Origin of the sequence: Paenibacillus sp. FSL H7-0326 (assembly GCF_001955535.1) — a bacterium.
GTDB lineage: Bacteria > Bacillota > Bacilli > Paenibacillales > Paenibacillaceae > Paenibacillus > Paenibacillus shunpengii.
On record NZ_MPVN01000001.1, the window covers coordinates 519,042 to 576,712 of the forward strand.

Annotated in this window: 55 protein-coding genes (2 of these 55 cut by a window edge); all 55 read right to left on the reverse strand. The window is 46.1% G+C overall.

All coding sequences use genetic code 11. The features are described from left to right. Window positions 1-460: the 5' portion of an EF-P 5-aminopentanol modification-associated protein YfmF gene (yfmF, locus tag BK126_RS02245; RefSeq protein WP_076311093.1), read on the reverse strand. Its footprint begins 821 nt before the window's first position; only the first 460 of its 1,281 coding nucleotides appear in the window; its start codon is at window positions 458-460; its stop codon lies off the left edge, out of view. A gap of 176 nt (window positions 461-636) precedes the next feature. Further along, a complete protein-coding gene (gene sleB, locus BK126_RS02250; protein WP_076311094.1) occupies window positions 637-1,491 on the reverse strand; it encodes a spore cortex-lytic enzyme in 855 nt (284 codons plus the stop codon). A 271-nt stretch (window positions 1,492-1,762) separates the two neighbouring features. Further along, the gene (locus BK126_RS02255; RefSeq protein WP_076311095.1) at window positions 1,763-4,411 is read right to left on the reverse strand and encodes an FtsK/SpoIIIE family DNA translocase; all 2,649 of its coding nucleotides are present in this window, start codon (window positions 4,409-4,411) and stop codon (window positions 1,763-1,765) included. Between the two features lie 89 nt (window positions 4,412-4,500). After that, complete coding sequence (locus BK126_RS02260) at window positions 4,501-4,725, reverse strand: YlzJ-like family protein (RefSeq protein WP_076311096.1); 225 nt, start codon at window positions 4,723-4,725, stop codon at window positions 4,501-4,503. After that, window positions 4,722-5,441, reverse strand: coding sequence for a ClpP family protease (locus tag BK126_RS02265; protein WP_076312510.1), 720 nt, complete (start codon window positions 5,439-5,441; stop codon window positions 4,722-4,724). The genes BK126_RS02260 and BK126_RS02265 overlap by 4 nt, the downstream gene beginning before the upstream one ends. A 238-nt stretch (window positions 5,442-5,679) precedes the next feature. Beyond that, entirely contained in the window at window positions 5,680-7,359 is a 1,680-nt protein-coding gene (locus BK126_RS02270; protein WP_076311097.1) for a ribonuclease J, read from the reverse strand. Between the two features lie 397 nt (window positions 7,360-7,756). After that, entirely contained in the window at window positions 7,757-8,644 is an 888-nt protein-coding gene (gene dapA, locus BK126_RS02275; RefSeq protein ID WP_256702785.1) for a 4-hydroxy-tetrahydrodipicolinate synthase, read from the reverse strand. Between the two features lie 24 nt (window positions 8,645-8,668). Next, window positions 8,669-9,886 (reverse strand): aspartate kinase, encoded by a 1,218-nt coding sequence (gene dapG, locus BK126_RS02280; RefSeq protein WP_076311099.1) that lies wholly within the window; start codon window positions 9,884-9,886, stop codon window positions 8,669-8,671. A gap of 73 nt (window positions 9,887-9,959) precedes the next feature. Then, on the reverse strand, window positions 9,960-11,006 hold the full coding sequence (locus tag BK126_RS02285; protein ID WP_076311100.1) for an aspartate-semialdehyde dehydrogenase: 1,047 nt from the start codon (window positions 11,004-11,006) through the stop codon (window positions 9,960-9,962). Window positions 11,007-11,159: 153 nt separating this feature from the next. Next, window positions 11,160-11,738 carry a dipicolinate synthase subunit B gene (locus tag BK126_RS02290; RefSeq protein ID WP_076311101.1) on the reverse strand — a complete coding sequence of 193 codons (579 nt, stop codon included), beginning with the start codon at window positions 11,736-11,738 and terminating at the stop codon, window positions 11,160-11,162. Between the two features lie 19 nt (window positions 11,739-11,757). Then, on the reverse strand, window positions 11,758-12,642 hold the full coding sequence (gene dpsA, locus BK126_RS02295; protein ID WP_076311102.1) for a dipicolinate synthase subunit DpsA: 885 nt from the start codon (window positions 12,640-12,642) through the stop codon (window positions 11,758-11,760). A gap of 144 nt (window positions 12,643-12,786) precedes the next feature. Continuing rightward, window positions 12,787-13,206, reverse strand: coding sequence for a dUTP diphosphatase (gene dut, locus BK126_RS02300; protein ID WP_371264529.1), 420 nt, complete (start codon window positions 13,204-13,206; stop codon window positions 12,787-12,789). A 4-nt stretch (window positions 13,207-13,210) separates the two neighbouring features. Continuing rightward, window positions 13,211-14,476, reverse strand: a complete 1,266-nt coding sequence (locus tag BK126_RS02305) for a M16 family metallopeptidase (RefSeq protein ID WP_371264530.1) — start codon at window positions 14,474-14,476, stop codon at window positions 13,211-13,213. Window positions 14,477-14,562: 86 nt separating this feature from the next. Next, complete coding sequence (locus tag BK126_RS02310) at window positions 14,563-15,552, reverse strand: polysaccharide deacetylase family protein (protein WP_076311105.1); 990 nt, start codon at window positions 15,550-15,552, stop codon at window positions 14,563-14,565. Window positions 15,553-15,732: 180 nt separating this feature from the next. After that, the gene (pnp, locus tag BK126_RS02315; protein ID WP_076311106.1) at window positions 15,733-17,829 is read right to left on the reverse strand and encodes a polyribonucleotide nucleotidyltransferase; all 2,097 of its coding nucleotides are present in this window, start codon (window positions 17,827-17,829) and stop codon (window positions 15,733-15,735) included. A 206-nt stretch (window positions 17,830-18,035) separates the two neighbouring features. After that, the gene (gene rpsO, locus BK126_RS02320) at window positions 18,036-18,305 is read right to left on the reverse strand and encodes a 30S ribosomal protein S15 (protein ID WP_076311107.1); all 270 of its coding nucleotides are present in this window, start codon (window positions 18,303-18,305) and stop codon (window positions 18,036-18,038) included. 153 nt (window positions 18,306-18,458) lie between these two features. Continuing rightward, window positions 18,459-19,412 (reverse strand): bifunctional riboflavin kinase/FAD synthetase, encoded by a 954-nt coding sequence (locus BK126_RS02325; protein WP_076311108.1) that lies wholly within the window; start codon window positions 19,410-19,412, stop codon window positions 18,459-18,461. 56 nt (window positions 19,413-19,468) lie between these two features. Next, entirely contained in the window at window positions 19,469-20,392 is a 924-nt protein-coding gene (gene truB, locus BK126_RS02330) for a tRNA pseudouridine(55) synthase TruB (protein WP_083655687.1), read from the reverse strand. After that, entirely contained in the window at window positions 20,389-21,366 is a 978-nt protein-coding gene (locus BK126_RS02335) for a DHH family phosphoesterase (RefSeq protein WP_076311110.1), read from the reverse strand. The genes truB and BK126_RS02335 overlap by 4 nt, the downstream gene beginning before the upstream one ends. 21 nt (window positions 21,367-21,387) lie before the next feature. Continuing rightward, window positions 21,388-21,741 (reverse strand): 30S ribosome-binding factor RbfA, encoded by a 354-nt coding sequence (gene rbfA / locus BK126_RS02340; protein WP_076311111.1) that lies wholly within the window; start codon window positions 21,739-21,741, stop codon window positions 21,388-21,390. A 30-nt stretch (window positions 21,742-21,771) separates the two neighbouring features. Continuing rightward, a complete protein-coding gene (gene infB, locus BK126_RS02345) occupies window positions 21,772-24,399 on the reverse strand; it encodes a translation initiation factor IF-2 (RefSeq protein ID WP_076311112.1) in 2,628 nt (875 codons plus the stop codon). Beyond that, the gene (locus tag BK126_RS02350; protein WP_152557580.1) at window positions 24,392-24,715 is read right to left on the reverse strand and encodes a L7Ae/L30e/S12e/Gadd45 family ribosomal protein; all 324 of its coding nucleotides are present in this window, start codon (window positions 24,713-24,715) and stop codon (window positions 24,392-24,394) included. Before BK126_RS02350 ends, infB begins: the two co-directional genes overlap by 8 nt. Next, window positions 24,708-25,016 carry an RNase P modulator RnpM gene (gene rnpM / locus BK126_RS02355; RefSeq protein WP_076311114.1) on the reverse strand — a complete coding sequence of 103 codons (309 nt, stop codon included), beginning with the start codon at window positions 25,014-25,016 and terminating at the stop codon, window positions 24,708-24,710. The genes BK126_RS02350 and rnpM overlap by 8 nt, the downstream gene beginning before the upstream one ends. A 30-nt stretch (window positions 25,017-25,046) precedes the next feature. Then, window positions 25,047-26,144: a transcription termination factor NusA gene (nusA, locus tag BK126_RS02360; protein ID WP_047909682.1), complete on the reverse strand. Its 1,098-nt coding sequence runs from the start codon at window positions 26,142-26,144 to the stop codon at window positions 25,047-25,049. Between the two features lie 133 nt (window positions 26,145-26,277). Next, window positions 26,278-26,736, reverse strand: coding sequence for a ribosome maturation factor RimP (gene rimP / locus BK126_RS02365; protein ID WP_047909683.1), 459 nt, complete (start codon window positions 26,734-26,736; stop codon window positions 26,278-26,280). Between the two features lie 202 nt (window positions 26,737-26,938). Next, window positions 26,939-31,255, reverse strand: a complete 4,317-nt coding sequence (locus BK126_RS02370; protein ID WP_076311115.1) for a PolC-type DNA polymerase III — start codon at window positions 31,253-31,255, stop codon at window positions 26,939-26,941. A gap of 148 nt (window positions 31,256-31,403) precedes the next feature. Next, window positions 31,404-32,852 carry a proline--tRNA ligase gene (proS, locus tag BK126_RS02375; RefSeq protein ID WP_076311116.1) on the reverse strand — a complete coding sequence of 483 codons (1,449 nt, stop codon included), beginning with the start codon at window positions 32,850-32,852 and terminating at the stop codon, window positions 31,404-31,406. A 77-nt stretch (window positions 32,853-32,929) separates the two neighbouring features. After that, entirely contained in the window at window positions 32,930-34,201 is a 1,272-nt protein-coding gene (rseP, locus tag BK126_RS02380; RefSeq protein WP_076311117.1) for an RIP metalloprotease RseP, read from the reverse strand. Window positions 34,202-34,342: 141 nt separating this feature from the next. Next, window positions 34,343-35,482, reverse strand: a complete 1,140-nt coding sequence (locus BK126_RS02385; RefSeq protein WP_076311118.1) for a 1-deoxy-D-xylulose-5-phosphate reductoisomerase — start codon at window positions 35,480-35,482, stop codon at window positions 34,343-34,345. A gap of 56 nt (window positions 35,483-35,538) precedes the next feature. Continuing rightward, a complete protein-coding gene (locus BK126_RS02390; RefSeq protein ID WP_076311119.1) occupies window positions 35,539-36,333 on the reverse strand; it encodes a phosphatidate cytidylyltransferase in 795 nt (264 codons plus the stop codon). Between the two features lie 16 nt (window positions 36,334-36,349). Continuing rightward, window positions 36,350-37,117, reverse strand: coding sequence for an undecaprenyl pyrophosphate synthase (locus BK126_RS02395; RefSeq protein WP_076311120.1), 768 nt, complete (start codon window positions 37,115-37,117; stop codon window positions 36,350-36,352). A gap of 93 nt (window positions 37,118-37,210) precedes the next feature. Then, complete coding sequence (gene frr, locus BK126_RS02400) at window positions 37,211-37,765, reverse strand: ribosome recycling factor (RefSeq protein ID WP_076311121.1); 555 nt, start codon at window positions 37,763-37,765, stop codon at window positions 37,211-37,213. Continuing rightward, on the reverse strand, window positions 37,765-38,493 hold the full coding sequence (pyrH, locus tag BK126_RS02405) for a UMP kinase (RefSeq protein WP_047909690.1): 729 nt from the start codon (window positions 38,491-38,493) through the stop codon (window positions 37,765-37,767). Before pyrH ends, frr begins: the two co-directional genes overlap by 1 nt. Window positions 38,494-38,744: 251 nt before the next feature. Next, window positions 38,745-39,395, reverse strand: coding sequence for a translation elongation factor Ts (gene tsf, locus BK126_RS02410; RefSeq protein WP_076311122.1), 651 nt, complete (start codon window positions 39,393-39,395; stop codon window positions 38,745-38,747). A 122-nt stretch (window positions 39,396-39,517) separates the two neighbouring features. After that, the gene (gene rpsB / locus BK126_RS02415) at window positions 39,518-40,216 is read right to left on the reverse strand and encodes a 30S ribosomal protein S2 (RefSeq protein ID WP_047909692.1); all 699 of its coding nucleotides are present in this window, start codon (window positions 40,214-40,216) and stop codon (window positions 39,518-39,520) included. Window positions 40,217-40,425: 209 nt separating this feature from the next. Beyond that, entirely contained in the window at window positions 40,426-41,022 is a 597-nt protein-coding gene (locus tag BK126_RS02420; protein ID WP_076311123.1) for a hypothetical protein, read from the reverse strand. After that, window positions 41,019-41,552, reverse strand: coding sequence for a hypothetical protein (locus tag BK126_RS02425; RefSeq protein ID WP_076311124.1), 534 nt, complete (start codon window positions 41,550-41,552; stop codon window positions 41,019-41,021). Before BK126_RS02425 ends, BK126_RS02420 begins: the two co-directional genes overlap by 4 nt. Before the next feature lie 90 nt (window positions 41,553-41,642). Beyond that, window positions 41,643-41,957, reverse strand: a complete 315-nt coding sequence (locus BK126_RS02430; protein ID WP_076311125.1) for a hypothetical protein — start codon at window positions 41,955-41,957, stop codon at window positions 41,643-41,645. A 36-nt stretch (window positions 41,958-41,993) separates the two neighbouring features. Then, on the reverse strand, window positions 41,994-43,406 hold the full coding sequence (locus tag BK126_RS02435; protein WP_143757653.1) for a flagellar assembly protein A: 1,413 nt from the start codon (window positions 43,404-43,406) through the stop codon (window positions 41,994-41,996). 53 nt (window positions 43,407-43,459) lie between these two features. After that, window positions 43,460-44,248, reverse strand: a complete 789-nt coding sequence (locus tag BK126_RS02440) for a FliA/WhiG family RNA polymerase sigma factor (protein WP_076311127.1) — start codon at window positions 44,246-44,248, stop codon at window positions 43,460-43,462. 15 nt (window positions 44,249-44,263) lie between these two features. Then, window positions 44,264-44,707 carry a hypothetical protein gene (locus BK126_RS02445; RefSeq protein ID WP_076311128.1) on the reverse strand — a complete coding sequence of 148 codons (444 nt, stop codon included), beginning with the start codon at window positions 44,705-44,707 and terminating at the stop codon, window positions 44,264-44,266. Then, window positions 44,704-45,204, reverse strand: coding sequence for a chemotaxis protein CheD (locus BK126_RS02450; RefSeq protein WP_076311129.1), 501 nt, complete (start codon window positions 45,202-45,204; stop codon window positions 44,704-44,706). Before BK126_RS02450 ends, BK126_RS02445 begins: the two co-directional genes overlap by 4 nt. Next, a complete protein-coding gene (locus BK126_RS02455; protein WP_076311130.1) occupies window positions 45,204-45,824 on the reverse strand; it encodes a chemotaxis protein CheC in 621 nt (206 codons plus the stop codon). Before BK126_RS02455 ends, BK126_RS02450 begins: the two co-directional genes overlap by 1 nt. Next, on the reverse strand, window positions 45,824-46,285 hold the full coding sequence (locus BK126_RS02460; RefSeq protein ID WP_047909700.1) for a chemotaxis protein CheW: 462 nt from the start codon (window positions 46,283-46,285) through the stop codon (window positions 45,824-45,826). Before BK126_RS02460 ends, BK126_RS02455 begins: the two co-directional genes overlap by 1 nt. A gap of 91 nt (window positions 46,286-46,376) precedes the next feature. After that, complete coding sequence (locus BK126_RS02465) at window positions 46,377-48,446, reverse strand: chemotaxis protein CheA (RefSeq protein ID WP_076311131.1); 2,070 nt, start codon at window positions 48,444-48,446, stop codon at window positions 46,377-46,379. A 23-nt stretch (window positions 48,447-48,469) separates the two neighbouring features. Next, window positions 48,470-49,891 carry a protein-glutamate methylesterase/protein-glutamine glutaminase gene (locus BK126_RS02470; protein WP_076311132.1) on the reverse strand — a complete coding sequence of 474 codons (1,422 nt, stop codon included), beginning with the start codon at window positions 49,889-49,891 and terminating at the stop codon, window positions 48,470-48,472. Between the two features lie 31 nt (window positions 49,892-49,922). Further along, on the reverse strand, window positions 49,923-50,831 hold the full coding sequence (locus BK126_RS02475; protein WP_076311133.1) for a MinD/ParA family protein: 909 nt from the start codon (window positions 50,829-50,831) through the stop codon (window positions 49,923-49,925). Then, the gene (gene flhF / locus BK126_RS02480) at window positions 50,824-52,125 is read right to left on the reverse strand and encodes a flagellar biosynthesis GTPase FlhF (RefSeq protein WP_076311134.1); all 1,302 of its coding nucleotides are present in this window, start codon (window positions 52,123-52,125) and stop codon (window positions 50,824-50,826) included. The genes BK126_RS02475 and flhF overlap by 8 nt, the downstream gene beginning before the upstream one ends. Next, window positions 52,122-54,155, reverse strand: a complete 2,034-nt coding sequence (gene flhA / locus BK126_RS02485) for a flagellar biosynthesis protein FlhA (RefSeq protein WP_076311135.1) — start codon at window positions 54,153-54,155, stop codon at window positions 52,122-52,124. Before flhA ends, flhF begins: the two co-directional genes overlap by 4 nt. Beyond that, on the reverse strand, window positions 54,155-55,264 hold the full coding sequence (flhB, locus tag BK126_RS02490) for a flagellar biosynthesis protein FlhB (RefSeq protein WP_143757654.1): 1,110 nt from the start codon (window positions 55,262-55,264) through the stop codon (window positions 54,155-54,157). Before flhB ends, flhA begins: the two co-directional genes overlap by 1 nt. A gap of 32 nt (window positions 55,265-55,296) precedes the next feature. Continuing rightward, complete coding sequence (gene fliR / locus BK126_RS02495) at window positions 55,297-56,085, reverse strand: flagellar biosynthetic protein FliR (protein WP_076311137.1); 789 nt, start codon at window positions 56,083-56,085, stop codon at window positions 55,297-55,299. A gap of 12 nt (window positions 56,086-56,097) precedes the next feature. Beyond that, complete coding sequence (gene fliQ, locus BK126_RS02500; RefSeq protein ID WP_076311138.1) at window positions 56,098-56,367, reverse strand: flagellar biosynthesis protein FliQ; 270 nt, start codon at window positions 56,365-56,367, stop codon at window positions 56,098-56,100. 35 nt (window positions 56,368-56,402) lie between these two features. Continuing rightward, complete coding sequence (fliP, locus tag BK126_RS02505; RefSeq protein WP_047909708.1) at window positions 56,403-57,161, reverse strand: flagellar type III secretion system pore protein FliP; 759 nt, start codon at window positions 57,159-57,161, stop codon at window positions 56,403-56,405. Then, on the reverse strand, window positions 57,158-57,649 hold the full coding sequence (locus BK126_RS02510) for a flagellar biosynthetic protein FliO (protein ID WP_076311139.1): 492 nt from the start codon (window positions 57,647-57,649) through the stop codon (window positions 57,158-57,160). Before BK126_RS02510 ends, fliP begins: the two co-directional genes overlap by 4 nt. 9 nt (window positions 57,650-57,658) lie before the next feature. Next, window positions 57,659-57,671 carry the final stretch of a response regulator gene (locus tag BK126_RS02515; protein ID WP_047909710.1) on the reverse strand. Its footprint extends 353 nt past the window's final position, so 13 of the gene's 366 nt are visible here — the last part of the coding sequence; the start codon falls outside the window, past its right edge; it ends in the stop codon at window positions 57,659-57,661.

Genomic DNA, 57,671 nt, shown 5'->3' on the forward strand with positions numbered 1-57,671 from the left:
TTTTGTCATTCACGATAGATTCGAGACGCTTGCGGACCGTTTCTCGTTCGGCTTGAACATAAGAGGAGCGAAACTTTCCATTTTCTTTGGCTGGACTTGTTACAACCTCACCCAAGAAGGAGAACGAACGATCCAGCAAGCTTTCGCTGCTCTGCACAAAGGAGTCATTAATGGTATCCATACGGAATTGGATAATTTGATGATCCCCTCGTTTATATACATCAAAACCAAAGCCTGCACCATACAGCTCCTCAAGCTGCTCACGGAACTGAATGGTCTCCGGATAGGATTCGGTGCCTCTGCGAAGCACAAAGGGAATAAGCGCTGTGCTGGTAACTGTATTTTCTTTAAGAGGTGTCCCTACGTAGAGGGATATGGCAAACGTCTTAAAACGCTTGGTAGGCAGCACGTGTATGCGAATATGCTGATTGCTGCCACGTTCAAATCCTGCTTTAGTCAAGTTCCAAAACCCCTTTTTCGTTTGTCATAATTTACTTATATCTCATCATTCTAACCTATCTAAAAGCACAGAAGCAACCGGAGGACCTGCCGCCGATTGCCAGAGTGAGCATGTAAGTTAGTTGGCATGAAGGTAGGCTTATATGCTATTCGCCCCAGTCATCCCCATTCTATAACTTACAAACAGAATATATGCTGACCAATTGTTTTCACTTGCTCACGTGTCCAGATCCAAGGTGAGGTCGCTGTTCTAGGATTGAAGTAATACAAGCAGCCTCCGGTTGGATCCCAGCCGTCAATGGCTTGCAATACTGCTTTTCTAGCTTGTTCATTTGGTTCAAGCCAAATTTGTCCGTCAGCAACTGCGGTAAAAGCTCTCGGCTCGAAGATGACGCCTGATGGTGTATCTGGAAATTGAGGAGCCTTCACCCGGTTCAATATAACCGCAGCCACCGCGACTTGTCCTTCAAAAGGCTCGCCACGCGCTTCTCCGTATACGGCATTCGCCATCAGCTTGATCTCATTCTCGGTTAAGCCGAGTGAGTTGTTGCTGCCCATGCTGTCATCACTGTCGCCTGTTTTATTTCCTTGACCTGTGTTTCCTCCGCCTTGTCCTCCACCGCCAGCGTATGCTAGCCCTGGGCCAGGCTCAGTTGGACGCCAATCCTTCGTTGCGTTATACAGCTTCAGCTTCGTACTCGCTCCCACGATTCCATCCGCCTTCATTCCGAATTCGGATTGGAACCATTTCACCGAGCCCAACGTTTTTGTACCGAAATGGCTGTCTACTTTACCATAGTAATAACCTAAATATTTGAGGCGGCCCTGAAGCTCATATACATCCTTTCCGGACGAGCCGTATCTGACTTCATTCTGACTAAACGTAGGAATAGCCTCGGCTTCCTGAAGTTGTTGCTCGATACTGGATTCAGCTTGCGACACTTCATGATGATCTGTCTTTAGCAGAACACGATATGAAGTCGCTGAGATCAAGATGATGCCGGCAAGAATCCATAGATTGATTTTTCGCATGAGTAGGATCTACCTTTCTTTAATGTTCTCTTGAGAATCAATTTCACTTTACCTTTTCATGATTTATGAAATTGATTCGATGGCTACAATTATTATGTTTAGCAGTTATTGTTCCTATGCACTAACCATAGATATCGAGAACTTGTAAAAGGCTGGTAATCGTGATCTCCTCATTTTCGTTCTATATAATAAAAGACCTCTTATCCCTAGTTAAAGAGTAAGAGGCCCTGCACTAATCCAAACATTGCTGAGAGAGCATCATCTGATTAATTTATGAGCTGATTTTGTTAGCTTGGTATTGCTCTAGCGATACAAGGACTTCCCTCGGCTTGCTGCCTTCGTACGGTCCGATAATCCCTCTGGCCTCCATCGAGTCAATTAGTCTGGCAGCACGCGTGTAGCCTACCCTCATTCGACGCTGCAGTAAGGAAACCGAGGCTTGCTTAGCTTCAAGAATGATTTGGACAGCCTGCTCATATAATTCATCCTGTACTTCATCTGCCTGTTGAACCGAATCATCGATCTCTGGTACAAGCGATTCGTCGTATTCTGCGTCAGCCTGATTGCTGACATAGCTTACGATGTTCTCCACCTCTTGATCGCTCATAAATGCACCCTGAACTCGAACCGGCTTAGAAGAACCCATAGGCATAAACAGCATATCTCCCCGTCCGAGCAGCTTCTCGGCTCCGCCCATATCAAGAATGGTTCTTGAGTCGACTTGAGAGGATACACCGAAGGCGATGCGCGAAGGAATATTGGCCTTGATCACACCCGTGATGACATCAACAGATGGCCTTTGCGTCGCTATAATCAGGTGAATACCTGCTGCACGAGCCATCTGTGCAAGTCGTGCAATGGCATCCTCGACATCATTAGCGGCAACCATCATGAGATCTGCAAGCTCATCGACGATCACGACGATGTAAGGCAGCACAGCATCAGGGTTGTCCTTCATCAGATTGTTATACCCTTCGACATTACGTGTACCCGACTTCGAGAAGAGTTCATAACGTTTCTCCATCTCGACAACAATCTTCTTCAGTGCGAGAGAAGCGCGTTTGGGATCGGTGACGACAGGTGCAAGCAAATGAGGAATGCCATTGTACACATTCAGCTCCACCATCTTCGGATCGACCATGAGAAACTTCACTTCCGTAGGCTTGGCCTTATACAGAATACTCGTAATGATTCCGTTAATACATACCGATTTACCTGAACCGGTTGCACCAGCGACCAGCAAGTGGGGCATCCGGGCCAGGTTTCCAACAATCGTCTGTCCTGAGATGTCTCGGCCAAAAGCAATCGACAATTTTGATTCAGCATCCTGGAAAGTAGACGTCTCCATGACTTCCCGCATCGTGACTACCGATACTTCACTGTTAGGCACTTCAATACCTATTGCCGATTTGCCCGGGATCGGTGCCTCCATCCGAATGTCCTTAGCTGCGAGTGCGAGTGCGATATCATCTGTCAAGCTGACGATCCGGCTGACTTTAACACCGATATCCGGCTGAATCTCATATCTTGTCACAGCTGGACCTCGAACAACCTCAAGCACTTTGGCTCTGACACCAAAGCTTTCCAGCGTCGCTTCCAGCTTCCTCGCTGTCTGCTTGTAATCGTTCTGATCTCCGCCCTTACCGCTGCCATTTGGTTTACCAAGCAATCGAAAAGGGGGCAGCTTGTATGGCTTCGGCGGCTTAGCAGGAGGTTTCTGTTCGCCCGCTTCTCCTGCTGCTGACGGAGTAGAATTCAACTGTTCATTTCCACTATCACTTATCAATTCCGCATGGCCTTCAGCTGCATCCGTCATTAATTCCTCTGTCAATGGGATTTCTTCACGCCCAGAGTCCTTCGCCTCATAAGCATCATCCAGATCCTCCTCTAATACGGAACCTTCACTGCGGACATTTTCGAAGAAATCTCGAATGATAGGCGAATGAGGGTTTGTTCGATCTAACTGAGGAGTCAGATCCTGATCATTGTCCGACGCATCCTCATGCCACACTTGCTGAGAGCGGCTGGCAGGAGCTGAGGATTCACCGTATATAATTGCCCCTTCTCCATTAAGCTCCTCCTCATCATCGTGAGCTGACAAGGCTGCATTGGCATTGTTCTTCGTGCCGGTTCCTTGTCCAAACAATTGGAATAACAAAGGAACCTTTTTTCGGGAAGGAGATATGAACTCCTCCTCTTCATCCTCCACTTCCTCATGAGCTGGAACAGCCTTCGTCTTCTGTTTCGTTTGCTTCGTTTTGTGACGTACCGCTGTCTTCTTGGACGAGCTCCAGTTCTGGATCAGGGATTTCCCTGCGCGGAGAACCCGCGTTCTGAATATACGAATCAGATCGACATAGGATAAGTTCGTTATCAACATGAAGCTGATGATGAACATAACAATCATCATGAGATTCGCTCCCATGCTTCCGAACAGCCATAGCAGTGCTGCATATTCCACTGCACCTGAGTATCCGCCGCTGATGTCTTTACCAAGCATCGAAGTGTTGCTCGCTTCAGCAGGCCTTAACAGCTCTGTCTGCAAATCGATATGTATTTGAGACATCACACCGCCAGGATTCAATTCACCTATAGGACTCAGCTTCTGCTCCATGGCCGATATTGTGCTCATTAACGTCAATGCAAGAACTAACAATAGAACTCCACTTTTACGATGATTCCACCCTGATGGCCATTTACGATGAATCATCACCATTAATCCGTAATAGATACCAATTAAGGGGATGATGAAGTAAAACTTGCCGAGCAGAAGTCCAAACATTTTGGACAAGGATCGTCCTACAGTGGCTTCACCCGATAGAGCGATAACCGACAGGGTAATCAATATGATCCCATAAATCTCATATTTAAGAACCCCGCCAAGAGCTGCTCTCTTTTTCTTTTTCTTTCTTCTGGCCAAAAAGGTCACCTCCAGAAGAATATTATACCATAAGTCTACATCCGCACATATGTTCTTTTTCGTCGAATCTTGACCACAAGGACGTATGTTTAACTTTGAGCAGAGTTAAGCGAAATTTCACGCCCTGGCGTATAAGCGGAATCCAGATAATCATACAAGCTGCCATTGATCAGCCTTACGATGATCCCCGATCTTTCGTTAACAGGCATGATCTGCAACAATCGGCCTTCGATCTGCATTTCTAATAATGGAGGCTGTTCTTTCCACATTCCTTCAAAAATCTGTTCACCGGACATGATCGTATAAAGGGTCATTGTGTCATCCCTCCAGGAGAAGCGGCAGCCCTCATATCCTTTCTCGACAGGATCAGCTTATTCAGCTGAGCGATGGCTTCACCAATTCCGCCTACTGCATCCATCAGGCCATATTGAACCGCATCATTTCCACCTACCGCTGTACCGATATCTCGATTCAATTCCCCCTGCTTAAACATTAGTTCTTTGAAGTGCTCCTCCGTAATACGGGAGTGAGAGGTTACAAATCGCACAACCCGCTCTTGCATTTTCTCAATGTACTCAAAGGTCTGCGGGACCCCAATAAACAACCCGTTCATACGCACCGGGTGAATGGTCATCGTGGCACTCTCCGCAATAATGGAATACGTACTGCTGACAGCTATTGGCACCCCAATGCTATGACCTCCCCCGATGACAACAGTAACCGTTGGCTTGGACATGGAAGCAATCATTTCTGCGATTGCAAGTCCTGCTTCCACATCACCGCCGACCGTATTTAATATAATCAGAATACCTTCAATTCGTGGATTTTGCTCTGCCGCAACCAGCTGTGGGATGAGATGCTCATATTTTGTTGTTTTATTTTGGGGAGGCAAGATAAGATGCCCTTCGATTTGACCAATAATCGTCATACAGAAGATATTAGATTCTCCAGAAGGAACGGTAGTCTGTCCCAGCTCTTGAATCGTATTAACAACAGGATTAGATTTGGGCTGCTGCTCCGGCGGCAGCATTGGGGTCTCGTTCTTTGCACCTTCGCCTTTATCTTTGCCGATTAACGGATTTGTCACATCAACACTTCCTTTGAAAGTTTTGTCTTCAATATCTGGGTTAGTATGACAATTCCACAATGAATCTTATACACATGAAAAGACACGAAAAAGCCTCTTCCTCGCTAACAGGGAACCGTCCAATATTACCTGTCAGCTTAGAAGAGGCGACTGTGTGCCTTCGTTTGAAGTTATTGGTTTACTATACTTCCATAATGATTGGCAAAATCATAGGGCGACGGCGCGTTTGCTCATACAAGAAACGTCCGAGCGCGTCTTTGACATTGGTTTTGAGCGATGCCCATTCATTGACATTCTCACTCATAAGCTTCTGAAGTGTACTTGTTACAATTCGATTCGCTTCATCCAACAAGCCCTCGGATTCACGAACATACACGAATCCTCTGGAAATGATGTCAGGACCGGAAACGATCTTACCATCCTGCTTGCTAAGCGTAACGACAACAACAAGAATTCCGTCTTGTGAGAGCAGCTTGCGATCACGCAGTACGATATTTCCTACGTCGCCTACTCCAAGACCATCAATTAATACATTTCCGGAAGATACCTTGCCCGCTCTGCGAGCAGCTCCGCCCTGAATCTCAACTACTTCACCAACATCGGTAATGAAGATGTTGTCTGAATCAATGCCGACAGACTCTGCCAGCAGTGCATGACGACGCTGCATTCTAAACTCACCGTGAATCGGAATGAAATATTTCGGTTTCATCAGATTCAGCATGAGCTTCAATTCCTCTTGACTGCCGTGACCGGAAACGTGTACGCCAGAGTTAGCTCCGCTGTAGTGAACCTCAGCGCCAAGTCTGAACAACTCGTCTATTGTACGCCCTACGTATTTCTCGTTACCTGGAACTGGTGTTGCCGCAATGATAACTGTGTCTCCTGGCAGGATATCCACTTTGCGGTGAGTTGAGCGAGCCATGCGAGTAAGCGCAGACATCGGTTCTCCTTGGGAGCCTGTGCACAAGATTACAACGCGGTCTGCTGCCATCTTGCCTACTTCTTCCGGCTCAATAATCATGCCGTCAGGAATATCCAGATAACCAAGATCGGATGCAATACCTACTACATTTACCATGCTTCTCCCGATTACGGTTACTTTGCGTCCCGTAGTTTCAGCAGCGTTAATGACTTGCTGGATCCGGTGCACGTTGGATGCGAAGGTCGCAACAACGACACGCTGGCTTGCCTTACGGAAAATATCTTCCATAACGACACCCACATTTTTCTCAGAAGGGGTAAATCCTGGCTTCTCTGCGTTTGTACTGTCTGATAACAATGCCAGTACACCTTTGGAACCGATTTCTGCCATACGCTGAAGATCTGCATACTGACCATTGACTGGAGTATGATCAAATTTGAAGTCTCCCGTATGTACGACGACACCTTCTGGAGTCTCGACGCACACACCTACAGAATCAGGAATACTGTGGTTTGTCTTGAAGAAATTAACCTTAAGGCTGTTGCCAAGCTGTATTTCAGAATCCTCGTTAATGAGAATCCGCTTCGTTTCGCCAAGCAAATTAGCTTCCTTCAGCTTATTTTCTACGAGTCCGAGTGTAAGCTTCGTTCCATATACTGGTACATTTAGATGTTTGAGTACATAAGGCAATCCGCCAATATGGTCTTCATGTCCGTGTGTCAGTACAATCCCTTTTACTTTATCTCGATTTTCAGTTAAGTAGGAAATATCTGGAATGACGATATCAATGCCAAGCATATCCTCTTCTGGGAATTTTAAACCCGCATCTACGACTACAATGTCATTACCGTACTGAACAACATACATGTTCTTACCGATTTCACCGACGCCGCCCAATGCGAAAATCATCAATTTATCGTTGTTATTTTTTTTTGACAAAAGAATCTGAACCTCCTATGGTAGTTGGACGTCGTACCTTAATGATATTATTATTATTTTATTCAAAGAAACCTATAGCTTCTCAGCCGAAGTTCCCACACACTTTGCTGTTAAACAATCTATTTCAAAAATATACCGCACCCAGTCACTTGACATCATTATACATGATTAAAAACTGAAAAAACAAGTCAGTCACGTTTTGTAAGGTTTAGTTTCTCCATTTCATATAAAAACAAACGAGCTCTCCTTCCTTAAACAGCGCATCTTAAGTATATTAAGCCCCTTGGTTACCGCTCAAAGAACATGTCTGTTCCATACAAAAAAACCCTCGTACTCAATCTATCTGAGTACGAGGGTTTGACAATACATAATCCAAATTAGTTTCCAGTTAAATGAACTAAGAAATGGTGCCGATTAATTGACGGATAAATTCTTTCTCCTGCTCCGTTGGAGGTACCAGAGGCAGTCTAACGGTGCCTACTGAATAACCTCTCAGTGCAAGCGCATATTTGACTGCAACCGGATTAGGGACCGGATGAGGCGCTTCAAATAAGCCCTTGAAGACAGGTAATAATCTATGATTGATCGAAGCGGCCTTCGAAACATCACCACTAACATAGGCATGAATCAGTTCCTTCATTGACGCACCTACGATATGACCGGCTACACTAACAATACCGTATCCACCCACAGCTATTGCCGGAAGCACTGAAGAATCATCGCCTGAATAGACTTTGAAGCCCTCAGGTGCAGCTCCTGAAATCTGTGCCACCTGTTCAATGGATGCACATTCCTTAGTCGCCACAATATTATCGATCGCTGCAAGCCGAAGTGTTGTCTCCACAGACAAGCAGGCTCCTGTTCGTCCAGGAACGTTATACAGCATTACAGGAAGGGAGGTCGCCTTCGCGATTGCAGAAAAATGCTGGTACATCCCTTCTTGGTTCGGTTTGTTGTAATAAGGAACAACCAAGAGCACTCCATCTACACCGGCTTTCTCCGCCTCACGGGTAAGCTGGATGGAATGGTGCGTGCTGTTGCTGCCTGTACCGGCGATAATCTTGGCCCGCCCTGCCGCATGCTTAACAACAAATTCAAACAACTGCACTTTTTCAGCGTCGGTTAATGTCGGTGATTCACCTGTTGTGCCTGCAATAACCAGTGTATCAGTTTGTTGAACATCAATTAAGTAATCGATTAGTCTGGAGGTTTCTTCCCAATGGATACTGCCTTCATCGTTAAAAGGGGTAACCATTGCTGTAATAAGTCTTCCGAATTCCACGATTGTATCCTCCTTGCACTCTCGTCTCTAGCGATGAAGTTCAAATTTGGAATGAAGTGCACGAAGCGCTCCCACCATATCTTCCTTCTTGACAAGTACCCAAATCGTTGTATTGGAGTCCGCTGACTGCAATATCTCGATATCTGCCTCTGCGAGTGATTCTACAATTCTAGCCATAATTCCAGGAACCCCATTAATTCCTCCACCAATGACAGAGACCTTAGCGCAGCCTGACAAGCTTCTTGGCTTAAGATCCATATCTTGAAGAATACGAATTGCCTTCTCCGAGTCATGATCAAACACAGTATAAACAGCTCCAGAAGGAGATACATTAATAAAATCAACACTGATTCCATTCTCAGCCATCGCTTTGAATACCTTCAGCTGAAGTTTACCAACTTCTTTGTCTGCCTCTACCATAATTTGCGTGACATTATTCACATAGGCAATTCCAGTGACGAATCGGTCTACAATTCCTGACTGTACATCCTTAATCCCTTCAGGATGTGTAATCAATGTTCCTTCCCCATCACCGAATGTCGATCTGACACGCACCGGAATCTGTGCCTGCATCGCGATCTCCACTGCACGAGGATGAATCACCTTCGCACCTTGGTGAGCCATATTGCTGATCTCTGCATAGCCAACATAGAGAAGCGGCTTCGCGTCTTCAACAATTCTCGGGTCTGCGGTAAGAATCCCATCCACATCTGTATAGATATCGACCATATCAGCGTGCAGTGCGGCACCAAGCGCTGTAGCTGAAGTATCACTGCCACCGCGGCCGAGTGTTGTGATGTCACCCTTTTCATCAGCGCCCTGGAATCCAGCCACAATGACAACTTGGTGTGTCTTGAGTTCTTCCAGAATGCGTTCCGGCTTCACAGCAAGAATCCGCGCATTACCAAACTGATCGTCAGTTAATATGCCAGCCTGACCACCTGTCAGTACGGTCGCTGTTATTCCTTCATGTTCAACTAAGCTAGTGAGCGTAGCTGCTGAAATCAGCTCACCACAGGATAACAGAATATCTTTTTCACGCGCCGGCAGCGCATTTCCATTCTGAACAATCCAGTCCAGAAGTGTATCCGTAGCATAAGGTTCGCCTCTGCGACCCATCGCAGAGACGACCACTACGAGCGAGTGTCCGGCAGCAATTTCACGTTTCATATGACCAAGGACACGTTCGCGTGCCGCCGGTGTTGACAGGGATGTTCCCCCAAATTTTTGCACTAAAATACCCATGCATGTATTCCTCCATTTGTATATCAAGAAGACTTAAGCTGAAAGAAAGTAGCAAAACAAATGGAATGAAAACTTAGGCGTTGCTTAAGCGTTCAGATGCGATAATTTCGGCAATTTGCACAGCGTTCCATGCAGCGCCTTTTTGAAGATTATCCGATACAATCCACATATTCAGTCCTTTTTCATTCCCCAAGTCACGACGAAGACGGCCTACAAACACATCGGGTTTGCCAGCTGCATCTGTCGCAAGCGGATACTGCTGATTAGCCGGGTCATCTACTAGAGTGACTCCAGGAGCTTCAGCCAGCAGTGCTTTTACTTCTTCTAGATCATAATTTTCTTTAAGCTCTACATATACGGATTCGGAGTGACCATAGATAACCGGGATACGTACACATGTTGCAGTAACCCCAAGGGTGTCATCCGACATGATTTTTTTGGTTTCGCGAACCATTTTCATTTCCTCTAATGTATAGCCGTTATCTTGAAACTTATCAATTTGTGGAATCGCATTAAAAGCAATTTGATGCTTCACTGGAAGCGATCCTACCGGAAGGATATCCGGATTAACCTCTTCACCGGATAATACAGCCTTCGATTGGCGAAGCATCTCATCAATGGCACGGCTGCCGGCACCCGATACAGCTTGGTATGTGGATACAATAATCTTAGAAATACCATAGCGGTCATACAGCGGCTTAAGCGCAGCTACCATTTGAATTGTGGAGCAGTTCGGATTTGCAATAATGCCATTGTGCTCGCTGATCTTCTCTTTGTTAACTTCAGGTACAACCAGCGGTGTATTCTCATCCATTCGGAAAGCATTGGTGTTATCGATACAAACTGCACCATGACGAACAGCATGAGGAGCAAGCTCCTTACTTACATCACCGCCCGCACTAAAGAGTGCAATTTCGATTCCTTCAAAACTTTCAGGGGTTGCTTCTTCTACTGTAATGTCTTGGCCTCTAAAGTTAATCGTGGAGCCAGCAGAGCGCTTGGAAGACAACAGCTTAAGCTTATTTATCGGAAAATCTCTCTTCTCGAGTAGACCGATAATTTGTTCTCCTACTGCTCCCGTCGCACCCACAACAGCCACATTAAACTTCTGATTGCTCATTATAGTGTATCTCCCCTTTAATTACTGACAAACGAAAGTGATATATTATGACTCTTTCTTCATCAGCCGGATTTCCCGGTATATTTACACCCCGAAAAAGGCATCTTGCGATACCTCTCGTTCGTGAAGTGAATTAACATAACGCTAGTCGCTTCACATAAGGATCGGCTGCATTTGTCTTCCTTCAAGTGCTGCATAAGCTGCTTCAGGGATCAAATGCATCTTAGCGACGAGCGAATTTGGTTTCGCTTGTGGATTATCCTGGCCAAATGGCACAAAATAAATATATTTGGCAACAAGTAATTTAGCAATATTCGCTGCATTCAAACCAAGTCCATCATTTGTTGAGATTGCAAGAACGACCGGGCGCTGATTGCGCATTTGAGATTTGGCAGCCATAAGCACGGGGCTATCCGTCATCGCATTAGCAAGCTTGCTGGTCGTATTTCCTGTACAAGGAGCAATAACCAATACATCAAGCCTTTTGGACGGTCCCAGAGGCTCGGCTTCAACAATTGAAGAAATGATATCATTACCTGTTATATCTTTCAACTGTTTTTGCCAACTTTCGGACGTTCCGAACCGGGTATCCGTTGTCAGCACCGAATTTGATATAATAGGCACGACGTCGGCACCTTCGTCTTTAAACCGCTTAACGACCGGCATGACCTCTTCAAAAGTACAATGTGAACCTGTAATCGCATAACCAACCGTTTTTCCCTGCCAATTCATAATCTGATTCCTCCGTTCATTATTGATCACAAAGCAGCAAACTGACGATCGAATTTGCGATAATCTCACCAGCTGTTTTGGGAGCGACAATGCCAGGGAGCCCGGGAGCGAGCATCGCTTTGATTCCGCGCTTCTCCGCATAACGGAAATCGGTCCCTCCAGGCGCTGAGGCCAGATCAATAATAAACGATTTAGGTTTCATTTTGGACAGGATTTGTGCTGTGATAATCATAGACGGTATCGTATTAAAAATCAAGTCGGCCTCCCCGGCATAATTCGCTAAATCCCTTGTCAGGAAAGGCTTTAGGCCCATCACCGACGCTCTGGCTGCATCTTCCTCACGTCTTACGCTTACCCTTACATCGGCACCGAGTCCCTGCAATGTTTTAGCCATGGTAAATCCTGTACGTCCCATACCGAGCACCAGAGCTACCGAATTGTGAATCGTAAAATCTGTATTCTGAATCGCAATCATAATTGCGCCTTCTGCTGTTGGAATTGAATTGTGAATGGCGACATCATCCCGTTCTAGCAGTTCTACCAGACGCAGATTATGAGTACTGCACTGCTCCTTCAAATACGGCTTCGCTATTCCTGTATAGACCGAACTATGTACAGGAAGTGCTCCTGCCAGTTCAGGTGTTAATTGAAGAACGGCTCCCTCTGTCGCATATTTTGCTTGAATATACCCCTCATCATCACAGCCGACTACGGGCAGTATGACAACATCCGCTGAAGTGAGGAGATGCTCACTCAGTTCTTCCTTTACCGCTCCATCAGGGATGTGCTGGAGGGTATCAAAACCAACAATACTTACCGACGCATCAAGCTCAGCGCAGCGACGAATGACCTCTAGCTGACGTGCATCTCCGCCTAGAACGACGATCCGTAATCCGGTCAACATCAGGATGTCACTCCTTTCCACGACTTTACGCTGTCATCTTATGCCGTGAAGTTTGCCCTGGTGATTCGAAAGCCAGGATTTTGTAAAATCCTTAAATATAAAAAAGCCGCTCTCAGAAAGAGCGGCTGCGCAATTCACTTTATTTTATTTACCTGTATGACCAAATCCGCCTGCGCCGCGCACCGTTTCAGACAGCTCGGAAACCTCGGCAATGATAACTTGAGGCACGGCCTGAATGACCATTTGAGCTACTCTTTCTCCACGTGCAATCGCGAAAGGATCATTACCAAGGTTGATAAGAAGAACCTTCACTTCTCCCCGATAATCAGCATCAATCGTTCCAGGTGTATTAAGACAAGTTATCCCGTGCTTGAAGGCCAGCCCGCTTCTAGGCCGAATCTGTGCTTCATAGCCTGCAGGAATTGCCATCGCAAATCCCGTAGGAATTAATGCTCTATCTCCCGGCTTCAGCACCGTCTCCGCATCAACTGCGGCATATAAATCAAACCCGGCAGCCAGCTCAGACATTTGCATCGGAAGCGGAATGTCCTCGGTTCCAGGCATTTTTTTAATTTGTACGTGTATTGACAAAATCGTCCCTCCTAAGTGATGCAATCGCACGATCTGAGGCTCCTACCATAGCAAGCGCATACGGCTGTGCGAACATTCGATCAAGCACAGCATTCACATCATCCATTGTAACCCGTTCAATTTTGGCGATAATCTCATCGAGCGTTTGATGCTTACCTACCATCAGTTCATTCTTACCGTTTCGATTCATACGGCTTCCGGTACCTTCCAGACTTAAAATAAGACTGCCTTTCAGCTGTTCCTTCCCTTTGCGCAGCTCATCCTCAGTAAGTCCATTCTCAGCCAGATCCTGTAAAATCCCACTTGTCAGGTCCATGACTTCCTTCGTTTGCTTAGGTGCTGTACCCGCATAGATCGTGAACAGCCCACTATCCGCATGAGCACTATGATACGAATAAACGGAGTAAGCGAGGCCGCGCTTCTCCCGAATCTCTTGAAACAGCCGTGAACTCATTCCGCCGCCGATCGCATTGTTAATGAGCACCATGGCGTACTGCTTGTCATCATGAATTGAACATCCGGGAAAGGCCAGACAAATATGATTTTGCTCTGTTTTCTTTTTGTGAAACAGCAGATTACCTTTGAAATCAGGAGCCTTAATACCAGGCCGATTCGCCGGACTATGTACATTAAATGAACCAAAGTACTTCTCAAGCAGCTCAATCGTGCTGTCCTCGTCAATATTTCCAGCTAAACTAATGACGGTGTTCTCGATCGTGTACTGCTCGTTCATATAGGAGCGCAGGCTGAACTCGTTCATCGTGCTCAGCTTCTCTTCCGTACCTAATATCGGATAAGCTAAAGGATGCTCCCCATAAGCAGCCAGGGAGATCAGATCATGCACCATATCATCCGGTGTATCCTCATACATGGAAATCTCTTCAAGGATAACGTTCTTCTCCTTAACGAGCTCTTCACTATCAAATTTGGAGTGGAAGAACATATCTGACAATACATCAACAGCGATAGGCAAATGCTCATCCAATACTTTAGCATAATAGCAAGTGTACTCCTTGGATGTGAACGCATTGACATTGCCGCCGATGGCATCAAACTGCTCTGCTATGTCCTTCGCATCAAAACGATCTGTTCCTTTAAACAGCATATGCTCGATAAAGTGTGACACTCCATTTATTGAATCATCCTCATTGCGAGAACCTGTCTTCACCCATATACCGAAAGATACCGATCGGCTGGTCGGAATCTGCTCCATGACCACTCTTAGGCCATTACTAAGTATCATTTTTTTCACGATTGGCCCTCCATTGCTTTGTCTTGAATATGATTAACGATCGACAGCATTAATCCTACCAAAAAAAACGGCTTCACTCAACTTTCCGGTACATCGAGTCTCTCCGAGGACAAGGTCTCGCTAACCGTACCCAGCTTGATTCCTTTCTTCGTTATCCCTTCGATCATCCCTCGCATCGCCCCGGCTGAGGAGGCTGTCGGATGCATCAGGATAAGCGAGCCTGGCTCAACCCCTTTGGTAATCTTGGCTACCACACTGTCTGGACTTGGCTTCTTCCAGTCTACAGTATCTATCGTCCACAAGACGGTCTTCAAGCCCTGCTGTCTTGCGAGTTCCACCGTCTCCTGATCATAATCTCCGGAAGGTGGAGCAAACCATTTGTTCTCCACACCAAGCATTTCTTTTAATAATGACTTTGTCTTAGATATTTCAAGCGTAGCCCTCTCTGTCGTAAGCTGACTCATGTTCGGGTGAGAATAGGCATGATTCTCCAGTTCATGACCTCTCTTCTGTATCTCCTTGGCCATTTGCTCGTTCTTCTTCAGCCAGCTTCCATCGAGAAAAAAAGTCGCCCTTATCTTATATTCATCAAGGATATCCAGCATTGGAACGATATACTCGTTTCCCCATGCGACGTTTATCATGAAGGAAGCCATCTTCTTCTCGGGATTTCCACGATAAATCGGCTGTGCTCCCAGATCATCGAGTGTTACTTTTGGTGGTATTTGCTTATAGACTAATGGAATAGAAGCTCCATTGGGATTCGAACGTGCCTGAAGGTATGTTGCCTGAACATCCACTTCCATTCCGTTATATCCAGGAATGGCCTTCCAGACCCGATCAACCTTGGCATCAATAGGTTCCACCTTGTACTCTTCTGCCTTATCCTCAATCTGCCTTTTCAGCTCATCCTCAGGGACCGCATTCACGTACATATCGAAAGCGTCCTCTGTATTTACATTCCGATCCAGTGGGAAATGATTCGTAATGCCCGTGGCTTGTCCAATGGTCACTGCAGCTAGCGTACTAGCGATGACGACAGCCCATTTTTTCTGTTGCGTCTTCACACCTCTAACCTCCCGCCCCTCGTTTGTCCCATTTTATGACGGCAGCGGTTCCAATATGTACAAAAAAACGCCGGAAAGGCGTTCGGTATAAATCTATTTTTAAAGATGTGATTGTAGTTCCCATGCATCAAAAAAAGAGCCAGAATTCGAGTTCTGTCTCTCTTTAAGAGCAATTAGATGTTAGGCTTTCGTTTCAGCTGTCAGTACTGCTTTGCGCGAAAGATTAATACGACCTTGCTGATCGATCTCCGTTACTTTAACAGTGATGGAATCACCCACAGCAACGACATCTTCCACCTTGGCAACACGATCAGTCGATAGCTGGGAAATGTGAACAAGTCCCTCTTTGTTAGGGAGTACTTCAACAAATGCACCAAACTTCTCAACACGTTTGACTTTACCAACATAGATCTCGCCTACAACGACTTCACGAACAATGCCCTCAATAATCGCGCGGGCTTTATCGTTCATCTCTTGATCAGCAGAAGAAATGAAGACACGACCGTCCTGCTCGATGTCAATCTTAACACCTGTCTCTTCAATAATCTTGTTGATTACTTTACCGCCTGCACCGATCACATCACGGATCTTGTCCGGATTAATGTACATCGTCAGAATTTTAGGAGCATATTGAGAAAGTGTCTCTCTAGGTGCTTGGATGGCCTCCATCATTTTACCTAGAATATGCATCCGTCCTTCTCTAGCTTGCGTAAGCGCGTCAGACAAAATGCTGCGGTCGATACCATCAATCTTAATATCCATTTGAATCGCAGTTACACCTTCAGCTGTACCCGCAACCTTAAAGTCCATATCACCCAGGTGATCTTCCATGCCTTGAATATCGGTAAGAATGGATACATGCTCTCCATCTTTAATTAGACCCATAGCTACACCCGCAACTGGAGCTTTGATCGGTACACCTGCATCCATCATGGCAAGCGTAGATGCACAAATACTTGCTTGGGAAGTCGAACCGTTAGATTCAATAACTTCGGATACAAGTCGGATCGTGTACGGGAATTCCGATTCTGGCGGAATGACTTTGGAGAGAGCTCGCTCACCAAGCGCACCATGACCAATCTCACGACGACCCGGAGGACGAAGCGGTCTTGCTTCTCCTACGCTGAACGGAGGGAAGTTGTAATGATGCATAAAGCGTTTAGTCTCTTCCGGATCAATTCCGTCCAGAATTTGAACATCTCCAAGCGCTCCAAGCGTACATACACTAAGTGCTTGAGTCTGCCCGCGAGTAAACAGTCCAGATCCATGCGTACGAGGCAAGAGGCTTGTATCGCAGTCGATCGGACGAATCTCAGCCAGTGCTCGTCCATCTGGGCGAACCTTATCGTGTGTAATCAGACGACGAACTTCTTCCTTAACGATGTCGTGAAGAATTTCTTTCACGTCTTTAAGCAGTTCCGGAGTTTCTATGTACTTCTCTTCAAAGAAAGCAACCGTTTCATCGTTAATGGCATCAATCGCATCCTGTCTTGCATGCTTCTCTTCGATACGAACTGCTTCAACCAGACGGCTTGCAGCATAATCGCGTACTTCTTTGTTTACCGTTTCATCAACGGCATGCAGCTTGACCTGCATTTTTTCTTTGCCCGCCATCGCAGTAAGCTGCTCAATGACAGCAACAATATTTTTGATCTCTTCATGACCAAACATGATGGCTTCGAGCATAACCTCTTCAGGCACTTCGTTCGCTTCAGCTTCAACCATCATAATAGCATCCTTCGTTCCCGATACGACTACATAGATGTCGCTGGCTTCCTGCTGCTGAATGTCAGGGTTAATAACGAACTCGCCGTTTACACGACCTACAGCGACGCCTCCAATTGGACCGTTAAACGGAACATCAGAAATACTAAGTGCTGCAGAAGTACCGATCATCGCTGTAATTTCAGGTTCACAATCCTGATCCACACTCATAACAAGGTTCAGAACCTGAACATCATTACGGAACCCTTCCGGAAATAGCGGACGGATTGGACGGTCAGTCAGACGGCTTGCAAGAATTGCTTTCTCACTAGGTCTTCCTTCTCTTTTAATAAATCCACCCGGGATTTTACCTACAGCATACAATCTTTCTTCATAGTTGACTGTCAGCGGGAAAAAATCCAAATCCTTCGGTTCACTAGAAGCAGTCACAGTACATAAAATGACAGTGTCACCATAGCGTGCAGTCACAGCAGCATTTGCCTGCTTAGCAAGTCTTCCGGTCTCTAAGACGAGCTTGCGACCACCAAGCATCATTTCAACACGTTGTTCCATGAGATCCCTCCTTATCTTCTCCATTAATATCGTTATATCCAGTATTACCTGCTTGAAGCCGATTCATAAACACCGCATCAGACAATCTTCTAAATTGTCTGCTATGAATAAAAAGAAGCCCAATCTACAAAACAACCCGGCTGCGAGCCCGTACTCTTCATAGAGGACGGGGACAACCAGGCTGTCGTTGTTAGGATATACGATGATTAACGGCGCAATCCAAGCTTCTCGATCAAAGCGCTGTAACGTTTAACGTCTTTGTTCTTCACGTAAGCAAGAAGCTTACGGCGTTGACCTACCATTTTCAAAAGCCCGCGACGGGAATGGTGGTCTTTCTTGTGCGTACGCAAGTGATCAGTCAAGTTCTTGATGTTTTCCGAAAGGATAGCAACCTGCACCTCTGGAGATCCTGTATCGGACTCGTGAGTTTTGTGCTCTTCGATCAATTGTTGTTTACGTTCTTGAGTCAATGCCATCCTGTTCACCTCCTTCAGTATAATCGCCTTTAGCCTCGTTGCGGCCGGTGAGAGCCCATCAACCAAAGCTAAGGTTATGTTGTTTAATTAACAACGTCTTTCAGTATAACATACTTGCCTATTTCATGTAAATCTAAACTTCCTAATCTGTTACTAGTTTTGAGAATCACCGGACAGAAGCTGACTTGCCGTTTCCGAATCCTGCTTGATCTGGGCGATGAGCGCATCAATTGAGGAAAATTTCTGCTCTGTTCTAAGGAAATGGATAAGCTCCACCTTCAGCTCTTCCCCGTACAAGTCGCCGCTGAAATCGAGCAAATGCACTTCAAAGGATGGCTTGGTACGGTTGTCGTGAAACGTTGGCTTAACTCCAATATTCATAACTCCGGGATGTCTCCTCTTGTTATGTGTCACCCACACCGCATATACCCCTTTTAATGGGACAACATAATTCTCCGAAGGCTCGACATTGGCCGTAGGGAAGCCAATCGTACGACCGCGCTTCTCTCCATCCATGACAATTCCCGTAAAGGAGTAAGGTCTGCCCAGCATACGAGTAACTTCAGTAATGTTTCCTTCATGAAGTGCTTTTCGAATAAACGAGCTGCTGATCTTATCACCGTCCAGCCTGAGCGGCGGAACCGTAATCACATTCATAGATGGCGCACCCAGTTCTCTTAGCGTATTCTCATCACCTGCGCCCTTGTGGCCAAATCGAAAATCAAAGCCGACAACGGCGGTTTGAACACCCAGCTTGATTAAAAATTGATTCACGAATTGTTCAGGAGACAGGCTCGACAAGGATTCGTTGAATTCCAGAACATACATAACATCGACGTTCATCTCTTCAAGAATGGCCTCTTTTTCTTTCAGCGGGGTTAGATAGCCTTGGTAATCCCCTTTCCGCATGACTTCTTTCGGATGAGGATGAAAGGTCAGTACAGCAGCCTGTATTCCCTGCTCCCGAGAAAGATTCACTGCGGTTTGTATGACACTGGCATGACCGTGATGGAGTCCGTCAAATTGTCCAATCGCAAGCACTTGCGGCTTCGACAGTTCATCCAGAACACCTTCTGCCAGCGGAAAAGATAGCATCTTTCTTATCACAATTATTCACCTGCAATTCCCACGATTTTACAAAAAGCCTATATTAAGATGAAGTATTAAGAAGGCTCTGGCAAAAACACTTTGACAGGTGTAATTATACCTGATTCTGCTGTCCAATCAAAAATCCCTAAAAATTGTTCATTGGCAGAATATAGCCTTAACAATCCTTCTTCATTAATTTTCTGATTTACGAGTGTATCAGACAGCTTTTTTCCCTGAAACACGGAATTTTCATAACCTTCTTCCAAGCGGTAAGCAGGCATGTTCCATATGGATTGGTCGGTTGGAATGAGATAACTGGACAGAGTCCCCTCATTAACACATTGCTCTATCTCCTCAATCTTAAGACAACGACCCACAGGAATTCCCGCCGACATCGTTCTCGTAAGCTCCACCATCGTGGAAGGATAACCCAATGTCTTGCCAATATCCACACATAGTGTACGTATATAAGTACCTTTGGAGCACAGCACACGAAATGATATTTCGGGATAGCCTTCTTTGATCGTAAGCCCTGTCAGCTCCAGCTCATGGATGGTTACTTCACGGCTTTTGCGTTCAACCGTCTTTCCTTGACGAGCCAGCTCATACAGCCTCTTTCCATCTACCTTAACTGCTGAATACATGGGCGGAACCTGAGAAATCTTCCCTACAAATTGCTCCAGGACTTGTTTAACGTCTTCTGAACTAACCTCAACCTGGTCCACTTGATCAGTGATCTCCCCGGTAATATCTTCGGTGTCTGTTGCAATGCCCAATCGAAGTGTTGCCTCATATTCCTTCGGGAGCTCCTGCAAATATTCAACCACTCTTGTCGCTCTACCCAGACACAATGGAAGCACTCCTGTGACCTGAGGGTCAAGTGTACCCGTATGTCCGATCCTCTTCATCTTTAGAATGCCCCGCATCTTCGCTACGACATCGTGTGATGTAAAGCCTGCTGGCTTGTATACCGGAAGCACACCTTCATATCCGTTCATAATTGTGATTTCACCCGTTCTACAACTTGATTCACTGTGTCTTGCCATGGACCTTCCACTCTAGCTCCCGCTGCCCGAACATGTCCGCCGCCGCCAAAGCCTTGGGCCAGAGCAGCTACGTCTACCTTACCCGCTGATCTGAAGCTGACTTTAGCGACCTCATCACTAATGACTTTAAAAAGAATACCAACCTCGACCCCTTGAATATTCCGCGGGTAGTTGACGATTCCTTCAAGATCATCATTTTGAGCACCGCACTCTACCATGTCTTCTGGAGTGACAACGACCCAGGCAATTTGTCCATCTTCAGAAATAGATAATGTATTAAGAGCTCTTGTTAGTACTTTCAGCTGAGGCAATGTAATCTCTTCAAGCAGTCGTTCAGCCAGCTCGGGGCCATTGACACCAAGTGCGAGCAGATCAGAAGCGATCTTCATCACCTTCGGACTTGTGCTTGAATATCGAAACCCTCCGGTGTCAGTCAATAAACCTGTGTATGCAGCTGTAGCTGCTTCCTTATCCCAAGCCACACCACAAGCTTCAACAAGATCATATAAAATTTCTGCAGTTGCTGCTGCATCATCCTTAATGATGTTCACTTTACCATAACCGTTGTTCGTTGGATGGTGATCAATATTTAAAATATTCGCCTCATCAGCAAACCAGTGCGTTACTTTGCCTACACGCTCATAATCCGCACAATCCACACAGATAACATGTTGAAACTGCTTCGGAGGGGATTGCAATGAAGCATTAAGTATTTGGTCCGCATTCCACATATACTGCATGCGCTGTGGTATCGGTCCTTCGTTGATCATCGTGAATTTCTTCCCCAGACATGAGAGAAGCCAGCCCACCATTACGGTGGAGCTGACTGCATCTCCGTCCGGCTGTACATGCGACACGATCAGGTAATCATCATGCAAGAGAAGAAATTCTTTTCCTTGCTCAAGCGCCTGTTCATAAGTCTGCATTGCCGTCTCCTCTATTCATTTTCATTTAGAATCCGGTTTATCAATCTCGGTAAGCAGCTTCTCAATGCGGCTTCCGTAAGCGATGGATTCATCAATCTTGAATATTAACTCGGGAACATGACGAAGTCTAACCCGTTTGCCCAATTCACTACGAAGAAAACCACTCGCTTTATCCAGAGCCTTCAGGGAATTATGCTTCTGTTCCTCATCACCGAGAACACTCAAATATACTTTGGCTTGGGACAGGTCATTCGTCACTTCGACACCCGTGATGGTTACAAAACCGATACGCGGATCTTTCAGCTCGGATTGGATCAGCAAGCTCAGTTCTTTCTTCACCTGCTCATTAACACGTCCAGTTCTTATTTTAGCCATAGGTGTTCACCTCTCTAGCAAAGGACATTATTATTTACGTTCTACCGTTTCCATTACGAACGCTTCAATAATGTCGCCCTCTTTAATATCGTTGAAATTCTCAATGGTAATACCGCACTCATAACCTTGCGCCACTTCTTTAGCATCATCCTTGAATCGTTTCAGTGTATCTAGTTTGCCCTCAAAGACAACAATTCCATCCCGAATGACGCGAGTTTGAGCTGCACGGGAGATTTTACCGGAAGTAACCATACATCCTGCAATAGTTCCCACTTTACTAATCTTAAAGATATTACGTACTTCGGCATGACCGATGACGCTCTCTTTAAATTCGGGATCCAGCATACCCTTCATAGCCTGCTCGATCTCTTCAATAATGTTATAAATAACGTTGTACAAACGCACGTCGACTTTTTCAGCATCGGCTGTGGATTTCGCTTGAACGTCAGGACGAACATTAAATCCGATAACAATGGCATTGGATGCAGCTGCCAGAATGATATCCGACTCGGTGATTGCACCTGCGCCACTGTGGATAATCTTCACGCGTACACCTTCAACTTCAATCTTCGCCAGAGACCCTTTAAGTGCCTCCACCGAACCTTGAACGTCTCCCTTGATAATCACGTTAAGATCTTTGATTTCTCCGTCCTTAATATGCTTGAACAAGTCGTCCAGCGTTACACGCGTTTGTGTTCCTAGATCGGATTCACGCTGTGTAATTGCACGCTTGTCAGCAATGGAGCGAGCCTTGCGCTCATCTTCAAATACCATAAACGGATCACCCGCAAGAGGTACTTCCTGCAGACCTGTAATTTCAACCGGAGTTGACGGGCCTGCTTCTTTGAGCTTACGGCCTTTATCGTTGACCATCGCACGAACACGTCCGAAGCAGTTACCTGCTACAAACGCATCTCCGACTTTGAGTGTACCGTGTTGAACGAGCAGACGCATTACAGGTCCGCGTCCTTTATCCAGTTCAGCCTCAATAACTGTACCACGTGCACGTTTGTTCGGGTTCGCTTTGTACTCATTCACTTCTGCTACGAGCAGAATCATTTCGAGTAAGTCTTCAATACCCATCTTTTGCTTCGCCGAAACGTTAACAAAGATCGTATCTCCGCCCCACTCTTCTGGAACGAGCTCATAGTTCGTAAGTTCTTGCTTAACACGATCCGGATCTGCACCCGGCTTATCGATCTTGTTGACCGCAACGATAATCGGCAGATTTGCTGCCTTCGCATGGTTGATTGCTTCTACCGTCTGAGGCATAACACCGTCATCCGCTGCAACCACAATGATCGTCATATCCGTAACTTCCGCACCGCGGGCACGCATTGCTGTAAACGCTTCGTGACCCGGAGTATCGAGGAAGGTAATCTTCTTATTGTTTATTTCAACTTGGTATGCACCGATGTGCTGCGTGATACCGCCTGCCTCACCTGCAGTGACACTTGTGGAACGGATCGTATCCAGAAGTGTTGTTTTACCATGGTCGACGTGTCCCATAATCGTAACAACTGGAGGACGAGCTTTCAGATCCGCCGGATCATCGTTTTCTTCAACAGTTTCGAAGCGATCGTCTTCAACCGGGATCTTCACTTCTACTTCGACACCGAATTCACCAGCTAGAAGCAGAATCGTGTCAATATCCAGTTCCTGGTTAATCGTTGCCATAACACCCATCGAGATGAGTTTCTTGATGACTTCAGAAGCATCCTTGTGAAGTAGTTTCGCCGCTTCACCTACAGTCATATTACCGCGAACGATAATTTTCTTCGGTGTGTTGTCGATCTTCTCACGAGGAGGCTGATTAGATTGGTTTCTTCCACGGTTGTTCTTACCACCGCGGTTGTTGCCGCGGTAGTTGCCTCTGCTGTTTCCATCATCAAATCGACGTCCACCGCCACCGCCACCGCGGTTGCTATTGTTGCTATTGTTGTTACGGTTTTGACCACCGCGGTTGTTGCCGCCCGCTGAGCTGTTATTGCTTCTGCCTTGGCTGCTGCCTTGGCCACTACCTTGCTGGGAAGAAGGTCTGTTTGCATTTCCGCCTTGTGATGGACGACCTGCGTTTCCACCTTGTGAAGGGCGGCTTGTGTTTCCGCCTTGTGAAGGGCGGCTTGCGCTTCCGCCTTGTGAAGGACGGGTTCCTTGACCTCCACCTGATTGGCCTACACTACCGTTTGATCTGCGGTTATCTTGACCGCTTTGTCGTTGGGATCCACTGTTACTGTTTTGATTTGGTCTATTATTCATACCTACCTGCTTTTCCTGTTGTTTTTTTGGCCTTGAGTTACTGCTCTCAGAAGCATTCCGTGTATTGTTAGACTCGTTGTTTTTCACATCGTTTTGCAAATTCTGTGTGGCACCTCCTTGGAAAGACGGATTAGAACGCTCGGTCGCTCCTTGATCTTCACGAACCGCCGATGTCGCCACCGTCTGAGCGGATGAGCTCTGCTCACGTTTCACTGCAGCTCCCGCTTTTATATTGTTAAAAAATTGTTCTACCTTCGCAACGGAGCCATTCTCCATTACACTCATATGATTGTTAACGGGAATATCCAGCTTCTTAAGAATGGTAATGATTTCTTTGCTGCTCATGTTGAGTGATTTTGCATATTCATAAACTCGCAGTTTGCTATCTTGTTTACTCAATATACTCCACCTCCGACATTGTCAAGGCCTGCTTCGCGATCATTTTGACAAATCCCGGATCCGTTACAGCGAGTACAACACGTTCTGGTTTACCCATGGCGCTGCCAAGTGTTTCTCGATCGAAGCCGATCAGAAGAGGAACGTTGTACGATTTGCACTTGTCACGGAATTTTTTGAGTGTATTAGCTGATGCATCGGCCGCAACAATAACCATTTTCGCTTCGGAAGACCGGATAGCCTTTAGCACAATTTCATCGCCAGAAACTAATTTGCCTGCTCGTGTCGCAAGACCTACATAGGACAGCGCCTTATTCATCTTCAGCACTATCCCTTGCGGCCAAAAATTCATCTTCGGCCTTAATAAAGTCTTGTGCAAGCTGCTCATAGATCTCAGGCTTCACTTGCGACTTGAGCGCCCGATCGAGTGATCTGTTCTTCTGAGCGAGACGGAAGCAAGCTTCCTTACCGCAAAGATAAGCACCACGGCCAGATTTCTTGCCCGTAAGGTCAATCAGCACTTCATCTTCCGGTGTTTTAACAACCCTGATTAACTGTTTCTTCGGCATCATTTCTTGACAAGCCACGCATTTGCGAAGCGGTACTTTGCGTTGTTTCATTCTCTAGACCCCCAATCACTTCAGTACAGCTTAATCGACGGTGATGGAATCCTGATGCATTTCACCAGAAGAGTCTTTTTCTCTGCCAAATTCCTGCTCTGCCTGGCTCTCGCTCTTAATATCAATCTTCCAGCCCGTAAGCTTGGCAGCAAGACGCGCATTCTGACCTTTGATACCAATCGCTAGAGACAGCTGATAGTCCGGAACAATCACTCGAGCCATCTTCTCATTCTCAAACACCTGAACTTCCAGAACCTTAGATGGGCTCAGTGCGTTAGCAACATATTCCTCAACCGATTCCGAGAATTTCACGATATCAATTTTCTCTCCGCGCAACTCGTTAACGATCGTTTGAACACGAGTTCCTCTCGGCCCTACGCAGGATCCCACCGGATCAACCTCTTCATTACGAGAATGAACGGCGATCTTCGAACGGAAGCCTGCTTCGCGTGCAACGGAACGAATCTCAACTACACCATCGAAGATTTCAGGCACTTCAAGTTCAAACAGACGCTTAAGAAGACCAGGGTGTGTGCGGGAAAGCACAATTTGCGGGCCTTTTGTCGTGTTCTCAACCTTAGTAATATAGGCCTTGATCCGATCCCCGTGCACAAATTTCTCGTTCGGCATCAGCTCAGTAAGAGGAAGAACGGCCTCTACCTTGCCGAGGTCGATATAAATGCTGCGTAAATCCTGGCGCTGCACGACACCTGTAACAATGTCCTCTTCTTTGTCAACAAAAGCATTATAGATAAGCCCGCGTTCCGCTTCACGAATACGTTGTGTTACTACCTGCTTAGCTGTTTGAGCTGCAATACGACCGAAATCTCTTGGAGTCACTTCGATCTCTGCTACATCCTCAAGCTGAAAATGCGGGTTAATCTCTCTAGCGGCAGGCAAAGAAATTTCAGTCCGCGGATCGAGCACCTCTTCTACAACCATCTTACGAGCATATACACGGATAACACCGGAATTCCGGTTCATGTCAACACGAACATTTTGCGCAGTATTAAAATTACGCTTGTAGCTCGAAATTAGCGCAGCTTCAATTGCTTCGAACAAAATGTCCTTGCTAATCCCCTTATCCCTTTCCAGTTCATTCATCGCTTCAATAAAATCCATACTCATGAATGTAAATCCCCCTTTCAAACATGTCATCCATAGCGTAAAACGGCGAAGTTCTCTTTATACAGAAACATAAAAGAGAACCTTGCCGTTGCACGCGGGACGAATCTGATCATATCGTGTGTAAATTTAACACTTATAAAACAATGGCCAAACGTGCACTCGCCACTTTTGAATAAGGAACGGCATGCTCTTTTTTACCGGAGGCAATAACCAATTCTTCGTTCTCAAAAGATAACAATTCGCCTTCAAATTCCTTCAGACCGCCTATCGGCTCATATGTAGTGACGTACACATTCTTTCCTACCGCCTTGGCCACGTCGGCAGACTTCTTCAGGGGGCGTTCAGCACCGGGAGAAGAGACTTCTAGAAAATATGCATCAGGGATCGGATCCTTCTTATCCAGCTCAGCGCTTAAAAATTCACTGATCAATCCGCAATCATCCAGATCGATACCACCCTCTTTATCCACGTAAACACGCAGAAAGTAGTTGCTTCCTTCTTTCACGTATTCTACATCTACGAGCTCAAATTCATGCTCATCCAGAAAAGGCTTAATCATTTCTTCCACGGTAGTTTTAATCTTTGTGCTCAAATAAGGTAACCTCCAAGTCAGGTTCGTTCCGGTAAACCGGCAAATTAAAGTGTATACCAAAGAGTAAAGAGTGGGTTTCCCCACTCTTTAAGCAACGGTTTTATCCTCATGATTACCATAAAAATTATAACATAGTCAGACATTAGTGACAAGTATAGTCACTTGACTCACTGTCTCGCCAATAGCAGCCCTTTTTTGCTGACTAAAAGAGTGACAGCTGATTGCTCTCAGGCAGACCACGGAAACAGCCCATTTGTGTGAGCAGCTCCACCGCCGTCTTACTCGCCTTCGATTTCTGCTGGAAATCCTCAATAGACAGAAACTCTCCGTATTCACGTGCTGCTGCAATATTGCGTGCCGCATTGTCACCAATCCCTGCAAGCGCAGAGAACGGAGGAATTAAGGAATCCCCATCGATCGTAAAGCGTGTCGCATCGGAACGATACAGATCAATCATTTTGAAGCTGAATCCCCGTGCTGTCATCTCCAACGCCATCTCCAGCACGGACAGCATCGATTTCTCTTTGGTCGAAGCCTGGAAGCCAAGCTGCTCAATCTCAACAATCTTCCGAGATATGGCTTCATATCCCTGACAAGCCAGTTCAATATCAAAATCTTCAGCACGCACTGAGAAATAGGTTGCGTAATATTCGATCGGATAATACAGCTTGTAGTATGCTGTGCGAACTGCCGATATAACGTAAGCTGACGCATGGGCTTTCGGGAACATGTACTGAATTTTTAGACAGGAATCGATGTACCACTGTGGAACTTTACAGTTCTTCATTTCATCAATCCATTCTTGGCTGAGGCCTTTACCTTTACGTACACTCTCGGTAATTTTGAAGGCTAGTGCAGCATCCATGCCATGCTTATATATCAAGAACAGCATAATATCATCCCGGCAGCCAATTACGGTCTTAATGTTGCAGGTCCCGTTCTTGATCAGCTCCTGAGCATTCCCTAGCCATACGCCTGTTCCGTGGGACAACCCTGAAATTTGCAGAAGGTCAGCAAAAGTGCTTGGCTGGGATTCCTGCAGCATCTGTCTTACGAATTTGGTCCCCATCTCCGGCACACCGTAGGTGGCGACTGGAGTGCGAATCTGTTCTGGAGTCACTCCAAGCGCATCCGTCGAATTGAACATGCTCATAACCTTAGGATCATTCATTGGGATGGTGGTTGGATCAACCCCCGTCAAATCCTGAAGCATCCGCATCATCGTCGGGTCATCATGACCCAGTATATCCAGCTTGAGCAGGTTATCCTCGAAGGCGTGATAGTCGAAGTGCGTTGTTTTCCATTCTGCACTTGTATCATCCGCCGGATACTGCACAGGTGTCACATCTTCCACTTCGATATAGTCTGGTACAACCACAATTCCGCCCGGATGCTGTCCGGTACTCCGCTTCACGCCCGTACATCCTGATGCAAGCCGGTTCAGCTCCGCTCCTCTCCAGGATTTATGATGGGCCTCCTCGTATTTCTTCGCGAAACCAAACGCCGTCTTCTCCGCGACTGTACCGATTGTTCCTGCACGGTATACACTCTTCTCACCGAACATGACCTTTGTAAAATGGTGAGCCTTCGGCTGATACTCACCTGAGAAGTTAAGATCGATATCGGGAACCTTGTCTCCCTTAAAGCCAAGGAACGTTTCAAAAGGAATATCCTGACCTTCGCCTTTAAACGCATTACCGCATTCAGGACAATCCTTCGCCGGTAAGTCAAATCCACTTTTCACACTACCATCAAGGAACCATTCACTGTGCTTGCATTCCGGGTTAACACAAATATAATGCGGCGGCAGCGGATTAACCTCGGATATACCAAGGAATGTTGCTACGACAGAGGAACCTACAGACCCCCGAGAGCCAACGAGATATCCATCCTCGTTCGATTTCTTAACCAGCTTCTCTGATATAAGATAGTTGGCTGAGAAACCAAATTTAATAATAGGCTCCAGCTCTTTTTCCAGCCGCTTGACGACGACATCCGGAACTTCCTCGCCATATATGGACTTGGCTGTATCATAGCACTTGCTGCGAATTTCTTCTTCCGCTCCCTCAATAATCGGGGTGAAGAGCTCTTTAGGAAAGAGCTGTATCTCTTCAAAGCGATCCGCAAGCTCACTCGTATTCGTGACGACCACTTCATAAGCTTTATCCTTGCCAAGAAACTCGAATTCCTCCAGCATTTCGTCCGTCGTACGGAAGTGAGCATCGGGCTTGCGCATATCCTTGAGTGGACTAAACCCGGTGATGCCGTGAATCGTAATATCTCTATAAATTTTGTCTCTTGGATCAAGGTAATGGACATTCCCTGTCGCGACGACCGGTTTGCCCAGCTTCTCACCGATCTCGACGACTTTACGAATTGCAATTTTGATCTCGTCCGGCGTTGCTACGAGTCCCTTATCAACAAGATGCATATACATCGTAATTGGCTGAATCTCCAAAATGTCATAGAACTGCGCGATTTCCTCTGCTTCTTCAACCGATTTATTGAGTACAGCTTCAAAAAACTCACCCTTCTCGCAGCCGGACATGATCAGCAGTCCATCTCGATGAGCCACCAGCTTCGACTTCGGAATCGTTGCAACCCGCTTAAAATGCTCCGTATGGGACAGGCTAACCAGCTTGTACAGATTCTTCTTGCCTGTACCATTGAGTGCATAAATTCCACTATGGAACGGCCTAGCATTCGACAGGTCCTTCCCAACATAATCATTCAGCCGATCCAGCATCGTGATCCCCTTCAGCTGTGCAGCATCATTCAGCAGCCCTGTCAGTATGCCGGCGAGCGCAATCGTATCGTCAATCGCCCGGTGATGATTCTCAAGCGAAACCTTATATTTATCCGCGAGCGTATTCAAGCGGTGATTTTTCATCGTTGGGTGCAGCAATCTTGCAAGCTCGAGCGTATCCAGTACGGGGTTCTCCAGCGGCTCCATTCCGATTGTTTTGAGATTGGCTTGAATAAAGCCGATGTCGAACCTCGCATTGTGCGCCACTAATATACTATCCCCCACAAACTTGACGAAGTCATGCAATACGGGCTCAAGCTCTGGCGCATCCTTGACCATCTCATCGTTAATGTTGGTGAGCTGCTGAATGTTATATGGAATTCGCTCATGAGGATTCACAAAGGTCGCAAATCGGTCGACTTCCTTGTCATCCTGCATTTTTACCGCTGCAATTTCTATGATCTTATTCTGTGTTACCGATAAACCTGTTGTCTCTATATCAAATACAATATATTCGGCTGTCTTCAGCTCCAAAGGCTGTGGCTTCATAACGACCTCGACTGCATCGTTAACGATATTGGCTTCGAGTCCGTATATCATTTTGACGCCGTGCTTTTTGGCTGCCTTGGCTGCCTCCGGATAGACCTGAACACCTCCGTGATCCGTTACAGCGATCGCCTTGTGACCCCATTTGGCTGCTGTTTTGACATACGTATCGATTGAGGTTACCGCATCCATCGTACTCATCTTCGTATGAAGGTGAAATTCGACTCGCTTCTCTGCTGCGTTGTCTTTACGTGTCGGCGGTGCCTGTACCTCGACGAGATCCGACGGAATCATGGCGAGCTCAGGCACTTGCATAAACCGGTCGTATTCCACTCGTCCGCGTACCTTTACCCACTTGCCATTCGCCAGCAGATTCATAATTTTCACATCTTCTTTGGACTTCGCAAATACTTTCATCTGCATGGAATCCGTAAAGTCGGTCAGATAGAACATGTAGAGTGTATTACCGTTGCGGAGTTCTTTTTTGTCCAGACCGAATACGGTTCCTTGTAGCGTAATCTTCTTCTCTTCATCCTGCACTTCCTGGATAGGGACAGCCGGCTCCTTAATCTCATAGCCCATTTGCAGCCTAACGTCGCCCTCTTCTTCCTCTACAGGGGCCATCTCGGCTTCAATCATGCTCATCATGTTCTCAATGACAACACGTTCTTCTTCCCGTTTCTTCTGTTCAAACTTCTCCAGCTCTTCCCGGTTGCTCTCGCCAACCAGCATTTTCACTTTAAGTGGTAGCTTGAAGTAACGATCATAATACGTGGTAATTGCCTGATCAATCTGCTTCTTGCGAGCCAGCTCCAGCGCCATGGCATCACTCATCGTCAGCGTAAGCAGACCCGACTCGACCTCCTGAGTCGCCCGGTTCATCCAGCCATTAACAGATGGAATCTGCTGATGGACCCACTCCAGGAACAGATTCCAATACTCTGTCACGATATCTGCTTCAGATACAGCCGAACCGTAGTTGAAAGTAAATGAAATCTTGGCAATATGACTCATCTTATCTCGAATATGCAGACAGAATGCTTTAAAGACAGGAGCGGGAACCAGTGTATCCTTTGTAATGGTAATGTGCCATTCACGATTCATGCGGCTGATTTCCACCTGGTCGATAAAGCCGTCAATAAAATGAGGCTCCACGATGCCCGCCGGCAAATCAACCTGCTTCATCAGCAGCTCAAACCGTTTTCTTTTCTCATCCGTTCCGTTCAATCTTTCTCCCCCCGTTTCAAACCATAGAACATGAAAAGCTTCTGCACGCAAAAATGGGAACCGATCCGCTAAAAGGCACCGTCTCATTTCGGACAGAAGCTTGTCATTCTCTTACACTTATACGCTCAAAAAATACGCTCAAAAAAAATTAATATGCTCTAGCAAATACTACCGTATGTTCGGCTTTCTGTCCACATACCAGACAGGTATGTTTTTCCTCAGCGGGTTCAAACGGAATATTACGACTCGTCGCCCCTGTCACTTCTTTGACCTTGTCTTCACAAGCGTCGGAACCACACCAGCCGGCAAGTGAGAAGCCGCGTTTTTCTTCCATCAGTTCCTTCATCTCGTCAAGTGTATTAACAGAGTAGAAGTTGTCCTTCATGAAGTTCTGGGCACGCTCGAACATTTCGTTCTGTACTTGATCCAGCATTGCCTTGATCTCTTCAACCAGATCTGCCTGCTGAACCACCTTCTTCTCACCGGAGATTCTGGATACAAGCACACATACTCCATTCTCCATGTCACGAGGACCGATCTCCAGGCGCACAGGTACACCACGCATTTCGTATTCGTTAAATTTCCAGCCAGGACGTACATCACTGCGATCATCCATTTTCACACGAATACCGGCCTTCTTCAGTTCTGCATACAGCTCATCCGCTCGGCCAACAACTTGATCACGAGTCTTCGGAGGTCCAATTGGAATCATGATCACTTGTGTAGGCGCAACCTTAGGAGGCAGTGCCAGTCCACGATCATCACCGTGCACCATAATCATGGCACCGATCAGACGCGTGCTTGTCCCCCATGAAGTGGTATGTGCATACTCCAGCGTATTCTCACGATTCAAGTACTGTATTTCAAAAGCTTTGGCGAAATTTGTACCCATGTAATGGGAGGTTCCTGCTTGAACCGCACGTCCATCCTTCATCATGGCCTCAATGGAGAAGGTGTCCACTGCACCGGCAAATTTCTCGGATTTGGTCTTTTGCCCTTTGATAACCGGAATCGCCAGAACATTCTCAACGACCTCACGGTACACCTCAAGCATTTGCATCGTTTCCTGACGAGCTTCCTCTTCCGTTTCATGAGCAGTATGACCTTCTTGCCACAAGAACTCACTTGTACGCAAGAAAGGCATCGTACGTTTCTCCCAACGAACCACATTCGCCCACTGATTGATCATAACCGGCAGATCACGATAGGACTGAATCCATTTGGAATACATATGTCCGAAGATCGTCTCCGAGGTAGGACGAATAGCAAGTCTCTCTTCAAGCTTCTCTCCACCCGCTTCTGTTACCCATGGCAGTTCAGGATTGAAGCCTTCCACGTGCTCTTTCTCCTTCTGGAAGAAGCTCTCCGGGATAAACATCGGGAAGTATGCGTTACGATGGCCTGTTTCTTTGAAACGGCGGTCCATCTCTTCCTGAATATGCTCCCAGATTTCATAGCCATCCGGTTTGAATACGATACATCCCCGAACTGGAGAATAATCCATCAGATCTGCTTTCTTAATGGTGTCTATATACCAGCGAGAGAAATCCTCTGACTGGGGTGTAATTTCAGTGACAAACTGTTTATCGTTCGACATAAGACTCGTTTCCGTCCTCCCATAGTTCACACACCATCCTTAGACCTTACGGTTCATAAATGATATGCGAGCAACAATTATCCATTAATCAATCTTAAAATATCGTTATAGGTTACAGCGATCATTAACAAGAACAGCATCGCGAACCCAATGAAGTGCACCATACCTTCACGATTAGGATCAATCGGTTTGCCGCGAAGCCCTTCAATCCCCAAGAAGATAAGTCGGCTTCCATCCAGTGCTGGAATCGGCAACAGATTAAATATCCCTAAATATAGGCTAAGGATTGCAGTCCATTGTGTCAACTGTAAAATACCCTGCTTCGCGATTTGCCCCGTCACTTCAAAGGTACGAACCGGTCCGCCCAGATCATCGATGTTGAACTGAGCAATCAGCATCCGGAAACCTTCAAATATGCTCTCCGTTGTTGTGACCATATTTTTGCCGGATACAGCAAAGGATTGGAAGAATCCGACATCCTCAGTAGGTATTTCAGGTGTAATTCCGACCTTTCCACCTTCCTGGCCTTCCATTGCTCTAGGCGTTAAGCTTAGATCGAATACCTCGTTGCCTCGACGCACAGTCCAATCCATAGGTTTGTCCATCGATTCCGCAATCATCGTCACCATTTTATTGTAATCTCCACCAATGGCTTCACCATTAATGGTTTCAATGATATCACCTTTACGAAGGTCGGCTTCTGCAGCAGGCATCCCCTCAGTAACATTACCAATCTTCACATAAGTTGGATTCTCAACCGGGGTGCCGGCGATCATGGCATGGATCGCAAACAGGACAAAGGCCAGCAAGAAGTTCATAAACGGTCCGGCAAAAATGGCCAGCGCTCTTTGACCGACCGTCTTGCTGTTAAACTGGCGATCCTTAGGAGCAATCTGTGTCTCCTGTCCTCTGGCAATGAGCATAGCCTGTGGATGGACAGGGAATTGCTGCTTCTCTCCATCAACATCCATCTCGATCATAAGTCTGCGCTCCAGATCGATGGACAGGATTTCTCCGCGCACCACGTTTTTGCGGTTATCCAGCTGATCAAGGTATATCGATTTCACCAGTCCGTCCGCTGACTTAATCGCAATCGTCTGACCTGGTTGAACCTCAATAAGCTCGGGATCTTCGCCCGCCATCCGTGCATATCCTCCAAACGGAAGCAAACGCAGGGTGAACACCGTCTCCTGATACTTATAAGAAAACAGCTTTGGACCAAAACCGATGGCAAATTCTCTAACGAGAATTCCCGCACGCTTGGCAAAATAGTAATGGCCCCATTCATGTACCGTCACAATGACGAAAAACATGAGCACTGTTAGTACTACAATTTGCAAGGTTTCCAAGTTACTTCCATCCTCCTTTTACTTAAGAAGAGCTAGTCATGTCCTACTTACATTATCATTATTCAGATAGAGGATACAAGAGAATCAAATCTTTTATGCCGCATCTCCTTATTAAATCAAGTAAGCAGGATGAAACCTTGTTTACATTTGTCCCGCCAGCTTTCTGACATATTGATCCACTCTGTCAATTTCAGCAAGGTCAGGATTTAGCGCATTGCTGTGAGTTTCTATCACTCGCTCAATAATTTCCTCAATCTTAAGGAAGGAAATTTCACCTTTTAGGAACCGCGCGACAGCGACTTCATTGGCCGCATTAAAAGCCGTTGGTGCAGTACCTCCCATTTTGCCGCATTCAAAAGCAAGCCGGAGACAAGGGAAGCGTTCCATATCCATCTCTTTAAAATGCAAAGATCCAATCTCTGCGAGCGACAAAGACTTTGCAGGTGAAGGCAGCCTATTCGGATAAGTTAGTGCATATTGGATCGGCACTCGCATATCAGGATTCCCCATCTGTGCAATCATGCTCGTATCCTGAAACTCGACAAAAGAATGAATAATACTCTCTGGATGCAGCAAGACATTGATCTGCTCGTAAGGAAGACCGAACAGCCATCTAGCTTCGATAACTTCAAGTCCTTTGTTCACCATTGTTGCAGAATCAATCGTAATCTTGGAACCCATCGACCAGTTTGGATGCTTCAGTGCATCCTCCACCGTCACATGCTGCAGCTGATCTCGGGATAAATGTCTGAAAGATCCGCCTGAGGCTGTCAGTGTTATATTTTTCACTTCACGAATTTCTTCGCCGTTCAGACATTGAAATATGGCCGAATGTTCACTGTCGACGGGTATAATTTGCACACCATTATCCTTGGCCAGTGATGTAACCAGATGACCAGCAGTTACAAGAGTCTCCTTATTCGCAAGCCCAATTTGCTTCCGTTCCTTAATCGCAGCAAGAGTAGATTTGAGGCCTACACTACCCATGACCGCTGTAATTACCATCTCTGCGTCGGTTCCAGCAGCCACTTCTATTAATCCTTCCTCACCGAAGTATACTTCGGTGCCCGCAGGAACATTGGATTTGACCCTATCGATATCTTCCTTACGGCCTACAGAGACTTTCTTAGGATGATATACGTTCGCCTGCTCGATCAGCAGTTCCACATTCGATCCGGCTGACAAGCCTTCTACTTGAAATTTATCCGGATGCATTGAAATGACATCCAATGTCTGAGTTCCAATAGAACCTGTGGAACCAAGAACTGATATTTTCTTCATATGGTACACCTCATGTCATTTCTTCGATCGCACAATTGTATCTATACATTCTTCTCCTAGTAAGGTATCAGTGCGAGCATATGTACAAACGGAAATACAAATATCCAGCTGTCACAGCGATCAAGAATACCGCCATGCCCAGGGAGCAGACTGCCCGAATCCTTAATTCCATACACACGCTTGTATGCAGACTGTACCAAATCTCCCATTTGTCCAATAATTGCAGAGGACAGTCCGATCAGCACTGCATTTCCAACACCGACAATTCCATCGGATAACAACGCAAAGCCTATCGAAATGATAACTGCGATGACAATGCCCCCGACAGCTCCTTCGATCGTTTTGTTCGGACTGATCACAGGCCAGAGCTTATGCTTACCGATCGTTTTACCGACAAAATAGGCACCGGCATCACTGCCCCATATACTGACTAGAATCATAAAGGTCCAGAACAAACCATCCTCTAACTGACGAGTTGCTGCAATATAATAAAAACCGATTCCAACATATACGACACCAATAAACATCAGTGCCGCTGTTTGAACGGTCAGTTTGTTCTTGGTTGTTACTGTAGCAGTGAGGAACAGCAGCATTAAGAGCCATATGATCTGAATATGTGACAATGATATATCTAAGCCTGTGAGTATTGATGGAAATACGAGTATGAGAACGCCAATATAGCCTATAAATGCAGTTCCTCCAAAAGGTGAGACCCCGGTCATCCGAATAAATTCATATAAACCGATCAGAGACATCAAGAGGATTAAAAGGTTATACCAAGTTCCTCCCAATATGGCAAATCCCAGAAAAAAAACTCCGGCAACAATTCCCGTTATGACTCGCTGTTTCAACTTGGTCCATCCTCCATTACTTCAAACCGCCATATCTTCTCGTTCTTTGCTGATATTCAGCTACAGCCTCATACAAATGCTGTTTCTCGAATTCAGGCCAATAAATGTCAGTAAACCACAGCTCGCTATAAGCAAGCTGCCACAACATGAAATTACTTAAACGAAGCTCACCGCTCGTGCGTATAAGCAGATCAGGATCAGGCAAGTTGCTTGTTAACAAATGTTCCCCGATCAGCTCAGACGTAATCTCACTTGCTTGAAGTTCCCCGGCTTCAATTCTAAGGCCTAGTGATCTTACTGCCTCCGTAATCTCCTTACGACTTCCATAATTCAGAGCAAAATTCAGTACCAGCCCGGTATTGTGTTTTGTCTTTTCAATCGCCTCTTTGACCGCCTTAATGGTATGCTCCGGAAGCTGCTCTTCATGCCCCATCATTTGGACGCGCACATTTTTTTCAATGAGCTCATCCAGTTCCTGTGATAAGAAATCAACGGGCAGTCTCATCAAAAAATCAACTTCGTCTCTTGGCCTGGTCCAATTTTCGGTGGAAAAGGCATACATGGTCAAATATTCCACACCTAAATCATTTGCAGCTATCGTAGCACGTTTAACAGCCTTCATGCCACTCTGATGACCCATAATACGGGGCAAGCCCTGCCGTTTAGCCCATCTTCCGTTACCATCCATAATAATCGCAACATGCTTCGGGATGTTATCCTTGGACAGCTGTGGCAGTTCTTTCTTGTCATCACCGTTTAACCATGACCGAAAGCGTTTCATCATTCGACTTCCTCCAAAATTCCCATGAAGTTTCTTTTCACTCTTGTGAAAAGAGCAAACCCCACCGAAGGCGGAGGGGCCGTATGCTATGCTTAATTAAACTTCCATAATTTCTTTTTCTTTTGCAGCAAGAACTTTATCTACTTCAGCAACAAACTTGTCTGTTGCTTTTTGAATATCGTCTTGATGTCTGCGGGACTCGTCTTCCGAAATATCGGATTTTTCGAGCTTCTTAATATCATCGTTCGCATCACGGCGAATATTACGGATCGCAACCTTTGCATCTTCACCGAATTTCTTCGTGAATTTAACCAGCTCCGTTCTGCGCTCCTCTGTAAGCGGAGGAATCGATAAACGAATCATTGCTCCATCATTCGCTGGAGTCAGTCCCAGATCAGATTTCATAATCGCACGCTCGATATCAGCGAGAGAGGATTTGTCCCAAGGCTGAATCATCAGCGTACGGGAATCCGGTGTGTTAATATTTGCAAGCTGGTTCAGAGGCGTCATTGCACCATAATATTCAACTTGAATACGATCAAGCAGTGCAGGCGTTGCACGACCTGCGCGAAGTGTTGATAGATCCCGTTTCAGTGCTTGAATCGCTTTGTCCATGCGCTCTTCAGCATTCTTCTTAATTGATTGTGGCATTAGTCTACACTCCCTTTAACGATGGTTCCAATTTTTTCGCCAAGCAGAACACGTTTGATATTACCTTGTTCCGTAATAGCGAATACAATGAGTGGAATGTTGTTATCCATACAGAGTGAGGAAGCAGTGGAGTCCATAACTCCCAGGTTCTTGTTCAATACATCAAGATATGTTAATTGCTCATATTTCACAGCTGTGCTGTCTTTAAATGGATCTGCAGAATAAACTCCATCCACTTTATTTTTTGCCATCAGGATCACTTCAGCTTCAATCTCTGCTGCACGAAGTGCTGCTGTCGTATCTGTGGAGAAGAATGGGTTACCTGTTCCTGCTGCAAAAATAACGACGCGTCCTTTTTCGAGATGACGAATCGCTCTGCGGCGAATATAAGGCTCTGCAATTTGCTGCATTGCGATTGAAGTTTGAACACGAGTCGGCACTTCAATCTGCTCAAGCGCATCCTGCAGCGCCAAGGAGTTCATCACCGTAGCGAGCATACCCATGTAATCTGCAGTAGCCCGGTCAATACCGTTCTCACTACCTGCGATGCCGCGCCAGATGTTGCCTCCACCGCATACAATGGCAACTTCTACACCCAATTCCACAACTTCTTTGACCTGCTTAGCAATAGATGAGATCGTTTCCGCATCGATGCCGTATCCATTTTGTCCTGCCAGCGATTCACCGCTGACCTTAAGTACTACCCTTTTAAATACAGGCTGTTTCAAATGTTCACCCTCCACTTCAAAATGACGCTTCCCCACGTCAAATAAGCACTTGTAAACCTCATATTAGTTAAAAAGAAAGGAACACGGATTGTGTTCCACTCTTCGTTAAAGAAAACTTTCTGAGCCGAATCTCGGACTATCCAGTTCTTCTTCCAATATAAAGGTGTCTTGTAAAATCTCTTGAAGCTAATCTAATTATATCTTCAGAAGACATGGGCAAGTCCGATTTCTGTTCATACATGTTTCAATAATTAGTTTTTCACTTGTGCCATAACTTCTTCTACGAAGTTATCTTGTTTTTTCTCAAGACCTTCACCCAGTTCGTAACGAACAAAGCGACGGATGGAAATATTTTCACCGATTGTGCTGATTTTTTCGTTCAGCAATTGTTGAACCGTAACATCAGGGTTCTTAACGAAGGATTGCTCAAGCAGGCAGAACTCTTCGTAGTATTTACCGATGCGGCCTTCAACCATTTTTTCAACGATTTTTTCTGGTTTTCCTTCGTTCAGAGCTTGAGCTTTCAAAATTTCTTTTTCTTTCTCAATCTCTTCCTGAGGAACTTCTTCACGAGTTACATAGCGCGGGCTGGAAGCAGCGATGTGCATAGCGATGTCGCGTGCAAACTCTTTGAATTGGTCAGTCATAGCTACGAAGTCTGTTTCGCAGTTAACTTCAACCAATACGCCGATGCGTCCGCCAGCGTGGATGTAAGATTGAACCACACCTTCAGTTGCTACACGGCCAGCTTTGTTTGCTGCTGCAGCCAGGCCTTTTTCACGAAGAATTTCAGTTGCTTTTGTTACATCATTGTTCGCTTCTTCCAGTGCTTTTTTGCAATCCAGCATACCAGCGCCAGTTTTTTCGCGAAGCTCTTTAACCAATTTCGCATCTACTGCCATTTGTTTTCCCTCCAGAGGATATTTTTGCGTATGACCCTAAAAAAAGGGCAGTGAAAGGTTATCCACCTACCAACCACCCTTTTCATTTAATTCATATACATGAGACCCTTACAAAGTCATTCTTAAGCGGATGTTTCTTCGCCTTGATGAGCTTCGATAACAGCATCAGCCATTTTACCAGTAAGCAATTTAACCGCGCGAATCGCGTCATCGTTACCAGGAATGACATAATCGATTTCGTCCGGATCGCAGTTTGTATCAACGATACCTACGATTGGGATACCCAATTTGCGAGCTTCCGCAACTGCGATACGCTCTTTACGTGGGTCGATTACGAACAGGGCGCTTGGAAGACCCTTCATGTTCTTGATACCGCCGAGGAATTTCTCGAGACGGTCTTTCTCTTTGCGGAGAATGATAACTTCTTTCTTAGGCAGCACTTGGAAAGTGCCGTCCTCTTCCCAAGCTTCCAACTGTTTCAAACGATCGATACGTTTTTGAATAGTTTGGAAGTTAGTCAGAGTACCACCGAGCCAACGTTGGTTAATAAAGAACTGACCAGCGCGCTCTGCTTCTTCTTTTACGGAATCTTGAGCTTGTTTCTTAGTACCTACGAACAGAATAGTTCCATTCTCTCCTGCGATACTCTTAACAAAGTTGTAAGCTTCCTCAACCTTTTTCACTGTCTTTTGCAAGTCAATGATGTAAATACCGTTTCTTTCAGTGAAGATATAACGATCCATCTTTGGATTCCAACGGCGAGTTTGGTGACCGAAGTGAACCCCAGCTTCGAGAAGCTGTTTCATGGAGATAACTGCCATCTCCACACACCTCCTAATTATTGGTTTTTGTGTCCTCCGCCGGCATCATTTCCCGTCAAGACTTACCATAAGGCAAGCACCCTCGACAGAATTAGCACAGCGTGTGTTTTAACACCGTCAATTAATATATCACAACTGCATCCCCGATGCAACAAAGTTAGCATGAATCTCTTTTGATTTCACAATACCTTCAAAAAACTAGTTGCTAATCAGGGACCTGATATGAGCTTTGATATAACCGAATCTATTGATTCTCCCTCTGTGAACTCGTAGCTGCCTACCTGAATCTTATTGTTGATTTTTTGTTTCCGGGCCTCTTCGATGAAAGCATCACGATTATCTAATACACGAAGAGACGACAAATGATCTGCAACATCATTGAGGGTAGCTCCGTTTATTACTCGATAAGAAATTGTACCTGGTGCTGGCTCGTCTGCCGGCTTGGGAGCCTGTGAATTCTCCGGTGCTGCCGGCTGATCCGGCTGTTCAGGGGTGCTGGCCACCGGTCCATCACTGCTCGGATTTTTGCCAGAGTTATCGCTCGAAGATGTGCTGCTACCCTGCGCCCGCTCCTCTGCCTTTGCCTCGGTCCATTCCTCTTCTGTCATGACCTCGGCAGAAGCATCATATACCTTCAGCTCCAATTCATCAGCTGCCTCTTGAACCTGTTCTCTTGTCAGTGTACTAAGATCTAGCGTCTGATCTCCTCCAGCTTGTCCTTGTCCGATCAAAGCCAGCTGCAGAATCAATGCACCTGCTGCAATTCCGGTTCCAAGTCCGAGAAGAAAGGAACGATTTTTGATCATCGTCTCCCCTCCTTATTCCCAAGCTGTAATATAACCTGGACCTCTCCTTTGGGCATGTTCAGCTTGTTCGAAATATAATCTACAGACTTTCCTTCCCCATCGAGCTTGAACAGCTCTGGAAACCGCGACTGAATTGAATTCGTCTCGGAAGGGACTTCCTTGCTTTCTAGGATCGGATTTGCTTCTACCGCAGCAGCAAGCTCTCTCTCCTGGGTTGATATTGGAACGGCCACTGTTTCCTTGTAAGCTGACTGTACCGCTATTTGGGAGTGTAAGGAGCTGAGCTGCTGGCGTAAATCTTGAATTTCCTGTTCTCTGCGTTTGTCTGTCTCTGACCATTCCTGCTGATAGTGCTTAAGCTTGTGAATAACCTTCTCATTCTCAAGCTCAATTTCCGCCAGGTAACGATCCAGTGTAGACTCTACGTCCTTTACTACCTTCTGTCCTGAGTCCGTCCTTGATTTGGGCATAAACCAAGCGAATACAATGACACATAGGCCAAGTACGACGATAGTACTCCATGGTTGCATGAGTCTGTTCTCCTTTATTTACGTGCACTTGCATTTAGAATTCATTAAGTATTTATTGCAATACAAAACTTCGACTTTTATTCTATGTGATTACAAACTCACATCAAAGTTTTTCCCCTTAAACGGGTGCTCAGCGGGGACAGCAGATATTTCGTCTGCAAGCTCATTACTCTGATTCAACGGTTCTCCCTGTGTATGTGAAGTATTACGCTGATCCCTAATGCTTGCCTGCTCCGATTCGTTTGTCTTTGGACTTTGCTTCGATTTTTTCTTGATCTGCCTGGATTGATTGTCCGCGAGCAGCGACTGCTCTGATGATCTTCTGTGGTCGTATTCACTTTGATAACGTCCCGCCTCACTCGTGCGCGGTATAGCAATTTGAAGTTCAACCGCTTTTAGACTCATCTGATAAAGTCACTCCTTTGGGTGGTGTAATATAATTTACATTCCTTTTAAGGGTACCATGGAAATATCGCCATTATGATAAAAAAACGATATTCTTGTCGCAGAATCTTTAACAAATCTAGTGTATCTGCCGATAACTATTTTAGAGCCGCCGTAGATGGTCTTCATGACATCAACACTCGCATTGGATGTATCCTCGAGCAATTTCTCGATATCAAGGATCCGTTCCTTAATCTCAGCAAGTTCTCGCATACTTGACTGATGAGTGACCTGAAGCTTCATTCTCATGCTCATTTTTTCAGGGGCCAGCTGCCCGGATGCAGCCATTTGATCAAGCAAATGTAATGCTTTTGCTGTCTTGTCGATGCTTTCCGTTTGGGCTTTAAGCTCTGTTCTCAGCTGTGCAAGCTCATTGCGCAGCTCTGGAACGACACCCACTTCAATCGTTGTCACGGTTGACATGGTATTCCCGATCGTCCGTGCTACGACTTTTTCACCAGCCTGAACGACACCGCCGACGATAAGGCCCTTGGTACCTTCACACATGCATTGCTTGCCTGCCCTAATATTAGAATGCATGATGCTCTGAGTAACGAAAACACTTCCTCCAGCCTGTACATTGGCGTCCTGAATGAAGGAGCTCTTTACATCGACACCTGCTTGGATAAGCCCTTTATTATAGCCGATAATTCCGCCGGTAACCTGTATAGAGCCTCCTGCATAGAGTTCTGCTCCTTCGACTCCGCCAACCACACGGATATCTCCTGCAGCTTTGACTTTAAAGCCCGTCAGCACATTTCCTCTTATGACAACCGTACCTACAAAATCAATATTTCCAGTATTATAATCAATGTCTCCGTTCACTTCGTACACAGGGAATACATTGATTCGATCCTTTTCCGTAGGAGTAACAAGCCCATCTAGTGCGGCATACATGGCATCGCCTTCGGCGTTAACGACTACATTTTTGCCCGGCTTAAATCTGGCTTCCTTCCCAGGGCGATAGGGTATCACTTCACCTTTGACACTCTTTCCAGGTATACCTGGCTCGGGCGGCTTCCGTCTAGCAATAACCTGCCCTTTTTTTACATTACTGAGCTGCGTAATTTCTTTGTAATCGACTCTCCCGCCCTCTGTTTCAAGCGGCTTGCGTTCTCCGGCTTCTACCAAATTCGTAATCAATTCAATGGAACCGTCGGTCCCAGGGACCGGGTCATCACCTGAAGCCACCGTCGGCTTCAATCCATAATATGCTGATGGACGTTTCGCGATATCCTGTAGGACCTCCTCGTGAACTCCATAGACGATTCCTTGCTGAGCAAGATATGCTTTTAATTCCCCAGCTGTAATTTCAAATTCTTCTTGTCTAATCATATCAAGTACTGCGCTGCTGTGATCAGCTGAAAACAGCACCTTCATATATTGCGCTGGGTCTAATTTCTGCGTCATCTGCAACCTTCCTTCTTTCTCCATAGACAGCTTATTTTAAAATTACTCTTATTCTAATCCCTGTTCATTAAGAGCTCACGCTGTTTCTCAAGAGTACCTCTCAGCCTCAGAATTGCCTTGGAGTGAAGCTGGGAAATACGTGATGGTGACAATGACATTACTTCTGCAATTTCACTCAATGATAAATCCTCATAATATAATAATGAGACCACAATTCTTTCTTTTTCCGTCAGCTTGTCAATCCCCTGCATCAATGCCTGCTTCAAATGAATATCTTTTACAGTCTGCTCAGGGGCATAGGCTTTCTCATCGATCAATAGAGACATTCGTGTCTCCGCATCCTCTTCGCGCAGTGGATCCTCAAGCGAATAAAGCGACATTACCGCGACTTCCTGCAGCATATTCCTGAAATCTCCAGCAGAAACATCGAGATATTGGCCCATCTCTTCATCAGTAACACTTCTTGAATACCTCTGTTCCAAATGCTGATAGGCCTCTTCAATCTTCTTCGCCTTCTCTCTGACAGATCTCGGCACCCAGTCACCCTGGCGTAAGCCATCGAGAATCGCACCTCTCACTCTCCATGAAGCATAAGTCTCAAATTGAAGTCCGCGCTTATAATCAAATTTGTCCAGAGCATCCATCAGTCCCAGAGCACCATTGCTCTCCAAATCATCCTTTGATACATTCTTGGGCAATCCGACGGCGAGCCGACTTGAGACATACTGAACGATATGAAGATGTTTTTCAATCAGCTGATTCCTTGCATCCAGGTCCCCTTGTTCCTTCCATTTTTCCCACAGGTCCATATCTGCCAAATGGGACGAATTTCGGCCTGTCATATCGCTTCACCCCCTTTAATTGTCTGACAAGTGTCGAACGGCTTTTGCCAATTCTTCAGCATCCTTTGTTCGAACAAGCTTCGGAGGATTTAGAGGTTCAAATCCAGTTTCAGCTGCTGATTTTTTCGGTTCACTCTTACTTTCTTCCTGCGGTGAATACTTTAATAGATTCCTTAGCTCCTCATCATCATCTGGAGCGGTTATATCGAGCTGTGTTCCCTTATGCTCCGTACCATCATTCTGCTGGCTATGATCTTCAGCACTTTGCGTCGGTGCCAGGACGTATCCCAGCACCCATCTGCAAATAAAAGCAATGACAAACCAGATCACAAAGGCTGTGCCCGCACGGTACAAACTAGTAGATAACAAGTTACTGCTGTATGAAACAAAAAAAGTATAGACTAAACCGATAAGACCAAACACAAAATTTATGCGAATCGTACCAAACAACGTAGTCATAACTCTTTCACACCCATCTGTACGCTTCGAATCGTCAGCACCCCTGTATCCCGATCCAGATCAATGGTTCTGCCATGATGTCCACCACAATCTTCTGCGATCAGCGGAATTTCTGCTAAATTCAAAGCTTCTTTGCACGCTTCCGTATTTCGAGGGCCAATACGTAACGTATCCCCAGATCCGGCAAATTGAAACATCTGAGATCCACCTGCCATTTTCGCAACAATATGCGGCTGGGATGCTCCCTGCGCCTTCATTCTATCTAACAGTAGTACGATTGCGGTATCCGCGTATTTTGCCCGATTTAAATCCACACTCTCTCTAGCAATAGAGGAAGATGGGAGCATTACATGCGCCATACCGCAAATCCTGCTTACAGGATCGTACAATGTGACACCCACACAGGATCCAAGCCCGGTCGTTCTAATGACTCCTGGCTCAGCCAGAATATTTAAATCCGCCATCCCTACCTTAATCAGCTTCTTCTGCTCTATCATCAGCCATGTACTCCAAGTGCTTCAAATATAGCGTCAAAGGATTCGGGATCGGGTATTAGGAAAAATTGTCCTTGCACCCGATTTGATCCCTCCAGGAAATTCGTATCGATCAGCAGGGCTTCATTTCCCATATGACTCATATGAAGCAGCCCGTAGCTGAGAATCGCTCCAGCCATATCAACGGCAAAGCCGGGCACGGTAGGCAGCATGGCTAACTGAGTAAAATCTGCCAGTGAAGACAGGTAGGATCCGGCCAGTATATTCCCGACCTCAGACAAGATGGATCGTTCCATGTCGGAGAATTCAAGCACCTCATTGGTCACTGCTCCACTGAAGTGATGCAGCAGCTGTTTGGCTGCCTCCGGCGTCATCATAAAAAACAAATTCCCCGGCGCATCACCTTCTACTCTAAAGTAGACGGCAGTTACAATACTCTCGTCACCACCAACGCTCTCTGCAATCAATTCAAAGGGGACACGCTGAACCGTGGGGACCCCCATATCAATCGGCCTGTTCAGCAGTGTCGATAACGCAGTAGCCGCATGGCCGGCTCCTATATTGCCAATTTCCTTCAGAACATCCATTTCAATATCATGAAATTGATCAAAAGAGCGTGTCATTATCCTTCCATACCTTCGAGCATAACAATTTCGCTCTTATTCAACACTTCCACCAGATTTAGCATAATAAGCAAGCGATCTTCACCCAGCTTGGCAACGCCTCTCAAGTACTTGGCTTTTACGCCGCCAATAACCTCTGGCGGATTCTCGATATCTCCTGAATGAATGTCTAGTACATCGTTTGCCGAATCGACAATAAAGCCAACCTGCATCTCTTGCACAGTCACCATAATGATTCGGGTATGATCGGTATACTCCGTCTCTGGAAGAGAAAAGCGTCCTCGCAAATCTATGATGGGAATAACAACACCGCGAAGATTGACTACACCTTTTACAAATGAATAGGTTTTGGGAACTCTCGTAATCGGCATCATTCTCTCAATGGTTTGAACCTGATCCACCTCAATGCCATACTCTTCTTCACCCAGTTTGAATACAATTACTTTAATATCTTCTGCCATGACCTAATACCTCCTTAAGTAATGAACAACCTTCTATGCGGGAATTCAGCACCGCTGAATCTATCAACTATGAATCAATGAAATACCTGCTCTATTTAATGAAGCCATTCGGATCAATAATGAGGGCTACCTGACCGTCACCAAGAATTGTGGCTCCTGAGATGCCTTGTATGGAAGGCAGGTATTTACCTAAACTCTTAATTACAATTTCGTTCTGTCCGATAAAATCATCTACCGCAAGCGCTGCAAGCTGTTCCCCCTTGCGGATGACTACAATTTCAACTTCTTCCTCTTCTTCATCGGTATATCCGCTGACACTGAACACTTTCGACAGCGATACGTAAGGAATCATAGAGTCTCTAAAGCTGATCATTCTTGAACCATGTACATGGCGGATTTTTTCTTTTTTGATAATGGCGGTCTCCACGATGGAGGACAACGGAATAGCATACTTTTCTTCACCAAGTCTAATCAGCATCGCTGCGATAATGGATAGCGTTAGCGGAAGCTGAACCGAGAAATTCGTGCCTTGTCCCGGCGTAGAATGGATCGATACATTTCCACCGAGCGAAGTGATCTTTGCCTTAACGACATCCAATCCTACGCCCCTTCCGGAAATATCCGATATTGTCTCAGCTGTACTAAATCCAGGAGCAAACAATAGCTGGTACACTTGCTCGTCTGTCATCAGTTCTCCCTCAGCTTCAGTAACAACTCCACGGGAAATGGCCGTCTTCAGCAGCTTGTCGCGGTATATACCGGCTCCATCATCTTCGATTTCAATGAATACATGATTACCGCTGTGGAAGGCTCTTAAATGAATCGTTCCCGTTTCAGGCTTGCCTGCCTCGATCCGCTTGGATATCGACTCAACCCCATGATCCACGGCGTTTCGAAGCAAGTGGACCAGCGGGTCGCCAATTTCGTCAATTACCGTACGGTCAAGCTCCGTTTCAGCACCAGTGACGATCAAATCCACTTTTTTATCCAGCGATTTGGCCAGATCCCTTACCATTCTTGGAAAACGGTTGAATACAGTATCGACCGGGACCATTCTGAGCTTCAGAACAATATTTTGCAGATCTGAGCTCACTCTGCTCATATGAGATACGGTTTCTATTAGATCGGAATGATCCAGATCACTTGCCAGCTGTTCCAGTCTGGATCTGTCAATCAGCAGCTCACTGAACAAATTCATCAGCACGTCAAGCCGTTCAATATCCACTCTGATCGTTCGGTTCCCAACGGCAGCGCCGGCGGGCTTCGTATTGCTCTTCTCTGCTGCGGGCTTGGCCGGTTTAGCAGTTCCTTTATCCTTGTTACTAACTTCTGCTTTCTTCTCTTCGATCAGAGGGGTCTCTACAGAAGCTGCTGCTTCCTTGCTCGCGATCTGTCCCAGCATTTCTATTGTTAATGGTACGACTTCTGCCTTCTCAATCTCGGAAATATTCATAATCGCCTGCTGCAGCTCTTCCGGTTGCATTTGAGTTATGTAGTATAGTGAAAAATCGTAATCGAATTGGTCCTGCTCAATTTCTTGTACTGAAGGCTCTGTCTTAATAACCTCTCCGGAGCGCTCCAGCAAATCAAATACCATGTAAGCTCTAACGGATTTAAGCTGGCTTGACTTGCTGATGGTAACATGTACAAACACTGCACCCTGTCCATCTGCAATGGACTGCGTCAAGACAGACGCTTGAAATTCATCAAGTGATAATGCTGTTCCACTCGAAGCTGCATCTGAACTGCTGATCTGTGATGCAGCATCAGACATACTTGCTTCTCCGCTTTCAATCGCTTGCAGCTTATCAACAATCGCAGACACGTCAGCCTTGCCCTCACCGCCTGCCATAATATCCTGTACCATAGACTCGAGTGCATCCAAGCTCTGGAACAGAACGTCAAATATAGGCTCCTGCATCGTCAGCTTCTCGTTGCGGACCAGATCCAGCACATTTTCCATCTTATGAGTTAATGAGGCGAGATCTTCGAATCCCATTGTCGCAGCCATTCCCTTAAGTGTGTGGGCTGATCGAAAGATCACCTGAACTATGCTGATGTCCTCCGGATTATTTTCCAATTCGAGCATCTTTTCGTTCAATGATTGGAGATGATCATTCGACTCATCAATGAACATGGATAAATATTGATTCATATCCACTTTGTATTACCTCCTTTTATAAATTAACCGTTTCTAGTCACCGCTTTAACCAGTCTATCGGCCAGCTCCTCAAGCGGGAGCAGCTGATTTACACACCCGAGCTCTGCTGCAGCACGCGGCATCCCGTATACAACGCAGGTCTCCTCATTCTCAGCAAAAGTAGAAGTAACGCCTGCTTCGTAGAGACGTTTCATCATTCTTGCTCCATCGCTGCCCATCCCCGTCAAGATGGCTATATGTCTTTCGAGAGCAACATAGGGGAGTAAAGATTCGAATAACGTATCGACTGAAGGCCTGTGTCCATTCACGGGGTCCTCGCTGCCGAGCACAATCTCATATTCCGCATGACGATTCTCCCTAACTCTCATATGATAGCCTCCTGGAGCGATGTAAGCAGTTCCCGCCTTTAAAAGCATTCCATGAGCCGCTTCAACCACATGAATCTCACTGAAGGAATCAAGCCGGGCTGCCAGGGATCTGGTGAAATCCGGCGGCATGTGCTGAACGATGACAATCGGAGCCTCAAAATCCCCGGGGAAATGAGACAGCAGCGTTTTAAGTGCACGGGGTCCACCCGTCGAGCATCCGATAGCTACCAATTTGCTGAACGTACCAGAAGAAAGCGATACATCTAATCTCTTAGGCTTCTTCGTCTCGGCTGCTTCAAGAGAGGCTACGGCTTCGTGCTCTGCTTGAATTACAAGGGATGACCGTTTGTCAGGTTCCTTCTCCTTCTTGCTTGCTTTTGGTCTTGCTTTCTTCTCTGTTTCTTTTTTGGCTGTCTCTAATTCTTGTGCTAGTCTCTGAGTGATGGACTTAATGTCTTCCAGCTTGGTCTTCGCCGATCGGGGAGCGGAAATGTTCTTGCTCACTGATTCTGGAGGCGCAGATTTAGGCTCTTGAGCGATCGTTTTTTCAGGCGTCTTATGGTGGACAGCAGCATCTTTATTCTTTTTCCCAGCAGACGAAGCCGAAACCTCAGAGGGAGAAGCGATCCATGCTGCAACCTCATCCTTCTCCGCAGCTCTTCGAGCTCTTCGCTCCATCATCTGTACGGCTTCCTTCATCTGATTACGAAGCTCAGTCCCCACCTCATAAATGTCCTGACGAAATTGAACGGAAGGCTTACGTATAAAATCAAACGCACCGGCTTCCAGCGCCTTGATCGTTTCTTTGAGACCGGTCTCATTAATCCCTGACAGCATGATGATCGGAATTGGCTGCTCGGCCATAATGATCTTCAAGGCATCCAGCCCGTTTAATTCCGGCATTTCAACATCCATCGTAATTAAATCTGGCCGGAGACTTCTGGCTTTCTCAACAGCTTCCACACCTGTCGCAGCGGTGTCCGCTACTCGAAAAGAAGGATCCTGCTGAATTAAATCGGTAATAATCTTTCTCATAAATGCTGAATCATCAACCACAAGTACCTGATAGACTGACATGTAAGACACCTCTAAAGTAAATTCATCTTGTTTATTGGGCCGTCTTTCTCAACCACTTGGCAACAAATCCTCTTAAGCCCTGCCCACCGCTCGATATCGTTCTGCCCATCTCTGTGTAGCTCAGCGAGATTCGTTCCATATCCTTAGCAGCTGTGCAGTTCGGATACAGGGTAGTAAATGGCGTTTGCTTCTTAACCGCACGCATCACATGACTATCCTCAGTGACATACCCGAGCAGCGGAATATCAGCCCCCAAAAATCGTTTAGCAACCAGCTGTATCTTTGAGCTGACTTGGTCGGCCTCGCGCTTGTTCTCCGCCCGATTGACGATGATGCCGAATGGACTGTGACCGTTAATTTTGTGCATCATTTTAATGAGTGCATAAGCATCCGTGATCGCCGTGGGCTCCGGGGTCGTCACAACAATACATTCATCTGCAGCCGCGATAAAGCTTCTGTTCTCCAGTGATAATCCCGCACCGGTATCAAAGAAAATATAATCCATTTCCGAAGCCAGGCTCTCCAAATCAGTGGTGAATGCATCAATATCCTGTTCCGTTAGAGACAGAAGTTCTACGAATCCGGACCCTCCTGCGATATACGGAAGCCCCATCGGTCCGAGTTGTATAATCTCTGAGATCCTTTTCTCCCTGGTCAGCACATGATATAGACTGAATTTGGAGGAGACCCCCATAAGCACATCAATATTGGCCATTCCCATATCAGCGTCAAATACGAGAACCTTTTTGCCGGCGGCATGAATTTTTAATGCCAGGTTTAGAGTGAAATTGGATTTCCCTACTCCACCCTTGCCGCTTGCAACGGCAATTAATTTAGCCTGTTTCTTCGCTGTTTGCTTCTTTATGCGATTCTCTTCCGTAATCTTCGGAATGGGCCTTGCTGCCATCAATTCTCTAAGAGATGCAGCCTGATCACTCATTCTCATCACTTCCCATTATGCAATCTGAGAGCGTCCTGGCATCCGGCACCATAAGATCATCTGGCACATTCTGACCAACCGCTATGTAAGACAGTGCCACAGGGTAACGGTACAGAACATTAAGAATGGAACCGAGACTATCCGTTTCATCCATTTTGGTAAAGATGACTTTGGACAGGCCATATTTGGTGAAATGGTCCAAAATGACGAGCATATCCTCTGTCTTAGAGGTGAGGCTCAGTACTAGCACCATCTCGCTGTTGGGTTCATCGAGAAGCAGGCTGTTCAGTTCAGATACCAGCATTTCATTACGATAGTTACGTCCTGCGGTATCCATAAAAATAAGATCACAATCTGCAAGGCGTTCTAGGGCCCGCTTGGTATCTGCCGGTGACTGAACCACCTCTAGCGGAACTCCCAGTATTGCGGCATAGGTTCTCAGCTGCTCGACAGCGGAGATCCGGTACGTATCCGCAGTAATAAGCCCGACCTTGCGCTTGTACTTAAACATTTGCTCAGCAGCCAGCTTGGCAATGGTCGTCGTCTTACCCACGCCCGTAGGTCCCGCAACGTAAACAATACGTGTATCCTGCGCAATTCCAGCATCTATTCGTGCTTCAAGGAATTGCCTTATCTCTTCCTTGACTAGTGCCAAGCCACTCTGCTCGGTCTGTTCCGTCCACTGCTCCTGTACTTCATCAATCCATTTCATCCATAATTCATCGATGACACCCTGCTGAATCAGTTTGACACGTGCTTCATTCAGATTGCTCGGCAGCACGGCTTCATGGGCATCTCGCTTAGCAAACGAAGTCATCATCTGCTTCAACTGCTGTATTTCAGTCAGCAGAGCCTGATCGGTAGAAGCGGAAAAATCCGCCCCTTCCGGGTGCGGCTCCTGAACAGGAAGTGATGGAAGGACTGATGAATGTGGTCCCCTGTAGGATGGATTCGCTTGCTTCACATCCTCCTGTTTTTCCTTGGCCGGTGCTTGTTCTCCGTTATTCATACCTTGTGCTACTTTGCGGTAAGCATCTGGGGCCATTGCTCTTGGTATTGGTCTTGGCTGAGCCGGAGAGACCGGCGGGCTTGCTTGCAGATTGGCCGGTGCCCCCGAACCCGCCTGCTCCTCAACCGCCGCTACGACCTCTATCTTTTGCTTGCGGAACAGTCCGGCAAAACCGCCTGTCTTGATCGATTTCGTCGACAAGATGACTGCATCTGCTCCTAGCTCACTGCGAATCAGGCCCATTGCCTCGGGCATGGTATCCACTATATATTTTTTCACTCTCATAGATTAACCACCCCGACACTTTGAATTTCAACATTAGGCTCCAGTTCGCTGTAGGACAACACCGGTATATCCTGCATCGTTCTTTCGATCAATTGCCGCAAATACATCCGGATTGTCGGTGAAGTAAGCACGATCGGTTGTTGACCCGTCTGAATCAGCCGATTCACTTGCTCCATCAGCTTCTGATACAGCGTCTGACTAGCTACTGGATCAAGCGCAAGATAGCTCCCTTGCTCCGTCTGCTGGACACTCTCGGCAATCTTCTTCTCCAGATTCGGTCCTACCGTAATGACCCGCATCGTCTCCCCTTTTTGGGTATACTGCTGTGTAATCTGTCTGGATAGAGCTTGTCTGACATATTCCGTAAGTACATCCGGATCCTTCGTATAAGTACCGTAATCCGCGAGCGTCTCAAAAATAGTCACCATATCTCGGATCGAGATTTTCTCACGAAGCAGTTTAGCCAGTACTTTTTGAACATCTCCAATGGATAATACAGATGGAATCAGCTCATCAACCAGTGCAGGATAATTCTCTTTCAAGTTATCCACAAGAGCTTTCGTTTCCTGACGACCCAGGAGCTCATGTGCATGCTTCTTAATCATTTCGGTCAAATGCGTTGCCACAACCGAAGGTGGATCTACAACGGTATAGCCGGACAGTTCGGCGCGATCCTTGGTTGCTTCATCGATCCATAAGGCGGGAAGGCCAAATGCAGGCTCGGTTGTCTCAATTCCGGTTATAGAATCATCATCATATCCTGGACTCATCGCCAGATAGTGATTGAGCAGAAGCTCGCCGCTCCCGACAATATTTCCTTTAATCTTAATCACATATTCACTGGGTCTTAGCTGAATATTGTCTCTTATCCGAATTACCGGAACGACGAGTCCCAGCTCAAGAGCACATTGTCTTCGAATCATGATGATACGATCGAGCAAATCTCCACCCTGCCCTGTATCTGCTAAGGGAATAAGTCCATATCCAAATTCGAATTCGATCGGATCCACTTGCAGCAGGTTAATTACACTTTCCGGACTACGCACCTCTTCAATCTGCTGCTCTTCTTCCATCTGTTCATCACTAATCTGCTGTTTATTCAAATTCTGCTGCATCTTCCAGCCAGCGAAGAAGAGAAGTAACGCAAGCGGCAGTGTTGTAATCAGCTGAATGGGTGTGAAGAATCCTAGGAATGCTACCGTCGCTCCAACAATATATAGAAGCTTTGGATAGGAGAAGAGCTGGGATGTAATATCATCCGCCATAGTACCATTAGAAGCTGCACGCGTAACGATAATACCGGATGCGGTAGAAATAAGCAGTGCAGGGATCTGACTGACCAATCCATCACCGATCGTTAGCAGTGAATAAGTAGACAATGCATCACCAAAGCTCATGCCCATCATTACCATCCCAATGATAAAACCACCGACAAGATTAATGATCAGGATAACGATACTGGCAATTGCATCTCCTTTAACAAACTTGCTCGCACCATCCATCGCTCCGTAAAAGTCCGCTTCGCGTTCGATTTTGCTTCTGCGCTCTTTCGCTTGATGCTCATTAATAAGTCCTGCGTTCAAATCCGCATCTATACTCATCTGCTTCCCGGGCATCGCATCGAGGGTGAAACGAGCTCCTACCTCCGCTACGCGCTCCGAGCCTTTCGTAATGACAATAAATTGAACGACGACCAGGATCAGAAACACGATGAAACCGATAACCGGCTGCCCGCCTGAGATCCAGCTTCCGAACGTGGCCACAACCTGACCGGCATAAGCATCCTGCAAAATATGCTTTGTCGTTGCAAGGTTAAGTGCCACACGAAATAGAGTCGTCACAAGCAGCAAGGAAGGGAATATGGAGAATTCCAGAGCTTCCTTCGTATTCATCGCTACCAGCAATATAACCAAAGCTATTGCGATGTTGATAACCAGCAGTGCATCAAGTAGTCCAACAGGAATAGGGAGAATCATCATTAGCACGATGCCGATGATCCCGATCAGGATTGATAGGTCTTTAATTTTCACTAGTTTCCATGCCTCCGATTCCCCTTATGATTCGATCTTCCTTTTAATTTGTAAACATAGGCAAGAATTTCAGCGACAGCCTGGAAGAGATCCGCCGGAATTGAATCTCCGATCTCTGTCCTTTGGAACAAGGCTCTGGCTAGAGGCTTGTTCTCCATTAGCGTCACTCCATGCTCTTTGGCGGTCTCCCGAATGCGCAGCGCCATATGATCTGCGCCCTTCGCTATGACCGTAGGAGCCTCCATTTCATTGCCATCATATTTCAAAGCGACTGCAAAGTGAGTAGGATTCGTAATGATGACGTCCGCATTGGGAACTTCCTGCATCATCCGCTGCATCGCCATACGTCTTTGCCGTTCGCGAATTTTCGCTTTAATGAGAGGGTCTCCCTCCATCTTCTTATACTCATCCTTGATGTCCTGTTTGGACATTCTAATGTTCTTCTCATGTTCGTATCTCTGATACATGTAATCCAGGATAGAAAGCACAAATAAGGCTGCGCCAATATTGATTCCAAGGTCCAGCGTCATTTCCGCTGCGAATTTCAAGATTCCATCCAGTGACAACAGGCTGAGGCCTGCGAATTCATCACGTGCACCCCATAAGATGTCATAAACCAAATAGCCAATAATGACGAGCTTAAGAACGGACTTTAACAGTTCTACAAGGGCTCGCATGGAAAAGATGTTCTTGAAGCCCTTGATCGGATCCAGCTTGCTGAATTTAGGAGTGACTCCTTCGCCTGTCAGCAAAAATCCCACCTGAATATAATTGGCCGCAAAACCAATGATCACCGCGATGGCAAAGATCGGAGCAAGGAGGATAAGTATCTCCATTCCAAACTGTCCGAACATAACCATTACGTTCTCGCTCGTTACTTGCATGTTCAGCCTGTTAACAAAGATATCCTTGAAGAGGTCTGCAATGCGTTCCTTGTAAAATTCACCAAAGATGAGCAGACACATGAAACAGGAGAGTAAAATGGCTGCTCCGGATATTTCCATACTTTTGGCCACTTGGCCCTTTTTACGAGATTCCTGACGTTTTTTCGGGGTAGCCTTCTCCGTCTTCTCCCCTGAGAACATCTGCAGGTCCAGTTTAAATCTCATTGCTGCTACCCCCGCCACCGCAGATTCAAGCCTTAAGCTCCTTGTTTAATCACTTCCAGAACTCCCTGCATAGCTTCAAACATGACTGCGAATAAATTTTCAAATAAATATAACAAGCCTGGTATAGTGATCAGCATCATCGCGAGTCCTACCAGAATTTTTAACGGAACACCTATGACAAACACGTTGAACTGCGGCGCAGTTCTTGCTAAGAAGCCGAGACCCACATCTGTCATAAACAGAGCGACAACAAGAGGTGCTGCCAGCTGAAATGCGAGCATAAACGCCTGAGCGAAGGCTGTTATGATTAACTCAGCGATATTCCCACTTGCGATTGCTGCAAAAAAATCATTCCCTACCAGCGGTACCCACTCGTAGCTGTACACGATTGCATCCAGCATTCGATGATGACCGTTCATGGTTAGAAACAACAGGACAGCAAAGGCATACTTCACATTCCCTGTCAAAGGAGCAGCTGCGCCTGTCATGGGGTCGTAGACATTTGCCATCCCAAACCCGATCTGAATATCGATAAATGCACCTGCTGTTTGGATCGCTGTGATCATGAGTAGTGCGATGTAGCCCAGCAGCAGACCCATCAGTATTTCTTTCACAATGAGCAGAATGTATTGACCATCCATCGGAATTGACTGGCCCAAGCCAAATGTGAGGTACACAATGACGGTAATAAAAAAAGATATTCCGATCTTAAATACCCCTGGAACCCCTGGCGTAGAAAATATAGGTGCTGCTACAAAAAATGCTGTAATTCGACAAAAAATAAGCAGAGCGACAGAAAAACCTTGAAGCATCATCTCCATGTTTGTATATGCCTACCCGATATAAGTATGAAGATTATTCAAAATGTTAAATGTAAAATCGACCATTGTTGCAAGTATCCATGGCCCAAATAACAACAGTGCCACTAGCACCGCAATAATCTTGGGAACAAAAGCCAGTGTTTGCTCCTGGATCTGTGTCGTCGCTTGAAAAATACTGATAATAAGACCTACCACAAGCCCTAATACAAGCATTGGTGCACTGATTTCCAGTGCGATAAAAATTGCTTGCCCTGCCAGTTCAATGATAAAATCGGACGTCATGGCCGCTTGCCTCCAATGTCTAGATGCGCCCTAGTTTAAGGACTGAAACTTAATAACAGAGATTTTACGACCAAATACCAGCCATCCACCAGAACAAAGAGAAGGATCTTGAAGGGCAGTGATATCATGACCGGCGGGAGCATCATCATCCCCATCGCCATAAGTACACTCGACACGACAATATCAATGACTAGAAATGGAATAAATATCATAAAGCCCATCTGAAATGCAGTTTTCAATTCACTTATGGCATAGGCCGGAACAAGTACATGTAAGGGAATATCCTCATAGGACTCGGGTTGCTCCGCTCCGGTGTATTCCATAAACAGCAGCAGATCCTTCTCTCTTGTATGAGAGAACATGAATTCCTTCATCGGCTCAGCTGCCTCCTCCAGTGCTTCCGTCTGAGTAAGCTCTCCTCTCAGATAAGGCTGGAGTGCGACTTCATTCATTTGTGATATGGTTGGAGACATAATAAACAAGGTCAGAAAAAGGGCCAGTCCGACAAGCACTTGGTTAGGCGGCATTTGGTTCGTACCGAGCGACGTTCTGACAAAGCTCAGGACGATAACGATCCTAGTAAAGCTTGTCATTAATACGAGAATTGCAGGTGCAATGCTTAATACCGTAATGAGTAAAATAATAGATAATGCACTTGTGCTCGGTTCTTCGCCTTCCGTATTCCCGAACTCAATGGAGATATCAGGGATCGGCTGTGCCGCAAAGGCCTCTGTACCATTGAATACCGTCAGGCACACCCACAACAGACATGCAACTACAATCTTCTTATTCATGAATCCCTCGACCGATCTCTAGTATCTTCTTGAAGCCAGTCTTCCATCTGTTCCTTGCGATCTGGCATTCCTTGAAGTTTCTGTTCAAATAATTGCTTAAAATCAGCTTCATCAACTTCTTCAGACTTGGCCCGATTTCGGTTAAGCCTGGTCTTCAGCTTCTCAATCGTTGAGAGGAGTGATGCTGTTTCCCTTCCTTCAAGCTCGAATTGCTTCATTAGCTGACTGATCTCCTCGGGATCAGCTAAGGTATCAATGACATTGATATCCTCACCAACCCCAAGGATATATAGTTTACTGCCTATTTCAACGATTTGAATGGATTTGCTCGGTCCAAGACCGACTCCGCCAACAATTCTCATCGCTTTCTTTTGGAAAAAATGCTGATTCTTACGACCCAGCCAGCGTATAAGCAGCACGATGGCTGCGATGATCGCAATAAGGACTATAATTACCCATAACAGCTGGCCATAATAGCTGGTTTCCATCGGTATCGATTAAATGCCTAAC

Excerpts from the sequence above, each read along its gene's own strand:
- BK126_RS02450 (WP_076311129.1), bottom strand. The coding sequence starts at position 45,204 with ATGATAGAGCAGAAGAAGCTGATTAAGGTAGGGATGGCGGATTTAAAT.
- fliR (WP_076311137.1), bottom strand. The coding sequence starts at position 56,085 with ATGGAGATGATGCTTCAAGGTTTTTCTGTCGCTCTGCTTATTTTTTGT.
- tsf (WP_076311122.1), bottom strand. The coding sequence starts at position 39,395 with ATGGCAGTAGATGCGAAATTGGTTAAAGAGCTTCGCGAAAAAACTGGC.
- BK126_RS02420 (WP_076311123.1), bottom strand. The coding sequence starts at position 41,022 with ATGATCAAAAATCGTTCCTTTCTTCTCGGACTTGGAACCGGAATTGCA.
- BK126_RS02265 (WP_076312510.1), bottom strand. The coding sequence starts at position 5,441 with ATGCTGCCGCCGGAGCAGCAGCCCAAATCTAATCCTGTTGTTAATACG.
- BK126_RS02395 (WP_076311120.1), bottom strand. The coding sequence starts at position 37,117 with ATGATGAAACGCTTTCGGTCATGGTTAAACGGTGATGACAAGAAAGAA.
- BK126_RS02385 (WP_076311118.1), bottom strand. The coding sequence starts at position 35,482 with ATGAAGAAAATATCAGTTCTTGGTTCCACAGGTTCTATTGGAACTCAG.
- BK126_RS02260 (WP_076311096.1), bottom strand. The coding sequence starts at position 4,725 with ATGACCCTTTATACGATCATGTCCGGTGAACAGATTTTTGAAGGAATG.
- proS (WP_076311116.1), bottom strand. The coding sequence starts at position 32,852 with ATGTCGAACGATAAACAGTTTGTCACTGAAATTACACCCCAGTCAGAG.
- BK126_RS02290 (WP_076311101.1), bottom strand. The coding sequence starts at position 11,738 with ATGAATTGGCAGGGAAAAACGGTTGGTTATGCGATTACAGGTTCACAT.
- frr (WP_076311121.1), bottom strand. The coding sequence starts at position 37,765 with ATGCCACAATCAATTAAGAAGAATGCTGAAGAGCGCATGGACAAAGCG.
- BK126_RS02425 (WP_076311124.1), bottom strand. The coding sequence starts at position 41,552 with ATGCAACCATGGAGTACTATCGTCGTACTTGGCCTATGTGTCATTGTA.
- flhB (WP_143757654.1), bottom strand. The coding sequence starts at position 55,264 with ATGAGATTTAAACTGGACCTGCAGATGTTCTCAGGGGAGAAGACGGAG.
- BK126_RS02475 (WP_076311133.1), bottom strand. The coding sequence starts at position 50,831 with ATGAGTGATCAGGCTGCATCTCTTAGAGAATTGATGGCAGCAAGGCCC.
- dapG (WP_076311099.1), bottom strand. The coding sequence starts at position 9,886 with ATGGGTATTTTAGTGCAAAAATTTGGGGGAACATCCCTGTCAACACCG.
- dut (WP_371264529.1), bottom strand. The coding sequence starts at position 13,206 with ATGCCTGGAACCGAGGACATTCCGCTTCCGATGCAAATGTCTGAGCTG.
- sleB (WP_076311094.1), bottom strand. The coding sequence starts at position 1,491 with ATGCGAAAAATCAATCTATGGATTCTTGCCGGCATCATCTTGATCTCA.
- BK126_RS02335 (WP_076311110.1), bottom strand. The coding sequence starts at position 21,366 with ATGCAGACTTATGAACAGGCGCTTGAGCAAGGAAAAGAATTTCTTCTC.
- BK126_RS02440 (WP_076311127.1), bottom strand. The coding sequence starts at position 44,248 with ATGACAGGCCGAAATTCGTCCCATTTGGCAGATATGGACCTGTGGGAA.
- dpsA (WP_076311102.1), bottom strand. The coding sequence starts at position 12,642 with ATGTTGACCGGATTACGGATCGTCGTTCTAGGCGGAGATGCACGTCAG.
- BK126_RS02350 (WP_152557580.1), bottom strand. The coding sequence starts at position 24,715 with ATGAATAAGGCGCTGTCCTATGTAGGTCTTGCGACACGAGCAGGCAAA.
- BK126_RS02445 (WP_076311128.1), bottom strand. The coding sequence starts at position 44,707 with ATGACTACGTTGTTTGGTACGATTCGCATAAATTTTGTGTTTGGTCTT.
- rpsB (WP_047909692.1), bottom strand. The coding sequence starts at position 40,216 with ATGGCAGTTATCTCCATGAAACAGCTTCTCGAAGCTGGGGTTCACTTC.
- rnpM (WP_076311114.1), bottom strand. The coding sequence starts at position 25,016 with ATGAAACAACGCAAAGTACCGCTTCGCAAATGCGTGGCTTGTCAAGAA.
- BK126_RS02455 (WP_076311130.1), bottom strand. The coding sequence starts at position 45,824 with ATGACACGCTCTTTTGATCAATTTCATGATATTGAAATGGATGTTCTG.
- truB (WP_083655687.1), bottom strand. The coding sequence starts at position 20,392 with ATGAACGGATATGAAGGTGTGCTTCCGGTATACAAGCCAGCAGGCTTT.
- fliQ (WP_076311138.1), bottom strand. The coding sequence starts at position 56,367 with ATGACGTCCGATTTTATCATTGAACTGGCAGGGCAAGCAATTTTTATC.
- BK126_RS02460 (WP_047909700.1), bottom strand. The coding sequence starts at position 46,285 with ATGGCAGAAGATATTAAAGTAATTGTATTCAAACTGGGTGAAGAAGAG.
- fliP (WP_047909708.1), bottom strand. The coding sequence starts at position 57,161 with ATGAATAAGAAGATTGTAGTTGCATGTCTGTTGTGGGTGTGCCTGACG.
- BK126_RS02510 (WP_076311139.1), bottom strand. The coding sequence starts at position 57,649 with ATGGAAACCAGCTATTATGGCCAGCTGTTATGGGTAATTATAGTCCTT.
- pnp (WP_076311106.1), bottom strand. The coding sequence starts at position 17,829 with ATGGAACAACGTGTTGAAATGATGCTTGGTGGTCGCAAGCTCGTCTTA.
- BK126_RS02305 (WP_371264530.1), bottom strand. The coding sequence starts at position 14,476 with ATGATACTTAGTAATGGCCTAAGAGTGGTCATGGAGCAGATTCCGACC.
- rbfA (WP_076311111.1), bottom strand. The coding sequence starts at position 21,741 with ATGGCTAAAATAAGAACTGGACGTGTTAATGAGCAGGTGAAGAAAGAA.
- nusA (WP_047909682.1), bottom strand. The coding sequence starts at position 26,144 with ATGAGTATGGATTTTATTGAAGCGATGAATGAACTGGAAAGGGATAAG.
- flhF (WP_076311134.1), bottom strand. The coding sequence starts at position 52,125 with ATGAGAGTGAAAAAATATATAGTGGATACCATGCCCGAGGCAATGGGC.
- BK126_RS02430 (WP_076311125.1), bottom strand. The coding sequence starts at position 41,957 with ATGAGTCTAAAAGCGGTTGAACTTCAAATTGCTATACCGCGCACGAGT.
- BK126_RS02435 (WP_143757653.1), bottom strand. The coding sequence starts at position 43,406 with ATGACGCAGAAATTAGACCCAGCGCAATATATGAAGGTGCTGTTTTCA.
- BK126_RS02470 (WP_076311132.1), bottom strand. The coding sequence starts at position 49,891 with ATGTCAGTCTATCAGGTACTTGTGGTTGATGATTCAGCATTTATGAGA.
- BK126_RS02285 (WP_076311100.1), bottom strand. The coding sequence starts at position 11,006 with ATGAGCAATCAGAAGTTTAATGTGGCTGTTGTGGGTGCGACGGGAGCA.
- rpsO (WP_076311107.1), bottom strand. The coding sequence starts at position 18,305 with ATGGCATTGACTCAAGAACGTAAACAACAATTGATCGAAGAGCACAAA.